The 57309-nt window shown below is 53.2% G+C and carries 54 protein-coding genes, 4 tRNA genes and 1 pseudogene (1 of these 59 only partly in view); 42 read left to right on the top strand and 17 right to left on the bottom strand.

Annotation, left to right across the window (positions count from 1 at the left end):
• From NA330_RS21615 to NA330_RS21580, 8 genes are all read left to right on the top strand, one after another.
• Positions 1–216: the 3' portion of a TDP-N-acetylfucosamine:lipid II N-acetylfucosaminyltransferase gene (locus tag NA330_RS21615; protein ID WP_023241737.1), read on the top strand. Its footprint begins 864 nt before the window's first position; only the last 216 of its 1080 coding nucleotides appear in the window; its start codon lies beyond the left edge, outside the window; it ends in the stop codon at positions 214–216.
• Positions 213–1571 carry an ECA oligosaccharide polymerase gene (wzyE, locus tag NA330_RS21610; RefSeq protein WP_000055605.1) on the top strand — a complete coding sequence of 453 codons (1359 nt, stop codon included), beginning with the start codon at positions 213–215 and terminating at the stop codon, positions 1569–1571. Before NA330_RS21615 ends, wzyE begins: the two co-directional genes overlap by 4 nt.
• A complete protein-coding gene (wecG, locus tag NA330_RS21605; RefSeq protein WP_000183617.1) occupies positions 1568–2308 on the top strand; it encodes a lipopolysaccharide N-acetylmannosaminouronosyltransferase in 741 nt (246 codons plus the stop codon). Before wzyE ends, wecG begins: the two co-directional genes overlap by 4 nt.
• A 206-nt stretch (positions 2309–2514) precedes the next feature.
• Entirely contained in the window at positions 2515–3900 is a 1386-nt protein-coding gene (gene thrP / locus NA330_RS21600; protein ID WP_000818378.1) for a bifunctional threonine/serine APC transporter ThrP, read from the top strand.
• Positions 3901–4002: 102 nt separating this feature from the next.
• A tRNA-Arg gene (locus NA330_RS21595) sits at positions 4003–4079 on the top strand.
• A 54-nt stretch (positions 4080–4133) separates the two neighbouring features.
• Positions 4134–4209: transfer RNA gene (locus NA330_RS21590), tRNA-His, on the top strand.
• Positions 4210–4229: 20 nt separating this feature from the next.
• Positions 4230–4316, top strand: a tRNA-Leu gene (locus NA330_RS21585).
• A gap of 42 nt (positions 4317–4358) precedes the next feature.
• Positions 4359–4435: transfer RNA gene (locus tag NA330_RS21580), tRNA-Pro, on the top strand.
• A gap of 581 nt (positions 4436–5016) precedes the next feature.
• Here the strand turns inward: NA330_RS21580 and hemY are convergent.
• The 4 genes from hemY to hemC are packed head-to-tail and all read right to left on the bottom strand — an operon-like array spanning position 5017 to position 9085.
• Positions 5017–6213: a protoheme IX biogenesis protein HemY gene (gene hemY / locus NA330_RS21575; protein ID WP_031608315.1), complete on the bottom strand. Its 1197-nt coding sequence runs from the start codon at positions 6211–6213 to the stop codon at positions 5017–5019.
• Positions 6214–6215: 2 nt separating this feature from the next.
• A complete protein-coding gene (gene hemX, locus NA330_RS21570) occupies positions 6216–7385 on the bottom strand; it encodes a uroporphyrinogen-III C-methyltransferase (RefSeq protein WP_000138967.1) in 1170 nt (389 codons plus the stop codon).
• A gap of 21 nt (positions 7386–7406) precedes the next feature.
• Positions 7407–8147 carry a uroporphyrinogen-III synthase gene (gene hemD / locus NA330_RS21565; protein ID WP_023241739.1) on the bottom strand — a complete coding sequence of 247 codons (741 nt, stop codon included), beginning with the start codon at positions 8145–8147 and terminating at the stop codon, positions 7407–7409.
• Complete coding sequence (gene hemC, locus NA330_RS21560) at positions 8144–9085, bottom strand: hydroxymethylbilane synthase (RefSeq protein WP_001521319.1); 942 nt, start codon at positions 9083–9085, stop codon at positions 8144–8146. The genes hemD and hemC overlap by 4 nt, the downstream gene beginning before the upstream one ends.
• A 376-nt stretch (positions 9086–9461) precedes the next feature.
• Between hemC and cyaA the strand changes: the two genes are divergently transcribed.
• A complete protein-coding gene (cyaA, locus tag NA330_RS21555) occupies positions 9462–12008 on the top strand; it encodes a class I adenylate cyclase (protein WP_000281719.1) in 2547 nt (848 codons plus the stop codon).
• A gap of 77 nt (positions 12009–12085) precedes the next feature.
• Here the strand turns inward: cyaA and cyaY are convergent, their stop codons facing one another.
• The 4 genes and pseudogenes from cyaY to NA330_RS21535 all read right to left on the bottom strand — a co-directional run bounded on the left by cyaY (position 12086) and on the right by NA330_RS21535 (position 13376).
• Positions 12086–12406 (bottom strand): iron donor protein CyaY, encoded by a 321-nt coding sequence (cyaY, locus tag NA330_RS21550; protein ID WP_023241740.1) that lies wholly within the window; start codon positions 12404–12406, stop codon positions 12086–12088.
• Positions 12407–12475: 69 nt separating this feature from the next.
• Positions 12476–12865, bottom strand: coding sequence for a DUF3021 family protein (locus tag NA330_RS21545; RefSeq protein ID WP_023194999.1), 390 nt, complete (start codon positions 12863–12865; stop codon positions 12476–12478).
• Positions 12853–13155 (bottom strand): annotated as a pseudogene (locus NA330_RS21540) (hypothetical protein); the annotation flags it as partial. The pseudogene NA330_RS21540 and the gene NA330_RS21545, both read right to left, overlap by 13 nt.
• The gene (locus tag NA330_RS21535; RefSeq protein ID WP_001621231.1) at positions 13125–13376 is read right to left on the bottom strand and encodes a hypothetical protein; all 252 of its coding nucleotides are present in this window, start codon (positions 13374–13376) and stop codon (positions 13125–13127) included. The pseudogene NA330_RS21540 and the gene NA330_RS21535, both read right to left, overlap by 31 nt.
• Before the next feature lie 185 nt (positions 13377–13561).
• On the opposite strand from NA330_RS21535, the gene lptM reads away from it, so the two are divergent.
• The 8 genes from lptM (at position 13562) to corA (ending at position 20664) form a co-directional block, all read left to right on the top strand.
• Positions 13562–13765, top strand: coding sequence for an LPS translocon maturation chaperone LptM (lptM, locus tag NA330_RS21530; protein ID WP_000799903.1), 204 nt, complete (start codon positions 13562–13564; stop codon positions 13763–13765).
• 36 nt (positions 13766–13801) lie between these two features.
• A complete protein-coding gene (dapF, locus tag NA330_RS21525) occupies positions 13802–14626 on the top strand; it encodes a diaminopimelate epimerase (RefSeq protein WP_001160671.1) in 825 nt (274 codons plus the stop codon).
• Complete coding sequence (locus NA330_RS21520) at positions 14623–15330, top strand: DUF484 domain-containing protein (protein WP_000812760.1); 708 nt, start codon at positions 14623–14625, stop codon at positions 15328–15330. The genes dapF and NA330_RS21520 overlap by 4 nt, the downstream gene beginning before the upstream one ends.
• Positions 15327–16229 (top strand): tyrosine recombinase XerC, encoded by a 903-nt coding sequence (gene xerC / locus NA330_RS21515; protein WP_000132874.1) that lies wholly within the window; start codon positions 15327–15329, stop codon positions 16227–16229. Before NA330_RS21520 ends, xerC begins: the two co-directional genes overlap by 4 nt.
• Positions 16229–16945, top strand: a complete 717-nt coding sequence (gene yigB / locus NA330_RS21510) for a 5-amino-6-(5-phospho-D-ribitylamino)uracil phosphatase YigB (RefSeq protein WP_001213560.1) — start codon at positions 16229–16231, stop codon at positions 16943–16945. The genes xerC and yigB overlap by 1 nt, the downstream gene beginning before the upstream one ends.
• A gap of 134 nt (positions 16946–17079) precedes the next feature.
• Positions 17080–19242, top strand: a complete 2163-nt coding sequence (gene uvrD / locus NA330_RS21505) for a DNA helicase II (protein WP_000383436.1) — start codon at positions 17080–17082, stop codon at positions 19240–19242.
• A 259-nt stretch (positions 19243–19501) separates the two neighbouring features.
• A complete protein-coding gene (ysgD, locus tag NA330_RS21500) occupies positions 19502–19558 on the top strand; it encodes a YsgD/CorL family protein (protein ID WP_212723238.1) in 57 nt (18 codons plus the stop codon).
• 155 nt (positions 19559–19713) lie between these two features.
• Positions 19714–20664 carry a magnesium/cobalt transporter CorA gene (corA, locus tag NA330_RS21495; protein WP_000947139.1) on the top strand — a complete coding sequence of 317 codons (951 nt, stop codon included), beginning with the start codon at positions 19714–19716 and terminating at the stop codon, positions 20662–20664.
• 47 nt (positions 20665–20711) lie between these two features.
• Here corA and NA330_RS21490 read toward each other — a convergent pair whose 3' ends face one another.
• Positions 20712–21092 (bottom strand): hypothetical protein, encoded by a 381-nt coding sequence (locus tag NA330_RS21490; RefSeq protein WP_023139942.1) that lies wholly within the window; start codon positions 21090–21092, stop codon positions 20712–20714.
• Positions 21093–21266: 174 nt separating this feature from the next.
• On the opposite strand from NA330_RS21490, the gene NA330_RS21485 reads away from it, so the two are divergent.
• Positions 21267–21563, top strand: coding sequence for a hypothetical protein (locus tag NA330_RS21485; protein WP_001156607.1), 297 nt, complete (start codon positions 21267–21269; stop codon positions 21561–21563).
• A 39-nt stretch (positions 21564–21602) separates the two neighbouring features.
• On the opposite strand, the gene rarD is transcribed toward NA330_RS21485, so the two are convergent.
• Together rarD and yigI are read right to left on the bottom strand one after the other, a co-directional pair.
• Positions 21603–22490, bottom strand: coding sequence for an EamA family transporter RarD (rarD, locus tag NA330_RS21480; RefSeq protein WP_001631499.1), 888 nt, complete (start codon positions 22488–22490; stop codon positions 21603–21605).
• 43 nt (positions 22491–22533) lie between these two features.
• Positions 22534–23001: an acyl-CoA thioesterase YigI gene (gene yigI / locus NA330_RS21475; protein ID WP_001277136.1), complete on the bottom strand. Its 468-nt coding sequence runs from the start codon at positions 22999–23001 to the stop codon at positions 22534–22536.
• A gap of 164 nt (positions 23002–23165) precedes the next feature.
• Here yigI and pldA point away from each other — a divergent pair, with 164 nt between their 5' ends.
• The 3 genes from pldA (at position 23166) to rhtC (ending at position 26632) form a co-directional block, all read left to right on the top strand.
• Entirely contained in the window at positions 23166–24035 is an 870-nt protein-coding gene (pldA, locus tag NA330_RS21470) for a phospholipase A (RefSeq protein ID WP_001201692.1), read from the top strand.
• Positions 24036–24118: 83 nt separating this feature from the next.
• On the top strand, positions 24119–25948 hold the full coding sequence (gene recQ, locus NA330_RS21465) for an ATP-dependent DNA helicase RecQ (RefSeq protein WP_001664819.1): 1830 nt from the start codon (positions 24119–24121) through the stop codon (positions 25946–25948).
• A gap of 63 nt (positions 25949–26011) precedes the next feature.
• Positions 26012–26632: a threonine export protein RhtC gene (rhtC, locus tag NA330_RS21460; RefSeq protein ID WP_000928814.1), complete on the top strand. Its 621-nt coding sequence runs from the start codon at positions 26012–26014 to the stop codon at positions 26630–26632.
• A 39-nt stretch (positions 26633–26671) separates the two neighbouring features.
• Here rhtC and rhtB read toward each other — a convergent pair whose 3' ends face one another.
• Positions 26672–27292 (bottom strand): homoserine/homoserine lactone efflux protein, encoded by a 621-nt coding sequence (gene rhtB / locus NA330_RS21455; RefSeq protein ID WP_000142523.1) that lies wholly within the window; start codon positions 27290–27292, stop codon positions 26672–26674.
• Between the two features lie 110 nt (positions 27293–27402).
• Here rhtB and pldB point away from each other — a divergent pair, with 110 nt between their 5' ends.
• The 3 genes from pldB (at position 27403) to NA330_RS21440 (ending at position 30215) form a co-directional block, all read left to right on the top strand.
• Complete coding sequence (gene pldB, locus NA330_RS21450; RefSeq protein WP_000487685.1) at positions 27403–28419, top strand: lysophospholipase L2; 1017 nt, start codon at positions 27403–27405, stop codon at positions 28417–28419.
• A gap of 15 nt (positions 28420–28434) precedes the next feature.
• On the top strand, positions 28435–29235 hold the full coding sequence (gene yigL, locus NA330_RS21445; protein WP_000285338.1) for a sugar/pyridoxal phosphate phosphatase YigL: 801 nt from the start codon (positions 28435–28437) through the stop codon (positions 29233–29235).
• Between the two features lie 80 nt (positions 29236–29315).
• Entirely contained in the window at positions 29316–30215 is a 900-nt protein-coding gene (locus tag NA330_RS21440) for a carboxylate/amino acid/amine transporter (protein WP_001196254.1), read from the top strand.
• On the opposite strand, the gene metR is transcribed toward NA330_RS21440, so the two are convergent.
• Positions 30103–31056 carry an HTH-type transcriptional regulator MetR gene (gene metR, locus NA330_RS21435; protein ID WP_000569786.1) on the bottom strand — a complete coding sequence of 318 codons (954 nt, stop codon included), beginning with the start codon at positions 31054–31056 and terminating at the stop codon, positions 30103–30105. The two genes, NA330_RS21440 and metR, sit on opposite strands and share 113 nt — an antisense overlap.
• Before the next feature lie 235 nt (positions 31057–31291).
• On the opposite strand from metR, the gene metE reads away from it, so the two are divergent.
• Both metE and NA330_RS21425 read left to right on the top strand, forming a co-directional pair.
• Entirely contained in the window at positions 31292–33556 is a 2265-nt protein-coding gene (metE, locus tag NA330_RS21430; protein ID WP_023241742.1) for a 5-methyltetrahydropteroyltriglutamate--homocysteine S-methyltransferase, read from the top strand.
• Positions 33557–33891: 335 nt separating this feature from the next.
• The gene (locus NA330_RS21425) at positions 33892–35235 is read left to right on the top strand and encodes an anaerobic sulfatase maturase (protein WP_023241743.1); all 1344 of its coding nucleotides are present in this window, start codon (positions 33892–33894) and stop codon (positions 35233–35235) included.
• A 79-nt stretch (positions 35236–35314) separates the two neighbouring features.
• Here the strand turns inward: NA330_RS21425 and NA330_RS21420 are convergent, their stop codons facing one another.
• On the bottom strand, positions 35315–36127 hold the full coding sequence (locus tag NA330_RS21420; RefSeq protein WP_023241744.1) for a dienelactone hydrolase family protein: 813 nt from the start codon (positions 36125–36127) through the stop codon (positions 35315–35317).
• A gap of 258 nt (positions 36128–36385) precedes the next feature.
• On the opposite strand from NA330_RS21420, the gene udp reads away from it, so the two are divergent.
• The 9 genes from udp to tatD all read left to right on the top strand — a co-directional run bounded on the left by udp (position 36386) and on the right by tatD (position 44438).
• Positions 36386–37147 carry a uridine phosphorylase gene (gene udp, locus NA330_RS21415; RefSeq protein WP_000045169.1) on the top strand — a complete coding sequence of 254 codons (762 nt, stop codon included), beginning with the start codon at positions 36386–36388 and terminating at the stop codon, positions 37145–37147.
• A 139-nt stretch (positions 37148–37286) separates the two neighbouring features.
• On the top strand, positions 37287–38717 hold the full coding sequence (gene rmuC, locus NA330_RS21410; protein WP_023241745.1) for a DNA recombination protein RmuC: 1431 nt from the start codon (positions 37287–37289) through the stop codon (positions 38715–38717).
• Positions 38718–38812: 95 nt separating this feature from the next.
• The gene (gene ubiE, locus NA330_RS21405; protein WP_000229009.1) at positions 38813–39568 is read left to right on the top strand and encodes a bifunctional demethylmenaquinone methyltransferase/2-methoxy-6-polyprenyl-1,4-benzoquinol methylase UbiE; all 756 of its coding nucleotides are present in this window, start codon (positions 38813–38815) and stop codon (positions 39566–39568) included.
• A 9-nt stretch (positions 39569–39577) separates the two neighbouring features.
• Positions 39578–40183: a ubiquinone biosynthesis protein UbiJ gene (ubiJ, locus tag NA330_RS21400; RefSeq protein WP_001116090.1), complete on the top strand. Its 606-nt coding sequence runs from the start codon at positions 39578–39580 to the stop codon at positions 40181–40183.
• The gene (gene ubiB, locus NA330_RS21395) at positions 40180–41820 is read left to right on the top strand and encodes a ubiquinone biosynthesis regulatory protein kinase UbiB (RefSeq protein WP_000187559.1); all 1641 of its coding nucleotides are present in this window, start codon (positions 40180–40182) and stop codon (positions 41818–41820) included. The genes ubiJ and ubiB overlap by 4 nt, the downstream gene beginning before the upstream one ends.
• Before the next feature lie 205 nt (positions 41821–42025).
• Positions 42026–42280 carry a Sec-independent protein translocase subunit TatA gene (gene tatA / locus NA330_RS21390; RefSeq protein ID WP_000508972.1) on the top strand — a complete coding sequence of 85 codons (255 nt, stop codon included), beginning with the start codon at positions 42026–42028 and terminating at the stop codon, positions 42278–42280.
• A 3-nt stretch (positions 42281–42283) separates the two neighbouring features.
• The gene (gene tatB / locus NA330_RS21385; protein ID WP_000459612.1) at positions 42284–42832 is read left to right on the top strand and encodes a Sec-independent protein translocase protein TatB; all 549 of its coding nucleotides are present in this window, start codon (positions 42284–42286) and stop codon (positions 42830–42832) included.
• A 2-nt stretch (positions 42833–42834) separates the two neighbouring features.
• Positions 42835–43614 (top strand): Sec-independent protein translocase subunit TatC, encoded by a 780-nt coding sequence (gene tatC / locus NA330_RS21380; protein WP_000257554.1) that lies wholly within the window; start codon positions 42835–42837, stop codon positions 43612–43614.
• Between the two features lie 41 nt (positions 43615–43655).
• On the top strand, positions 43656–44438 hold the full coding sequence (gene tatD, locus NA330_RS21375; RefSeq protein WP_023241746.1) for a 3'-5' ssDNA/RNA exonuclease TatD: 783 nt from the start codon (positions 43656–43658) through the stop codon (positions 44436–44438).
• A gap of 7 nt (positions 44439–44445) precedes the next feature.
• On the opposite strand, the gene rfaH is transcribed toward tatD, so the two are convergent.
• Positions 44446–44934: a transcription/translation regulatory transformer protein RfaH gene (gene rfaH / locus NA330_RS21370; RefSeq protein WP_001192410.1), complete on the bottom strand. Its 489-nt coding sequence runs from the start codon at positions 44932–44934 to the stop codon at positions 44446–44448.
• Positions 44935–45119: 185 nt separating this feature from the next.
• On the opposite strand from rfaH, the gene ubiD reads away from it, so the two are divergent.
• The 3 genes from ubiD (at position 45120) to NA330_RS21355 (ending at position 49462) form a co-directional block, all read left to right on the top strand.
• Entirely contained in the window at positions 45120–46598 is a 1479-nt protein-coding gene (gene ubiD, locus NA330_RS21365) for a 4-hydroxy-3-polyprenylbenzoate decarboxylase (RefSeq protein ID WP_000339760.1), read from the top strand.
• An 85-nt stretch (positions 46599–46683) separates the two neighbouring features.
• Positions 46684–47385 carry an NAD(P)H-flavin reductase gene (gene fre / locus NA330_RS21360; RefSeq protein ID WP_000209832.1) on the top strand — a complete coding sequence of 234 codons (702 nt, stop codon included), beginning with the start codon at positions 46684–46686 and terminating at the stop codon, positions 47383–47385.
• A gap of 253 nt (positions 47386–47638) precedes the next feature.
• Complete coding sequence (locus NA330_RS21355) at positions 47639–49462, top strand: aryl-sulfate sulfotransferase (protein WP_000669892.1); 1824 nt, start codon at positions 47639–47641, stop codon at positions 49460–49462.
• A 196-nt stretch (positions 49463–49658) separates the two neighbouring features.
• Here NA330_RS21355 and fadA read toward each other — a convergent pair whose 3' ends face one another.
• Positions 49659–50822 (bottom strand): acetyl-CoA C-acyltransferase FadA, encoded by a 1164-nt coding sequence (fadA, locus tag NA330_RS21350; protein ID WP_000438783.1) that lies wholly within the window; start codon positions 50820–50822, stop codon positions 49659–49661.
• A 9-nt stretch (positions 50823–50831) separates the two neighbouring features.
• Positions 50832–53021: a fatty acid oxidation complex subunit alpha FadB gene (fadB, locus tag NA330_RS21345; protein WP_023241747.1), complete on the bottom strand. Its 2190-nt coding sequence runs from the start codon at positions 53019–53021 to the stop codon at positions 50832–50834.
• Positions 53022–53210: 189 nt separating this feature from the next.
• Here fadB and pepQ point away from each other — a divergent pair, with 189 nt between their 5' ends.
• Genes pepQ through hemG form a run of 4 tightly spaced genes read left to right on the top strand, consistent with a single transcriptional unit; the run spans position 53211 to position 57203 of the window.
• Positions 53211–54542 (top strand): Xaa-Pro dipeptidase, encoded by a 1332-nt coding sequence (gene pepQ, locus NA330_RS21340; protein WP_000444529.1) that lies wholly within the window; start codon positions 53211–53213, stop codon positions 54540–54542.
• The gene (locus NA330_RS21335) at positions 54542–55156 is read left to right on the top strand and encodes an IMPACT family protein (RefSeq protein WP_000378897.1); all 615 of its coding nucleotides are present in this window, start codon (positions 54542–54544) and stop codon (positions 55154–55156) included. Before pepQ ends, NA330_RS21335 begins: the two co-directional genes overlap by 1 nt.
• A gap of 38 nt (positions 55157–55194) precedes the next feature.
• Positions 55195–56646, top strand: coding sequence for a Trk system potassium transporter TrkH (gene trkH / locus NA330_RS21330; RefSeq protein ID WP_000545688.1), 1452 nt, complete (start codon positions 55195–55197; stop codon positions 56644–56646).
• 11 nt (positions 56647–56657) lie between these two features.
• Complete coding sequence (gene hemG / locus NA330_RS21325) at positions 56658–57203, top strand: menaquinone-dependent protoporphyrinogen IX dehydrogenase (RefSeq protein ID WP_000853982.1); 546 nt, start codon at positions 56658–56660, stop codon at positions 57201–57203.
• Positions 57204–57309 lie beyond the last annotated feature (106 nt).

Raw genomic sequence — 57309 nt, 5'->3', positions numbered from 1 at the left:
CCGTGCGTACTGAACCGCGACAATCCTTTCTGGCAGGATATGGCGGAACAGCATCTGCCCGTCCTGTTTACCACGGACGATCTTAATGAGCAGGTCGTGCGCGAGGCGCAGCGTCAGCTCGCATCGGTAGATAAAAGCGGCATCACCTTCTTTAGCCCCAACTACCTGCAGCCGTGGCATAATGCGTTGAGAATCGCCGCAGGAGAAGCCGAATGAGTTTAATGCAATTCAGCGGGCTGCTGGTGGTCTGGCTGCTCTCTACGCTGTTTATCGCCACGCTGACCTGGTTTGAATTCCGCCGCGTGCGTTTTAACTTCAACGTTTTCTTTTCGTTGCTGTTTTTGTTGACCTTCTTTTTTGGTTTTCCGCTAACCAGCGTGCTGGTATTTCGTTTCGACGTTGGCGTCGCGCCGCCGGAAATCTTATTGCAGGCTCTATTATCCGCCGCCTGTTTCTACGGCGTGTATTACGTGACCTATAAAACGCGTTTACGCAAACGCGTTGTGGATGTACCACGCAAGCCGCTATTTACCATGAACCGGGTGGAAACCCACCTTACCTGGGTGATCCTGATGGGCATCGCGCTGGTGAGCGTGGCGATTTTCTTTATGCATAACGGCTTTTTGCTGTTCCGGCTGCACTCCTACAGCCAGATATTTTCCAGCGAAGTCTCCGGCGTGGCGTTAAAACGGTTCTTCTATTTCTTCATTCCGGCGATGCTGGTGGTCTATTTCCTGCGCCAGGACAGCAAAGCGTGGCTGTTTTTTCTGGTGAGCACCGTCGCGTTTGGCCTGTTGACCTACATGATTGTCGGCGGCACGCGCGCCAACATCATTATTGCGTTTGCTATCTTCCTGTTTATCGGCATTATTCGGGGCTGGATCAGCCTGTGGATGCTGGCAGCGGCGGGCGTGCTGGGGATTGTCGGTATGTTCTGGCTGGCGCTCAAACGCTACGGATTAAATGTGAGCGGCGATGAGGCGTTCTATACGTTTCTTTATCTGACGCGCGATACCTTTTCGCCGTGGGAGAATCTGGCGCTGCTGTTGCAAAATTACCACAATATCGATTTTCAGGGGCTGGCCCCTATCGTGCGTGATTTCTACGTCTTTATTCCCACCTGGTTATGGCCGGGACGACCCAGTATCGTGCTGAATTCTGCGAATTACTTCACCTGGGAAGTCCTGAACAACCATTCTGGCCTGGCGATATCGCCAACGCTTATCGGATCGCTGGTGGTCATGGGCGGGGCGCTGTTTATTCCGCTCGGCGCGATCGTCGTCGGGCTGATTATCAAATGGTTCGACTGGCTGTATGAACTGGGTAACCGGGAGCCCAATCGCTATAAGGCGGCGATTCTGCACAGTTTCTGCTTTGGCGCCATCTTTAATATGATTGTGCTGGCGCGAGAAGGGCTGGATTCGTTTGTTTCGCGCGTGGTTTTCTTCCTGGTGGTTTTTGGCGCCAGCCTGCTGGTCGCTAAGCTTCTGTTCTGGTTATTTGATAGCGCCGGACTGATTCATAAACGTACAACTTCGCTCCCTCAGGCACAGGTGGAAGGAAAACTATGACCAATAATGCCGCTGCGCCCCTTTACTCGCTGCGTGGATTACCTCTGATTGGCTGGCGCGACATGTCACATGCGCTGAATTATCTGTTTGCCGATGGTCAACTGAAGCAAGGCACGTTGGTGGCGATCAACGCCGAAAAGCTGCTGACGGCGGAAGATAATCCGGAAGTCCGCGCGTTGATAGCGGCGGCGGAATTTAAATATGCCGATGGCATCAGCGTGGTGCGTTCAATACGTAAAAAATTTCCGCAGGCGCAGGTTTCTCGCGTGGCTGGCGCCGACCTTTGGGAAGCGTTAATGGCGCGCGCGGGTAAAGAAGGCACACCGGTATTTCTTGTCGGCGGCAAGCCTGAGGTGCTGGCGCAGACGGAAGCAAAACTGCGGACGCAGTGGAACGTCAATATTGTGGGTAGCCAGGACGGTTACTTTACGCCGGAGCAGCGTCAGGCGCTATTTGCGCGTATCCATGCCAGCGGCGCGAAAATTGTCACCGTCGCGATGGGATCGCCAAAACAGGAATTGCTCATGCGCGATTGTCGGGAAGTGCATCCCCATGCGCTATATATGGGGGTGGGCGGTACCTATGATGTGTTTACCGGTCACGTCAAACGTGCCCCAAAAATATGGCAGAACCTGGGGCTGGAGTGGTTGTATCGTCTGCTTTCTCAACCGAAGCGTATTACCCGCCAGATGCGTCTGCTGCGCTACCTTCGCTGGCACTATACTGGCGATCTCTAATTCTCCCTTCTAATGACTTGAGCAGCGGATTGTGCTTATGGCGCTGCTCATTTACAACATAATCGATGATTTCTTACACAATAAGTGCATTTTTTTAATGCTCCATTTGCCATTTGTCCAAATTTAAGAAAATATTCGCAACAATCGATGTACCCATAACAATAACCGGTACTACCGGAACCGTTGCAAACACGACATGAGGATTTATGGCAGAGAAAAAACCGGAGCTACAGCGTGGGCTGGAAGCTCGTCATATTGAATTGATTGCCCTCGGGGGCACCATCGGCGTCGGACTCTTTATGGGCGCCGCCAGTACGCTGAAATGGGCGGGCCCGTCAGTGCTGCTGGCGTATATCATCGCCGGATTGTTCGTCTTTTTCATCATGCGTTCGATGGGGGAGATGCTCTTTCTGGAACCTGTTACCGGCTCCTTTGCCGTGTACGCCCACCGGTATATGAGTCCTTTTTTTGGCTATCTTACCGCCTGGTCATACTGGTTTATGTGGATGGCGGTCGGGATCTCGGAAATTACCGCCATTGGGGTCTACGTCCAGTTCTGGTTTCCGGAGATGGCGCAGTGGATACCGGCGCTGATTGCCGTCGGACTGGTCGCGTTGGCGAATCTGGCTGCGGTGCGCCTGTATGGTGAAATCGAGTTCTGGTTTGCGATGATCAAAGTCACCACGATTATTGTGATGATCATCATCGGCCTGGGGGTGATTTTCTTCGGTTTTGGTAACGGCGGCCAGGCGATTGGCTTTGGTAATCTGACCGAGCATGGCGGCTTTTTTGCCGGCGGCTGGAAAGGCTTTCTGACCGCATTATGTATCGTGGTGGCTTCTTATCAGGGGGTTGAGTTGATCGGTATTACCGCCGGTGAAGCGAAGAATCCGCAGGTGACGTTGCGTAGCGCGGTGGGTAAAGTGCTGTGGCGTATCCTGATTTTTTATGTTGGCGCGATTTTCGTGATCGTCACCATTTTCCCGTGGAATGAGATTGGCAGTAACGGCAGTCCCTTTGTGCTCACCTTCGCGAAAATCGGCATCACCGCTGCGGCGGGCATTATCAACTTTGTCGTGCTGACGGCGGCGCTCTCCGGCTGTAACAGCGGAATGTATAGCTGTGGGCGTATGCTTTACGCGCTGGCGAAAAACCGTCAACTGCCGGCGGCAGTCGCGAAAGTCTCTCGCCACGGCGTGCCGGTCGCGGGCGTGGCGCTCTCTATTTTGATTTTGCTGGTAGGTTCTTGCCTGAACTACATCATCCCCAATCCGCAGCGCGTCTTTGTTTACGTTTATAGCGCCAGCGTACTGCCGGGGATGGTGCCGTGGTTTGTCATTCTGATTAGCCAACTGCGCTTTCGTCGGGCGCATAAAGAAGCGATTGCGGATCATCCTTTTCGTTCCATTATGTTTCCGTGGGCGAACTATTTGACGATGGCGTTTCTGGTTTGCGTTTTAATCGGCATGTACTTTAATGAAGATACGCGCATGTCGCTGTTTGTCGGCGTCATCTTCCTGCTGGCCGTCACGCTGGTCTACAAAGTTTTCGGTCTGAATCGTCACGGAACCGCCCACAAGGTGGGGGAATAAGCGCCAAAATGCGCAAAGCATAACCAAACGCGCATTTTATTTAAAAAGGCACTGGACAGCGGGGTGTGAAGTCCGTATTATCCACCCCCGCAACGGCGCTAAGCGCCCGTAGCTCAGCTGGATAGAGCGCTGCCCTCCGGAGGCAGAGGTCTCAGGTTCGAATCCTGTCGGGCGTACCATTTATTTAGGTGCTTGAGCTGCGGTGGTTTAATACCGCGTAAAAAGTTTCAGTGGTGGCTATAGCTCAGTTGGTAGAGCCCTGGATTGTGATTCCAGTTGTCGTGGGTTCGAATCCCATTAGCCACCCCATTAATATAGAGTTGTGAAACGCGAAGGTGGCGGAATTGGTAGACGCGCTAGCTTCAGGTGTTAGTGTCCTTACGGACGTGGGGGTTCAAGTCCCCCCCCTCGCACCACGACTCAATGAATTGAACTAAAAATTCAAAAAAGCAGTATATCGGCGAGTAGCGCAGCTTGGTAGCGCAACTGGTTTGGGACCAGTGGGTCGGAGGTTCGAATCCTCTCTCGCCGACCAATTTTGAACCCCGCTTCGGCGGGGTTTTTTGTTTTCTGTTCATTTTCAACTACTTATCCCGCACGTGTTGCCATTATGGTTTATTGGCGATATCCCAGACTTTATTTGTCGCTATTCGGTGACGAATAATCTATTGATTTATAATCACTTTATAAAAAGCATCCTGTTCTGTCTCCGCCGGGCGACACGCTAAAACCTCGCCAGCAGCGGGGGGATGTCAATCGCGTGAATTCTCTACGTTTTTTTAACGCCTGCGCCTGTTTTTTAGCGGTGCAAAGATGGCACGTTATGTGCAATAATGTACGGGTAGATGCTCATTCCATCTCTTATGTTCGCCTTCTGGCCTCATAAACTCAGGAATGATGCAGAGCCGTTTACGGTGCTTATCGTCCACTGACAGATGTCGCTTACGCCTCATCAAACACCCTGGACACAACGTTGAGTGAAGCACCCCTTTATGTTGTCATACAGACCTGTTTTGACGCCTGCCCCTTAACCGGGCAGGCGTTTTTTTATGCATCCCGAATGATTTTGTGTAGGCGGTAGGCCCGGTAAGCGAAGCGCCACCGGGCAAGAGGGAATTACTGCGGGGGATTGTTCTGTAATGTCAGCATCAGGCCGTCGCGCCGCATGGCGGCGGCCTCTTCCGGTTGATGCAGTCGATCAAGCGCATCGGCAAGCCAGGCATAATCATACGCGTCCGGGCGTTGTTTCAGCGCGGCGCGGAAAGCCAGGGTCGCCTCCTGCCATTCACCGTGTTTCATTAGCGACTGGCCGAGCGTGCTCCATAACAGCGGGCGATCGCCTACCGTCTTGATTTGCTGGCGCAGCACTTTCTCCAGTTGTTCCGGATTATTGGTTCTGAGGCGAGGAATGGGCAGCACCAGCCGATCGTCATACTGGCGTTTCAGACCGTCGATGATAATCTGCTGCGCCATATCATGATCGTCACACTCGATCAGATGCTCGGCCATTGCGACCTGCAGCGCCACCTGATGGCGGGTTTTACGGCTTTGGTTTTTCCACCAGGTGCGTAATCCTTCGCTGCCCTGCTCGGCACGCGCCTGATCCATGAGTCCTATCCACGCCTGTTGTTCGAGGATGGCGCGATGCGCTTCATCGCCGACGTGCGCTTTCGCCATGGATGGGATGATATCCAGTAAAGAACTCCATGCGCTGGTGCGAATATAGGCCTGCTCCGCCAGACGCAGAACTTCCGGGTGACGCGGCGTGACCTCCAGCAGTTTGTCCACGCCGTGACGCGCTGCGTGATTTTCATTGCGCGCCAGCTGTAAGCGCACGCGCGTGATCTCGACCGGGATGGTGTCGTTCCCCGCCAGCTCTGCCGCACGTTCAAGGTGCTGATTAGCGCGCGCTTCATCGCCGCGCTGCTGTGCCGCTTCTGCCGCCAGCAGATAATTTACCACCGGTTGTTCAGCATGGTCGGCATTTTTTGACATCAGCTTTTCAACCTGCTGATAGTCGCCCTCCGCCAGCTTCAGCAGCGCCTGTTCGGTCTGCTTGCGGGCGCGACGGCGTTTACGGCCGGCAAACCAACCGCGGGTGTGCGCGCCGGTACGAAACAGACGGCGTAGCAACCACTCAATGGCGAATAGCACCACCATAGCGACGATGAGAATGATCGCCAGTCCGGTGACGCTGGTTTCAATGTTGTAGGTATCGGTCTGGATTAACACATAGCCCTGGTGACCGGCTATCATCGGGCCGACCACGATACCCGCGAGCAACAACACAAAGAGCAATAATACTTTTAGCATCATTATTCTCCTTGCGGCGCGGCTGCCGGAGCGTCTGTCTGCGTGGCAGGCGCTGCCGTAGAGACTGTCGGTTGCGCCAGCAGATTACGCACGCGGGTTTGCATCAGTTTTTCAAGGATCGCCTGGCTTCCCAGGGTTTCCGGCAGATCCATCGTGATATTTTGCTGGCTTAATTTATCGACCTCCTCCAGGAAGGCTTTTGTCGCGGCGTCGTCAGTATCGTAATAAGCGCGAACCCAGGTCGAAACGTTATCCAGCGCCTGACGGTATGTTTCTTCCTGATGGCGTGGCACGGCCTGCGCGGCGACTAACAGGCGGGAGCGAATATTTTCGCGTAAATAGACGTCCTGGTTGGGCGCCAACAGCGGTACGGCAGTATCATCGCGGCGGCGAATGGTAATAAAGCTGTCCATAAAGTTCTGCCAGCTTTTTTGCAGGTTAACGCGCCATTCGCTTAGCGAGCTGGACAGCTCGCTGCTGTCTGAATCCATCGGCGAACCATCGGTATCGTTATCCGCCAGACGCAAGTTATCGATTTGGTTAGAGAGCTGATTGAGCTTGAGAATAATGCCGTCGTAGTCGATCTGCGCAACGGATGACAGGCTGGCGATATCGTCAGTAATCGCGCGTCGTGCGGTAATCAGGCTGGGGTCATTCATGTCCGCCAGACTGGCGTCAGCGCTTTTGAGCAGCGCAGCGGCGGTAGTGACGTCCTGATCGCTCCACAGCTTACGTCCGGCGAGTTTCACCAGGAAATCAGCCTGCGCCAGCAGCCAGGTTTTAGCATCGCTGCCGGAAATAGTGGCGACTTTTTGTTGTACTTCATCAAGCTGTTTCGCCAGCGCCGCCTGTTGGCGATTCGCGTCTTCTAACTGCGCCGCTTGTTTTTTGATAATCCCTTCCAGCTCCGCTTTTTGGCTCTCCTGCGCCTTTTGCAAGGCGGTCAGTTGCGTCGCCAGTGCATCGCTGGTTTCCGTTTGCGCGGTTGCCTGCTGTTTTCCCCAGCCATAAAGCCCAATACCTGCCGCCAGGGCAATCGCAATCGCCACCGCGCTTAATACCAGCGCGGCGCCGTTCTTACTTTTTTTCTCGGTATTAACTGGCTGTGGCGTGGTTTCCACGCTCTCCCTGGTCTCATCAACCACGGCGGAGGATTTTTCTTGTTCCGTCATTATGGCATCCCATTATGAGAGTTATTGTAATGCGCGCAACAGCGCATCGTTGTCGGCGTTATCAGCGACCTTAATATCTTGCCAGCCCAGTTCCCGGGCGAGGTGCGCCAGACGCTCACTGACGACCAATAGCCGACAGCGTAGTAACCAGTGCTCACGATACCACTCGGGAGTCAGCGACCAGAGCCGTTGCAACATCTCGCCGCTGGTAACAACAAGCGTTGTTACGCCGCGAGTATGCCAGCGCATCGCTTCTTCCGCGCCATCGTAATGTTTCGCACATCGTTGATAACATTCACAAAAACTGACTTCGGCTCCGCGAGCTGTCAGGGTTTCGCCCAGCAGTTCGCGGCCGCCATTGCCACGCAAAATCAGCGCGCGTTTGCCCGCAATATTTTGTAATTCAGGTAATTGTAGCAAGGCTTCGCTGATTTCCCGATCCAATGGATAACGAATATCGAACCCGCTAACGGTATGAAGGGCGAGCGCCGTGGTGCGGCCAATCGCGAAATAGCGCGGCGCCACAGGCCAGTTTCGACCATCCCGCTGGAGCTGGGCGTGAGCAAAGGCGACGGCGTGCTGTGAAAGGGCAAAAACCAGATCGTTTTCCGCGAGCGTCGCCAGGCGGTCGGCCAGGGTGGGTAGCTCCCGGCCGGCGACAAATTCAATCAGTGGAAAACTCCAGGCCACCTGCCCCAGTGCGCGCAGACGGCTCACTAACGCTTCCCCTGCGGGAGAGGGGCGGGTGATCAGAATACTCATGCGGGCGTCTCGCCGTTATAAACTTCCGTCAGAATCGCGCGCGCGCCGTTTTCCAGCAGTTCCTCTGCAAGCGAGATGCCCATTTGCTCCGCCTGCTCGGGAGAACCACGACGTTCACCGCGCACCATCACCGAACCGTCCGGCGCGCCAACCAGCGCGCGTAGCCAAATTTCACCGTTGATGATTTCTGCATAGCTGCCAATCGGCACCTGACAACCGCCTTCCAGGCGGGTGTTCATAGCGCGTTCCGCCGTTACGCGCAGCGCGGTTTGCGAGTGATTCAACGGTGCGAGCAGCGCCTGCGTTCGCGCGTCGTCAAGACGACACTCAATCCCGACGGCGCCCTGGCCTACGGCAGGAAGCGAAACGTCGGGCGGCAAGGCTGTGCGAATGCGCGACTCCAGACCTAAGCGTTTCAGACCGGCCACGGCCAGGATAATGGCGTCATAGTCGCCGTTGTCCAGCTTGCCGAGACGTGTGCCGACGTTGCCGCGCAACGAACGGATAATGAGGTCCGGACGGCGTTCCGCCAGTTGACACTGACGACGCAAACTGGATGTCCCGACGATACTACCCGCGGGCAGATCGTCCAGACTGTGATATTTATTCGAGACAAACGCGTCGCGCGGATCTTCGCGCTCGCAAATGGTCACCAGACCGAGACCGTCCGGGAAGGCCACCGGAACGTCTTTCATAGAGTGCACGGCGATATCAGCGCGTTTTTCCAGCAGCGCGATTTCAAGCTCTTTAACAAACAGTCCCTTACCGCCCACTTTCGCCAGGGGAGTATCAAGGATCACGTCGCCGCGTGTGACCATCGGCACCAGTTCTACCGTCAGTCCCGGATGGGTTGCCATCAATGCGTCTTTGACATAATGTGCCTGCCAAAGCGCAAGGGGACTTTGGCGTGTGGCAATTCTTAAAACATTGTCTAACATGCTTGTTACCGTCATTATCAATCATTGACCATCCTAACATCCTTATAGAGAGTATGTTAGTTTTCCGGTCACCGTGAGTGAGAGGATAAGGCGCAGTGTCGTCAATGACAGTGAATAATGACGAGAAACCGCCAGCCCGTATTTAAGAATTTACACGCAGCGAACGGTGCTACACTTGTATGTAGCGCATCTTTCTTTACGGTCAATGAGCAAGGTGTTAAATTGATCACGTTTTAGACCATTTTTTCGTCGGTATTAGATAAAAATATGCAGACGAGAAAGGGTAACGGTTATTTTTGACATACGGTTTATCCCGAATGGCGACGGTCAAGTACTGACCTGCACCATGACGGGTAGCAACATCAGGCGATACGTCTTGTACCTCTATATTGAGACTCTGAAACAGAGACTGGATGCCATAAATCAACTGCGTGTGGATCGCGCGCTTGCTGCCATGGGACCCGCTTTTCAGCAGGTTTACAGTCTTCTGCCGACATTATTGCACTATCACCATCCACTGATGCCGGGTTACCTTGATGGTAACGTTCCCAGCGGTATTTGCTTCTACACGCCTGATGAAACCCAACGCCACTATCTGAACGAACTTGAGCTGTACCGCGGTATGACGCCGCAGGACCCGCCGAAGGGCGAGCTGCCGATTACCGGCGTTTACACTATGGGTAGCACCTCCTCGGTCGGGCAGAGCTGCTCGTCCGACCTGGATATCTGGGTGTGCCATCAGTCCTGGCTCGACGGTGAAGAGCGTCAGTTGCTGCAACGTAAGTGTAGCCTGCTGGAAAGCTGGGCCGCCTCGCTTGGCGTTGAGGTGAGCTTCTTCCTGATCGACGAGAACCGTTTCCGCCATAACGAAAGCGGCAGTCTGGGCGGGGAAGACTGTGGTTCTACGCAGCATATCCTGTTGCTTGATGAGTTTTATCGTACCGCTGTGCGCCTGGCCGGGAAGCGTATCCTGTGGAGTATGGTGCCGTGCGACGAAGAAGAGCATTACGACGACTATGTCATGACGCTCTACGCGCAGGGCGTATTAACGCCAAACGAATGGCTGGATCTGGGGGGCTTAAGCTCGCTCTCCGCCGAAGAGTACTTTGGCGCCAGCCTGTGGCAGCTATACAAGAGCATTGACTCGCCGTACAAAGCGGTGCTGAAAACGCTGCTGCTGGAAGCCTACTCATGGGAATATCCCAACCCACGTCTGCTGGCGAAAGATATTAAACAACGTCTGCATGACGGTGAAATCGTATCGTTTGGACTCGATCCCTACTGCATGATGCTGGAACGGGTCACTGAATACCTGACGGCGATCGAAGATCCGACGCGGCTGGATTTAGTCCGCCGCTGCTTTTACCTGAAAGTGTGCGAGAAATTAAGTCGCGAGCGCGCCTGCGTAGGCTGGCGTCGGGAAGTATTAAGCCAGTTAGTCAGCGAGTGGGGATGGGACGACGCGCGTCTGACCATGCTCGATAATCGCGCAAACTGGAAAATCGATCAGGTGCGCGAAGCTCACAACGAATTGCTCGACGCCATGATGCAAAGCTATCGTAATCTGATTCGCTTTGCGCGGCGCAACAACCTCAGCGTGAGTGCCAGCCCGCAGGATATCGGCGTACTGACGCGTAAGCTGTACGCGGCTTTTGAAGCGTTGCCGGGTAAAGTCACGCTGGTGAACCCGCAGATATCGCCGGATCTGTCCGAGCCGAATTTAACCTTTATCCATGTGCCGCCGGGACGCGCCAACCGTTCAGGCTGGTATCTCTACAACCGCGCGCCGAACATGGATTCCATCATCAGCCATCAGCCGCTGGAATATAACCGTTATCTTAATAAGCTGGTCGCGTGGGCGTGGTTCAACGGCCTGCTGACGTCGCGAACGCATCTGTTTATTAAGGGCAACGGTATTGTCGACCTGCCTAAGTTGCAGGAGATGGTCGCCGATGTTTCGCACCATTTCCCGCTGCGCTTGCCTGCTCCGACGCCGAAAGCGCTCTACAGCCCCTGTGAAATTCGCCATCTGGCGATTATCGTTAACCTCGAATATGACCCGACGGCGGCGTTTCGCAATAAGGTGGTTCATTTTGACTTCCGTAAGCTGGACGTTTTCAGCTTTGGCGAAGAGCAAAACTGTCTGATAGGCAGTATCGACTTGTTATATCGCAACTCGTGGAACGAAGTGCGTACTCTGCACTTTAACGGCGAGCAGGCGATGATCGAAGCGCTGAAAACGATTCTGGGGAAAATGCACCAGGATGCCGCGCCGCCGGATAGCGTCGAAGTGTTCTGCTACAGTCAGCATCTTCGCGGTCTGATTCGCACCCGCGTGCAGCAACTGGTCTCCGAATGTATCGAGCTACGTCTTTCCAGCACCCGTCAGGAGACCGGTCGCTTCAAGGCGCTGCGGGTTTCCGGGCAGACGTGGGGACTATTCTTCGAACGCTTGAATGTCTCGGTGCAGAAGCTGGAGAACGCTATCGAATTCTACGGCGCGATTTCGCATAACAAGCTGCACGGGCTGTCGGTACAGGTGGAAACCAACCAGGTGAAATTGCCGTCAGTGGTGGATGGCTTCGCCAGCGAAGGGATCATTCAGTTCTTCTTTGAAGAAACGGGCGATGAGAAAGGCTTTAATATTTATATTCTGGATGAAAGTAACCGGGCGGAAGTGTATCACCACTGCGAAGGTAGCAAGGAAGAACTGGTGCGCGACGTCAGTCGCTTCTATTCGTCATCGCACGATCGCTTCACGTATGGCTCCAGTTTTATCAACTTTAACCTGCCGCAGTTCTACCAGATAGTGAAAACCGATGGCCGCGAGCAGGTGATCCCATTCCGTACGCAGCCTATCAACACCGTGCCGCCAGCAAACCAGGATCATGACGCGCCGCTATTGCAGCAGTATTTTTCCTGAGGATTTTCGCCAGGTGGCGGCTACGCCTTACCGGGCCTACAGTAAGCCGGATAAGCAAAGCGCATCCGGCAAATAAATCAACGAAAACTCACCTTTTCACCCGCTTGCTGCGTCGCCGCCTGCTCCAGCAGATCCCAGAAGGTTTCGCCGCTGCGATCGCAAACCCACTCGTCGCCTTTCAGATCGAAATGATAGCCGCCCTGTTTGGTCGCCAGCCACACCTGGTGCAACGGCTCCTGACGGTTAATAATGATCTTACTGCCGTTCTCAAAGCTGAGGGTCAGCACGCCGCCGTTGATTTCACAGTCGATATCGCTGTCGCCATCCCAGTCGTCCAGACGTTCTTCAATGGCTAACCACAGAGTGTCGGCAAGGCGATGAAATTCACTGTCGTTCATTGTTTTATCCCGCTATTGAGTGATAGCGCCAGTATAAGGGGAAGCGTCAGCTTCTGGAACCGATACGAATTACCGTTGTGAGCGGTAAAGGATAAAACCCAGCGGTAGATAAATGACGATAAATAGCGCACTGGTGATAAGTATGACGGACGCATTAACCGGGAAATGGTTCAGAGCCGACAGCATTGCCACCATCAGCGCGACGCAGCCGCCGCAGAGGAGAAAATGCAACAGGATTAAGGGGGCGCGCGGCTTTGCTTTGATATCCAAAAGAGCGCTAAGCAGACCGAGTACCGCGCTTATCGTCAGAACCCCGGCAGCTTCAACACCGTTTATCGTGCCGTGCATAACGCTTTCAACAATGACGTAAATGCATGAACCGATCCCCACGCCCCGAAGGGCGTTTTTCAGATGTTTAATCAAGTGCGCAAAACGGTTTAGCGGCGTCATTTTTGGCATTCCTGCGCCTGCGTTATGATGATGATATCTTTATTATTGGTGTACATGACGTTCCTATTCAGAGTATGCGTCTTATCCGGGCAGGGGGATGCTGTTCGGTAAAGCTGGCTGCCAATCCACGTATAAACATAGCGGTTGTCATACGCAAAACGCTCGGTGACTTTTAGCGGCCCATTGATGCTAAAGACCTGAATACCCTGACCTTGCTGGCTATCACGCATAAAATAGCCGTGCTCTTTTCCGGCGTTAATTTTCCGGTTCAGGAAGGGGGCTGGGCTATCCAGTTCCAGCCCTGAGTTGCCGGGTTAATCAATGAATTGGGTAACCGACGCAGGCGTTTGAAATTCACCTCCGGCAACGAAAGATTGTTCTCCTCTTCTGGCTGAAGATAAACCACGCCGCTGCCTTGCCGTTGATAAACATTGTGCGGAGATTCACTCAGCCGGCATCCCCAGGCGGGAGGCAGCAGAAGTGAAAGCGAAAAAAGGCAAAACAAATTACGATATTGCATAAGGTCATCCGGACGTGGTACGTAAACCTAAAGTGATTAGCAAAGCATGTTCCCTGATGTAAATGCGCAATAATCATGGCAACGCGCCGCTTTTCAGATTTTATAAAGAGCCCCTAAACGCTTGCTTTTACGCCTTCTCCTGCGATGATAGAAAATAGAAAGCATGAACTTACAGGCAATCCATAATGAAAAACGTGTTTAAGACACTCGCTGTACTTCTGACTCTGTTCAGCCTGACGGGCTGCGGTTTGAAAGGGCCGCTTTATTTCCCGCCAGCCGATAAAAATGCGCCGCCGCCGACGAAAAAAGTCGATTCGCAAACGCAGTCCACGATGCCCGATAAGAACGATCGCGCAACGGGAGATGGCCCGTCCCAGGTCAATTACTGAGGATAGTTTTCTGTCCCCGCGTGAACGGAGTGAATGATGCAATTCTCTAAAATGCATGGCCTTGGCAACGATTTTATGGTCGTCGACGCGGTAACGCAGAATGTCTTTTTTTCGCCGGAACTGATTCGTCGGCTATCCGACAGACACCTGGGCGTAGGGTTCGATCAGCTGCTGGTGGTTGAGCCGCCCTATGATCCTGAGTTGGACTTTCATTACCGCATCTTCAACGCCGACGGCAGTGAAGTCTCGCAGTGCGGCAATGGCGCGCGCTGTTTCGCGCGATTTGTTCGCCTGAAAGGGCTAACCAATAAACGCGACATTCGGGTCAGTACCGCGAATGGCCGGATGGTACTGAGCGTCACGGAAGATGAACTGGTACGCGTCAATATGGGCGAGCCAAACTTTGAACCCGCGCAGGTGCCTTTTCGCGCCAACAAAGCGGAAAAGACGTATATTATGCGAGCGGCGGAACAGACCATATTGTGCGGCGTGGTTTCAATGGGTAATCCGCACTGTGTCATTCAGGTTGATAACGTCGACACGGCGGCCGTTGAAACACTGGGGCCGGTTCTGGAAAGCCATGAGCGTTTTCCGGAACGCGCCAACATTGGTTTTATGCAGGTTGTAAGACGTGAGCATATCCGGCTGCGAGTCTATGAACGCGGCGCAGGGGAGACCCGCGCGTGCGGCAGCGGCGCGTGCGCTGCCGTTGCCGTGGGGATTCAGCAGGGGCTGCTGGCTGAAGAAGTACGCGTGGAATTACCGGGCGGTCGGCTGGATATCGCCTGGAAAGGTCCGGGTCATCCGTTATACATGACTGGTCCGGCGGCACATATCTACGACGGATTTATCCATTTATGAAGCAACCAGAGGAAGAACTACAGGAAACGCTCACGGAACTGGACGATCGAGCGGTCGTCGATTACCTGCGCCACCACCCTGAGTTTTTTATCCGTAACGCCCATGCCGTGGAAGCGATGCGTGTTCCACATCCCGTGCGGGGAACGGTTTCGCTCGTTGAGTGGCATATGGCCCGCGCGCGTAATCACATCAATGTGCTTGAAGAAAATATGACGCTGCTGATGGAACAGGCTCATGCCAATGAAAGCCTGTTTTATCGCTTGCTGCATCTGCAAAGCCGTCTGGTCGCCGCGGATAGTCTGGATGAGATGCTGATGCGGTTTCACCGCTGGGCGCGCGATTTGGGGCTTGCCGGCGCGACGCTGCGTTTGTTCCCGGATCGGTGGCGTCTTGGCGCGCCATCGCGCTATACGCATCTGGCTTTAAACCGTCAGGCCTTCGAGCCGCTGCGTATTCAACGACTGGGACAGTCGCAGCATTATCTTGGCCCGCTAAACGGCCCGGAACTGCTGGTGGTCTTGCCGGAGGCGAAGGCTGTAGGCTCGGTAGCTATGTCGATGATGGGCAGCGATGGCGACCTCGGGGTGATTCTCTTCAGCAGCCGTGACCCGCACCACTATCAGCCGGGGCAGGGGACGCAGCTTTTACAGGAGATCGCGCTGATGCTGCCGGAACTGCTGGAACGCTGGATTAAACGCGTATGACGGATGTCGCGCTTTCTCAGGATGTCTCGCGGTTCCTGCGCTATTTAGGCGTGGAGCGCCAGCTTAGCCCCATTACCCTGCTGAACTACCAGCGTCAGCTTGATGCCATTATCGCTTTAGCCGGAGAAACCGGGCTGAAAAGCTGGCAACAATGTGACGCTGCGATTGTGCGCAGTTTTGCGGTGCGCAGTCGGCGCAAAGGGCTTGGCCCTGCCAGTCTGGCGCTACGTCTCTCGGCATTGCGAAGCTTTTTTGACTGGTTAGTCAGTCAGGGCGAATTGAAAGCTAACCCGGCGAAGGGTGTCTCCGCACCGAAAGCGCCGCGTCATCTGCCGAAAAATATTGATGTCGACGACGTTAACCGCCTGCTGGACATCGATCTTAACGATCCGCTCGCCGTACGTGATCGGGCGATGCTGGAGGTCATGTACGGCGCGGGGCTGCGTTTATCCGAACTGGTTGGCCTGGATATAAAGCACCTCGATCTTGATACCGGCGAAGTGTGGGTAATGGGTAAAGGCAGCAAAGAGCGACGCCTGCCGATTGGCCGTAACGCGGTGACGTGGATTGAGCACTGGCTGGATCTGCGCGGCCTGTTCGCCAGCGATGAAGAGGCGTTATTCCTGTCGAAGCTCGGCAAGCGTATCTCCGCGCGCAATGTCCAAAAACGGTTCGCCGAATGGGGCATAAAGCAGGGGCTAAACAGCCACGTGCATCCACATAAGCTGCGCCATTCGTTCGCGACCCATATGCTGGAATCGAGCGGCGATCTGCGCGGCGTGCAAGAGCTGCTGGGTCATGCCAACCTTTCCACCACCCAAATTTATACTCATCTTGATTTTCAACACCTTGCTTCAGTGTACGACGCGGCGCATCCGCGCGCTAAACGGGGGAAATAATGCGTTTTTACCGGCCTTTGGGGCGTATTGCCGCGCTCACCTTTGACCTGGATGATACCCTTTATGATAACCGTCCGGTGATTTTGCGTACTGAGCAGGAAGCGCTCGCTTTTATGCAAAATTATCACCCGTCGCTACGTTCGTTTCAAAACGTCGATTTACAGCGGATACGGCAGGCGGTGCGTGAAGCGGAGCCGGAAATCTATCATGACGTTACCCGCTGGCGCCATCGCGCGATAGAGCAGGCCATGCGGGATGCGGGATTATCGGCGCAGGAGGCCATTGCCGGCGCGAATGCGGCGATGATGCATTTTGCCAAATGGCGCAGCCAGATTGAGGTTCCGCAGGCTACCCATGAGACATTACAGCAGCTTGCGAAAAAATGGCCGCTGGTGGCGATCACTAACGGCAATGCCCAGCCGGAACTGTTTGGCCTCGGCGATTACTTTAAGTTTGTACTGCGCGCCGGCCCGGATGGACGTTCCAAGCCGTTTAGCGACATGTATTTCCTGGCGGCGGAAAAGCTGCATGTGCCGATCGGCGAGATCCTGCATGTCGGCGACGATCTGACTACCGATGTGGCTGGCGCTATTCGCTGTGGGATGCAGGCCTGCTGGATTAAACCTGAAAATGCCGACCTGATGCGGACGCAGGACAGCCGTTTACTGCCGCATATCGAAATTTCGCGGTTGGCATCTCTCACCTCGCTGATATAATCACCAGTAGTTCTGTATAAATTCCCAGTTATTCTGGCGGATGGCGCTATGCTTATCCGCCCTACGATAAGTAGCCCCGGTAAGCGAAGCGCCCCGGGCGTTTTTAGTTTTCATGTTTTTACGCGGCGGTGCCAATGGACGTTTCTTACCTGCTCGACAGCCTTAATGATAAACAGCGCGAAGCGGTGGCCGCGCCACGTAGCAACATGCTGGTGTTGGCGGGCGCGGGAAGCGGGAAAACCCGCGTGCTGGTGCACCGTATCGCCTGGTTACTGAGCGTAGAAAACAACTCGCCATACTCCATCATGGCGGTGACCTTTACCAACAAAGCGGCGGCGGAAATGCGCCATCGTATTGGCCAGTTGATGGGGACCAGCCAGGGCGGAATGTGGGTAGGGACGTTCCACGGTCTGGCGCACCGCCTGCTGCGCGCGCATCATATGGACGCTAATTTGCCGCAGGATTTCCAGATTCTCGACAGCGAAGATCAGATGCGTTTGCTTAAACGCCTGATTAAGGCGATGAATCTTGATGAGAAGCAGTGGCCGCCGCGTCAGGCGATGTGGTACATCAATAGCCAGAAAGACGAAGGGCTACGCCCGCACCATATCCAAAGCTATGGCAACCCGGTGGAGCAGACCTGGCAGAAGGTGTATCAGGCCTATCAGGAAGCGTGCGATCGCGCTGGTCTGGTGGATTTTGCCGAGCTACTGCTGCGCGCTCATGAACTATGGCTGAACAAGCCGCACATCCTGCAACACTATCGCGAGCGGTTTACTAACATCCTGGTGGACGAATTCCAGGATACCAACAACATTCAGTACGCCTGGGTTCGTCTGCTGGCGGGCGATACCGGTAAAGTGATGATTGTCGGCGACGATGACCAGTCGATTTACGGCTGGCGCGGGGCCCAGGTAGAGAACATCCAGCGCTTCCTCAATGATTTCCCCGGCGCGCAGACCATTCGTCTGGAGCAGAATTACCGCTCGACCAGCAACATCCTTAGCGCGGCGAACGCTCTGATTGAGAATAACAATGGGCGTTTGGGTAAAAAGCTATGGACTGACGGCGTTGATGGCGAACCGATATCGCTGTACTGCGCTTTCAACGAACTGGATGAAGCGCGCTTTGTGGTTAATCGTATCAAAACCTGGCAGGACAACGGCGGCGCGCTTGCGCAATGCGCCATCCTTTATCGCAGCAACGCCCAGTCGCGCGTGCTGGAAGAAGCGTTATTACAGGCCAGTATGCCGTACCGCATTTACGGCGGGATGCGCTTCTTCGAACGCCAGGAGATCAAAGATGCGCTCTCTTATCTGCGTTTGATTGCCAATCGCAACGATGATGCCGCCTTTGAACGCGTGGTGAATACCCCAACGCGCGGCATCGGCGACCGCACGCTGGACGTGGTGCGCCAGACCTCGCGCGATCGCCAGCTAACATTGTGGCAGGCGTGCCGTGAATTGTTACAGGAAAAAGCCCTGGCCGGGCGTGCGGCCAGCGCGCTACAACGCTTTATGGAACTGATCGACGCTCTGGCGCAGGAAACCGCCGACATGCCGCTGCATGTGCAGACTGACCGGGTGATCAAAGATTCCGGCCTGCGCACCATGTATGAGCAAGAAAAAGGCGAGAAAGGCCAGACGCGCATCGAAAACTTAGAGGAACTGGTGACGGCGACGCGGCAGTTCAGCTACAACGACGAAGATGAAGATTTGATGCCGTTGCAGGCCTTCCTCTCTCACGCGGCGCTGGAAGCGGGCGAGGGGCAGGCGGATACCTGGCAGGATGCGGTGCAGCTGATGACGCTGCACTCGGCCAAAGGGCTGGAGTTTCCGCAGGTGTTTATCGTCGGCATGGAAGAGGGCATGTTCCCCAGCCAGATGTCGCTGGATGAGGGCGGGCGTTTGGAAGAGGAGCGTCGTCTGGCCTACGTCGGCGTTACCCGTGCCATGCAGAAACTGACGCTAACCTATGCCGAAACTCGCCGTCTGTATGGTAAAGAGGTTTATCATCGCCCGTCGCGTTTTATCGGCGAGTTGCCGGAAGAGTGCGTGGAAGAGGTCCGTCTGCGCGCCACCGTCAGTCGTCCGGTGAGCCATCAACGAATGGGAACGCCGCTGGCGGAAAACGACACAGGCTACAAACTCGGCCAACGCGTGCGCCATGCGAAGTTCGGCGAGGGAACTATTGTCAACCTGGAGGGCAGCGGCGAACATAGCCGGTTGCAGGTGGCTTTTCAGGGGCAAGGGATCAAATGGCTGGTTGCCGCATATGCGAAGCTGGAAACGGTTTGACCGACTCTCATATTGCCGGATGACGCCTCTTATCCGGCCTACGCGCTGGCTAACATTTTGATTTGTAGGCCGGATAAGGCGAAGCCGCCATCCGGCGATATATTGATGTTAATACTCTGAAATCATAGATAAATACTCTCACTCTGCTAACCTTTCTGCATAAGGGGAAATTATTGCTTTTTCGCGTTTCGTTGCGTGTTGACGGCAAATTTTTGCTGGCGTAACATGCGCCCACGATTACGCTAAGAGGACATTCGCCTTGGACACACCCAGTAGATACTGGCTCATTATCCTGTCATCCAGGATCAACTCCTAAGGCTATCCCTTTTTGCTGATAGCCTTAGCGGTTGTCAGCGACCTTTCATTTTTTCCCGTCGCGTTGAGTCAGGCTGTTTAATGGTCTGAAACCCAATTTGTTTCTGTGTGCCCATCTGAACTGTCCGATATTTTTACGCATTGGGAGTCCCGGTCATGCTGAGCGCATTTCAACTGGAAAAAAACCGACTGACCCGGCTGGAAGTCGAGGAGTCACAAAGCCTGATTGATGCCGTATGGGTCGATTTGGTCGAACCGGACGACGACGAGCGATTGCGCGTACAATCTGAGCTGGGCCAGAGTCTGGCGACGCGTCCTGAACTGGAAGATATCGAAGCATCCGCGCGCTTCTTTGAAGACGAAGACGGACTGCATATCCACTCCTTCTTCTTCTTCGAAGATGCGGAAGATCATGCCGGTAACTCTACGGTGGCATTCACTATTCGCGATGGCCGTCTGTTTACGCTGCGTGAACGCGAACTGCCCGCCTTCCGTTTGTATCGTATGCGCGCCCGCAGCCAGGCGATGGTCGACGGTAATGCTTATGAATTACTGCTCGATCTGTTCGAAACCAAAATTGAACAGCTAGCGGATGAGATCGAAAACATTTACAGCGATCTGGAAAAACTGAGCCGCGTCATTATGGAAGGGCATCAGGGCGATGAATACGACGAAGCGCTCTCCACGCTGGCGGAACTGGAAGATATCGGCTGGAAGGTACGCCTGTGTCTGATGGATACCCAACGCGCGCTGAACTTCCTGGTGCGCAAGGCGCGCTTACCGGGCGGACAGCTGGAGCAGGCGCGTGAGATCCTGCGCGATATCGAATCTCTGCTGCCGCACAATGAATCGCTGTTCCAGAAGGTGAACTTCCTGATGCAGGCGGCGATGGGTTTCATCAACATTGAGCAGAACCGCATTATCAAAATCTTCTCGGTGGTTTCCGTGGTGTTCCTGCCGCCGACGCTGGTCGCTTCCAGCTATGGGATGAACTTCGAGTTTATGCCGGAACTGAAGTGGAGCTTTGGTTATCCAGGCGCGATTATCTTTATGATTCTGGCGGGGCTTGCGCCGTATCTGTACTTTAAGCGCAAGAACTGGTTGTAAAATCAACGGACTGGCGATTTAACCGCCAGTCCGTTGGAAGTTCTTCATCATGAGGAAAGTTCTTGTTTTGAAGAAGCGATGAAAGATAGCAGTAGTGTTGTGAGTATTACCCAGGCAATATTGAGTTGTATACCAATATTATCGCAATCAGCCCCATTGAGTGCGACACTGACTGTACAGAAGACATTTACACCTATAGACAATGCGATGAAATAAAGTGCCCTGCAACCTGAATCTCTGATTCTCTTCGCGCCAATATTAATATGGATATAGGTATTGACAATAATAAATATTAAATCAAGATATTGGTTTTTAGGCATTATAGTAAATAATATTATCCATGATGATAATGTATAAATAACAAACTTTGCTCGCTTCAATGTATCCTTGGGGGAAGGGTGAAAAATATCTTTAATAATCCTAATCATATTATTTTTTCCATATTGATAACCAACTTCAGGCCTCACATGTAAATATATCACACTGAATTTTCTAATGACAGTAATGGTAAATAATGGCATGATAATTACGTTGCACAGCAATAGATAATAATTAAATATATTATCTGGTAATTAACAATTTCAATGAATGGATTTCATAAAATGCAAGAGAAAAATTTCTGGCAAGTTTATTTTGGTAAAGACCCTTTTTCTAAAGCCGAATTCATTAAAGCCTGGATTGGATGGTGGGTGATTGCTATTGTCCTGCTCGTTGTACTGTCGATTTGTACTTCATTAAATTTGAGGGGGATTGGAATAGCGTTGGGATTCGGCTTTTGCCAGATCCATGCCCGTTATTTAACGTTTGTTGGTTGGAATAAGTTTATTGGTGTGTTGGGCGTGTTTCCAGTAACAAATATTATATTATTTATTGTATTGCTATTTACTAAAAAGAAATAACATAAAATGGCAGCCAGATAATAGCTGCCATTTTATTATTTAATGCTTACGCCGCTGCGTATAAATCGCATCCATCACGAAAATCGCCAGCGCGACCCAGATAAACGCAAATGTCACCATCTTATCCGCGCCCGGCACTTCGCCATAAAACGTCACCGCCAGTAAAAACATCAGCGTTGGGCCGATATACTGGAAAAAGCCCAGTGTAGAAAGACGCAGACGCGTAGCCGCTCCGGTAAAGCACAGCAGCGGAATCGTAGTGACCACACCCGCCGCCATTAACAGCAAGTTCAACGATAGTGCGTTTTGCCCCATATGGCTGGTGGCGCTATCCGCAATGCCAAACAGATAAATTGCCGCGACCGGCAACAGCCATAGCGTTTCGACCAGCATACCCGTCTGCGCTTCAACGGCGATCTTCTTACGCACCAGGCCGTAAAACGCAAAACTAAACGCCAGCCCCAGCGCGATAATCGGCAGCGAGCCAAAGGTCCAGAGTTGCACCAGCACGCCGCACACCGCCAGAATTACCGCCAGCCACTGCATTCGACGGAAGCGTTCGCCAAGAAAAATCATCCCCAGCAAGATGTTAACCAGCGGATTAATGAAATAACCCAGGCTGGCCTCCAGCATATGGTGATTATTTACCGCCCAAATGAACAATAGCCAGTTACCGCCGACCAGTACGGCGGACAGGGCCAGCAGGAAAATCTTCTTTGGCGTTTTCAGTAAGCGCTTAACCTGTCGCCACTGCCGGCTGACGCTAAGCAGCGCCACCATAAAGAAAAATGACCAAATCACGCGGTGCGTCAGGATCTCATCTGCGGGAACGTAATAGATCAGCTTGAAATACGCGGGGGCGATCCCCCAAATAAAATAGGCGGCAAGAGCGAGTAATACGCCCTGCCGTGTTTGTTTTGCGTCCATCCGGAAAACTCGTATCTGAAGTGTAACAACAGTTTACCTGCTTTTATCCCACCATATAAGTAGCGGTGGCGCTGGCGATGTACAGCTGATCTTCATTGTGTAATTCCACGCGGGCGACGGCCACTTTATTCCCTGCGCGCAGCAGGCTACTGGTGGCCGTAAAGCGGTTGCCTCTGCCCGGACGCAGGTAATCGACGCGCAGGTCAATCGTTCCCATCCGCGACAGGCGCTGGCGTAGTTCATCTTCGCTGATGGTTTCGTGGCGAGTTAGCGTGCTGCCGACGCATACCAGTCCGGCGGCGACATCCAGCGCAGAGGCGATCACGCCGCCATGTAAAATGCTTTGCGCCCAGTTGCCGACCATCATCGGCTGGTTGTTGAAGGCCAGTTGGGCGAACGCTTTTTCATAGCGTTCCAGCTCCAGCCCTAACGCCCGATTAAACGGCATGTGGTAGACAAACATTTCACCCACTAATTTCAGAGCTTGTTCAGCGGTAAGTACAGCGGACATAGATTCCTGACACTCCATTGGTTAATGAAATGTTGATATTATGCTTCTTAATTGTTGTTTTCTACTTTAAGAAGGGATAACTAACGGCTATGTGTGTAAATATGTAAAAATGGTTGGCAGAGAATGATTCAAGCTGAAAATACTTCGTCAGGAGAACGTCAAGAATGCGGGCGATTTTGAGAGGGTTGTTGCCAGCCACGCTACTGCCATTAGCGGCATATGCACAAGAAGCTACGATAAAAGAGGTTCATGATGCGCCTGCAGTACGGGGAAGTATCATCGCTAACATGCTACAGGAGCATGATAACCCTTTTACGCTTTACCCTTATGACACGAACTACTTGATCTACACGAACACCAGCGATCTGAACAAAGAGGCCATAAGTACCTACAACTGGTCTGAAAACGCACGTAAAGATGAAGTGAAATTTCAGTTGAGCCTGGCGTTTCCGCTGTGGCGCGGAATACTGGGGCCGAACTCGGTACTGGGCGCTTCCTATACGCAGAAATCCTGGTGGCAGCTTTCCAACAGTAAAGAGTCTTCGCCGTTTCGCGAAACCAACTACGAACCGCAGCTTTTTCTTGGTTTTGCTACCGATTATCGCTTTGCCGGCTGGACGCTGCGCGACGTAGAGATGGGCTACAACCATGACTCTAACGGACGTTCGGACCCCACCTCGCGTAGCTGGAACCGTCTGTATACCCGTCTGATGGCCGAAAACGGTAACTGGCTGGTAGAGGTCAAACCGTGGTACGTGATTGGCAGTACCGACGATAATCCGGACATCACCAAATATATGGGTTATTACCAGCTTAAAATCGGTTATCACCTGGGCGAGGCGGTATTAAGCGCCAAAGGCCAGTACAACTGGAATACAGGCTACGGCGGCGCGGAAGTTGGATTAAGCTATCCGGTCACTAAACATGTCCGGCTTTATACCCAGGTGTACAGCGGCTATGGCGAATCGCTGATCGACTATAATTTTAATCAGACACGTGTCGGCGTCGGCGTGATGCTTAACGATATCTTCTGATTGGATTGTGTTTTAAACATTGCAGTTTCTCTCGCAGGCGCTGAAAATAGCGCCTGTTTTGATTTATGGTGAACGGGGTTAATGTGGCGCAGGCGGAAGTGTTGAATCTGGAATCAGGGGCCAAACAGGTTTTGCAGGAAACCTTTGGCTACCAACAGTTTCGCCCGGGCCAGGAAGCGATTATTGATACTGCGCTCTCCGGTCGCGACTGTCTGGTCGTCATGCCCACCGGCGGCGGCAAATCTCTGTGCTATCAAATCCCCGCGTTGTTGCTGGATGGATTGACCGTCGTCGTTTCGCCCTTGATCTCGTTGATGAAAGACCAGGTCGATCAGCTACTGGCGAACGGGGTGGCGGCGGCCTGTCTGAACTCCACTCAAAGCCGCGAGCAGCAGCTTGAGGTGATGGCGGGGTGCCGTACCGGACAGATTCGTCTGCTGTATATTGCGCCGGAACGCCTGATGCTGGACAACTTTCTTGATCATCTGGCGCACTGGAATCCGGTATTGCTGGCGGTGGATGAAGCGCACTGTATCTCGCAATGGGGACATGATTTCCGTCCGGAATATGCGGCTCTCGGTCAGCTTCGCCAGCGTTTTCCCGCTTTGCCGTTTATGGCATTGACCGCCACCGCCGACGACACCACGCGCCTGGATATTATTCGTCTGCTTGGGCTTAACGATCCGTTAATCCAGATCAGTAGCTTTGACCGACCGAATATCCGCTACATGCTGATGGAGAAGTTTAAGCCGCTCGACCAGCTAATGCGCTATGTTCAGGAGCAACGCGGCAAATCGGGTATTATCTACTGCAACAGTCGGGCGAAAGTGGAAGATACCGCCGCGCGCTTGCAAAGTCGCGGCATTAGCGCGGCGGCCTATCATGCGGGGCTGGAAAACGCTATTCGCGCCGATGTGCAGGAAAAATTTCAGCGCGACGATCTGCAAATCGTGGTGGCGACCGTCGCTTTTGGAATGGGCATAAACAAACCTAACGTACGTTTCGTCGTGCATTTCGATATCCCGCGCAATATTGAATCCTACTATCAGGAAACGGGCCGCGCCGGGCGCGACGGACTGCCTGCGGAAGCCATGCTATTTTACGATCCGGCTGACATGGCCTGGCTACGTCGTTGTCTGGAAGAGAAACCAGCCGGACAGCTTCAGGATATTGAACGGCATAAACTGAATGCGATGGGCGCTTTTGCCGAAGCGCAAACCTGCCGCCGCCTGGTATTACTTAATTACTTTGGCGAAGGCCGACAAGAACCGTGCGGCAACTGCGATATCTGTCTCGATCCGCCCAAACAATATGATGGCTTAAACGATGCCCAGATTGCGCTTTCTACCATTGGTCGGGTTAACCAGCGTTTTGGCATGGGCTACGTTGTCGAGGTGATCCGCGGCGCGAATAACCAACGCATCCGCGATTTCGGTCATGACAAACTCAAGGTTTATGGCATGGGACGCGAAAAGAGCCATGAGCACTGGGTGAGCGTGATTCGCCAGCTCATTCATCTGGGGCTGGTAATGCAAAATATTGCGCAGCACTCCGCATTACAGTTGACGGATGCCGCGCGTCCGGTACTCCGTGGAGACGTTCCGCTAAAGCTTGCGGTGCCGCGCATCGTCGCCCTCAAACCCCGCGTGATGCAGAAATCGTTCGGCGGTAATTACGATCGCAAATTGTTCGCTAAGTTGCGCAAGCTGCGTAAAGCTATCGCTGATGAAGAGAATATCCCGCCGTATGTGGTCTTTAACGACGCCACGTTGATAGAAATGGCGGAACAGATGCCGGTTTCCGCCAGCGAGATGTTAAGCGTTAACGGGGTTGGGATGCGCAAACTGGAGCGCTTCGGGAAAGAATTTATGGCGCTCATCCGCGCGCATGTCGATGGTGATGACGAAGAGTAGTCAGCCCGGCAAAAAAGTGCCAGGATGGTGACTCACTGAACTATTTCCCCGCGAGCCATTTTTATGTTGATGCTATTTTTCACCGTGGCAATGGTGCACATCGTTGCGCTAATGAGCCCCGGCCCCGACTTTTTCTTCGTGTCTCAAACTGCTGTCAGCCGTTCGCGTAAAGAAGCGATGATGGGCGTACTGGGCATTACCTGCGGCGTGATGGTATGGGCGGGCGTGGCGCTGCTTGGCCTGCATCTCATCATCGAAAAAATGGCCTGGCTGCATACGATCATTATGGTAGGCGGCGGCCTGTACCTGTGCTGGATGGGCTATCAGATGCTGCGCGGCGCGCTGAAAAAACAGGATGCGGCGGCGTCTTCTCCGCACATTGAACTGGCGCAGAGCGGGCGCAGTTTTCTCAAAGGGCTGTTGACCAATCTGTCGAATCCTAAAGCGATTATCTATTTTGGTTCCGTTTTTTCACTGTTTGTCGGCGATAACGTCGGCGCTGCGGCGCGCTGGGGTATTTTCGCGTTAATCACCCTGGAAACGCTGGCCTGGTTTACCGTAGTCGCCAGCCTGTTCGCGCTGCCGAAAATGCGCCGCGGCTATCAGCGTCTGGCGAAATGGATTGATGGTTTTGCCGGCGCTCTGTTTGCGGGCTTTGGTATTCACCTGATTATTTCGCGCTAATTTACCTCCGGGCCGGATAAACATCATCCGGCACGACTATCACGCGTGTCTTGCCGACGCCAGGAGCGCGCCTACCAGCATAAACAACGAACCAAACGCTTTATTCAGCGCCTTCATCTGCTTTGGTCCTTTAATCCAGGCGGCAATGCGCTGCGCCAGCGTGGCGTAACCGGTCATCACAATCATATCCACCACAATCGTAGTGACGCCGAGAATGAGGTACTGCGCCAGTTGCGGTTGCTGCGGCATGATGAATTGCGGAAACAGGGCGGCAAGAAAGACAATACTTTTGGGATTGGTTAGATTGACAAATATCGCCCGTTTGAACAGCCGACCCCGCGATTGCGTCTGGGCGAGAGTATGCAGATCGATAGCGCCTGCGGCGCGCCATTGCTGGATACCCAGCCAGATAAGATAAGCCGCGCCAGCCCATTTCAGAATTTCAAAAGCGAGGAGCGAGCGCGAAAAGAGCGTACCCAGTCCGACGCCCACCAGTACGATATGTATCCCCAGTCCGGTCTGGAGTCCAGCGATAGAAGCCGCTGCGCCACGATATCCATGGTTGATAGACGTCGTCATGGTATTGATGGCGCCTGAACCCGGAGAAAGACTCAGCAGAGTTGAGGTCAGTAGATAGGCGAACCACCATTCAAAGGTCATGCGAAACTCCCTGGTTGTCTGTTTTTGTGCCACAATACGCTACTGCCGCTGTGTTGTGTCAGGCACGACGCAAAAAACGATTTTACCTGGTAAACGAGGCCGAAAACCCGATGTTTCAGCAGCAAAATGACTGGGAAACAAGAGAAAATGCGTTTGCCGCTTTTGCTATGGGGCCGCTGACCGATTTCTGGCGTCAGCGGGAAGAGGCAGAGTTTATCGGCGTGGGTAACATTCCGGTGCGCTTTGTCCGTTTTCGAAATGATTCCAACGATCGGACGATCGTCATTTGTCCTGGCCGCATTGAGAGTTATGTAAAATACGCTGAACTGGCGTATGACCTTTTTCATCTCGGTTTTGATATCTTCATCATCGACCACCGTGGTCAAGGGCGCTCCGGGCGGATGTTATCGGACCCGCATCGGGGCCACGTTGATCATTTTAACGATTATGTTGAGGACTTAGCGGCGTTCTGGCAGCAGGAAATTGAGCCGGGGCCGTGGCGTAAGCGTTATATCCTGGCGCACTCAATGGGGGGCGCGATAGCCACTCTGTTCCTGCAACGCCATCGTGTGCGGTGCGACGCTATTGCGCTCACCGCGCCGATGTTTGGTATTGTGATACGCTTGCCTTCCTTTATGGTGCGCCATATTCTCGACTGGGCCGAAGGGCACCAGCGTATCCGTGAAGATTACGCTATTGGTACTGGTCAGTGGCGGGCGTTGCCGTTTGGGATGAATGCGCTGACCCACAGCCGCCAGCGTTATCAGCGCAACTTACGATTTTATGCCGACGAGCCGCAGCTGCGCGTTGGCGGCCCCACCTGGCATTGGGTACGCGAAGGCATTCTGGCGGGTGAGCAGGTTCTGGCTGGGGCGAGCGATGACACGACGCCTACGCTACTGATTCAGGCGGAAGAAGAGCGGGTAGTGGATAATCGCACCCACGATCGTTTTTGTGAAATTCGCGCCGCGGCGGGATACCCTTGTGAAGGGGGAAAACCGCTGGTTATCAAAGGCGCGTACCATGAGATCCTTTTTGAAAAGGACGCCATGCGCTCAGTCGCGCTTAACGCCATTGTTGAATTTTTCAACAAGCCTAATTTATCCAGCGGAAATCGCTTTGCTTAGAGGTTAAATTTTATTATGTATCAGGTTGTTGCGTCTGATTTAGATGGCACGCTGCTCTCCCCCGACCATACGTTGTCCCCTTATGCCAAAGAGACTCTGAAGCTGTTGACCGCACGCGGCATCCATTTTGTCTTTGCCACTGGTCGTCATCATGTCGATGTAGGGCAAATCCGCGATAATCTTGAAATCAAGTCTTACATGATCACCTCCAACGGCGCGCGAGTGCACGATACCGACGGGAATTTGGTTTTTACGCATAATCTGGACAGCGACATTGCCAGCGACCTGTTCGGGGTGGTGAATGCGAACCCGGACATCGTGACTAACGTTTATCGCGACGACGAATGGTTTATGAATCGTCATCGCCCCGATGAAATGCGTTTTTTCAAAGAGGCGGTATTTAACTACTCGTTGTTTGAACCTGCGCTGCTGGAGCCGGAGGGCGTCAGCAAAGTGTTTTTCACCAGCGACACTCATGAAAAGTTGTTGCCGCTGGAGCAGGCGATTAACGCGCGCTGGGGCGATCGGGTAAACGTGAGCTTCTCTACGCTAACCTGTCTGGAAGTGATGGCGGGCGGAGTGTCGAAAGGTCATGCGCTGGAAGCGGTCGCTCAGGCGATGGGGTACAGTCTGAAAGAGTGTATCGCCTTTGGCGACGGAATGAACGACGCTGAAATGCTCACGATGGCGGGCAAAGGCTGCATCATGGGCAATGCGCACCAGCGTCTGAAAGACCTGTATCCCGAACTTGAGGTGATCGGCATCAACGCGGATAACGCCGTGCCGCATTACCTGCGCGATCTTTTCTTACGCTGATGTGATTGTTTGTTAGTTGACCAGTTGTCAACTTCACTCTCCGCTACAATGGGTGTTTCCTGTTTTAAGAGACATCCATTGTGGCGCTACTCATCATTACCACTATCCTGTGGGCTTTCTCCTTTAGTCTATTTGGCGAGTATCTTGCCGGGCATGTCGATAGCTATTTCGCGGTGCTGATACGCGTTGGGCTGGCGGCGCTCGTTTTTCTGCCGTTTTTGCGTTCTCGCGGGCACAACCTAAAAACCATCAGCCTGTATATGCTGGTGGGGGCGATGCAGCTTGGCATCATGTATATGTTGAGCTTCCATGCTTACCTCTACCTGACCGTATCCGAACTGCTGCTGTTTACCGTTCTGACGCCGCTCTATATCACGCTGATTTACGATGTGATGAGTCAGCGTCGTTTGCGCTGGGGCTATGCATTTAGCGCGTTGCTGGCGGTGATTGGCGCCGGGATTATTCGCTACGATCGCGTGACCGACCATTTTTGGGTCGGTTTGCTCCTGGTGCAGCTTTCTAATATCAGTTTCGCTATCGGAATGGTGGGGTATAAACGTCTGATGGAGACCCGTCCCATGCCGCAGCACAACGCCTTTGCGTGGTTCTATCTGGGGGCGTTTTTGGTGGCGGCGGTGGCGTGGTCGCTGTTGGGGAACGCGCAAAAGCTGCCGGAAACCACGCTGCAATGGAGCATTCTGGTGTTTCTCGGCGTGGTGGCGTCCGGCATTGGCTACTTTATGTGGAACTATGGCGCTACCCAGGTAGACGCCGGGACGCTGGGTATCATGAATAATATGCATGTTCCCGCAGGACTGCTGGTTAATCTTGCCATCTGGCATCAGCAGCCCCACTGGCCAAGCTTTATTACAGGCGCGGCTGTGATCCTGGCTTCGCTGTGGGTGCATCGAAAATGGGTCGCTCCGCGCTCCGCACAAACGGCAGATGATCGCAGGCGTGATCCCGCGTCGAGCGAATAAACGCCTCGGTCACCGCCTGACGCTGGTCGCCGTCGCGCACGGCGGCATACAGGCGGCTCCACAGACCATCGCCCAGGGTTTTGGTCACCACCAGACCCTGGCGCTCAACGCTTTCCACCACCCAGTGCGGCAGGGCAGCAATGCCCATTCTGGCCGCCACCATCTGAATCAGCAGTAGCGTATTATCCACGCTTTTCAGCAGCGGACTGATACCCGCCGGTTGCAGGAAATGTCGCCAGACATCCAGTCGGCTGCGCTGCACCGGGTAAATCAACAGCGTTTCGCTGGCTAAATCTTCCGGCGTAATCTGCGTTTTGCTGGCCAGCGGATGGTCGGGCGCCAGCACCAGTCGGACTTCAAAATCAAACATCGGCGAATAATGCAGCCCGCTGCGCGGCAAAATATCCGACGTCATCACCAAATCCAGCTCGCCTTGTTGCAAGGCCGGTTGCGGATCAAAAGTGACGCCGGATGTGAAATCCATTTCTACCTGCGGCCAGCTTGCACGGAAGTTTTCCAGCGCCGGGGTCAGCCACTGAATACAGCTATGACATTCAATAGCGATGCGCAGACGAGTTTGCTGCGGTTCGTTGCACGCCTGCAGCGCACGGCTGATTTGCGGCAGCACCTGGTTTGCCAGTTGCAGCAGAACTTCCCCCTGCGGCGTAAAGCGCAGCGGCTGGCTTTTACGCACGAACAGGCGGAAGCCAAGGCGTTGTTCCAGATCGCTGAACTGATGAGACAGAGCGGATTGGGTCTGGTGCAGCACCGCAGCAGCAGCAGCCAACGATCCACTATTCCGCAATGCCTGGAGTGTTTTCAGATGTTTAATTTCGATCATGAAAGTCCTTCACTTCGCCATGAACAAATTGCGCTTGAGGAATATACAGTACCTTTACATTATGGATGTGTAAACATCCAGACGTCCAAAATCCGTCGTCTTTTAAATTGATGGTGCGTTGGCTGCGTTTCCTCACCCCGGTCACTTACTGATGTAAGCTCCCGAGGATGAGCAAACTTGCCGCCTTCCCTGAATTTAAAATACTTAGGATTTACATATAATTAGAGGAAGTAAAATGACAATATTGACTCATACCCTCGGTTTTCCTCGCGTTGGCCTGCGTCGCGAGTTGAAAAAAGCGCAAGAGAGCTACTGGGCGGGGAACACAACGCGTGAAGCGTTACTGACGGTGGGGCGCGAACTGCGCGCGCGTCACTGGGAGCAGCAGAAACAAGCGGGTATTGACCTGTTACCGGTAGGCGACTTTGCCTGGTACGACCATGTTCTGACCACCAGCCTGCTGTTAGGCAATGTGCCGGCTCGTCATCATAACAACGACGGTTCCGTGGACATCGACACTCTGTTCCGCATTGGCCGCGGTCGCGCGCCAACCGGCGAACCGGCGGCGGCAGCGGAAATGACCAAATGGTTTAATACTAACTATCACTACATAGTACCGGAGTTCAGCAAAGGCCAGCAGTTCAGACTCACCTGGACACAGTTGCTGGAGGAGGTGGACGAAGCGCTGGCGCTGGGGCATAAGATCAAACCCGTACTGCTGGGGCCTGTCACGTATCTGTGGCTGGGTAAAGTGAAAGGCGAGCCGTTTGACCGCCTGACGTTGCTGAAAGACATTTTGCCGGTGTATCAGCACGTACTGGCTGAACTGGCAAAACGTGGTATTGAGTGGGTCCAAATTGATGAGCCAGCGCTGGTGCTGGAACTGCCGCAGGCGTGGCTGGATGCCTTCAAACCGGCTTACGACGCGCTTGCCGGCCAGGTGAAGCTGTTGCTGACGACCTATTTTGAAGGCGTGACGCCAAACCTGGACACTATTATCGCGCTACCGGTACAGGGGTTACATGTTGACCTCATTCATGGCAAAGATGATGTAGCGGAACTGCATCAACGTCTGCCGGTCGACTGGCTGCTCTCCGCAGGCTTGATTAACGGGCGTAATGTCTGGCGCGCCGATTTGACCGAAAAATACGCGCAGATTAACGCCCTTGTGGGCAAACGCGCGCTGTGGGTAGCATCCTCCTGCTCTTTGCTGCACAGCCCGATCGATCTCAGCGTCGAAACGCGTCTGGATACGGAAGTTAAAAGCTGGTTTGCCTTTGCGCTGCAAAAATGCGGTGAACTGGCGTTGCTGCGCGATGCGCTGAACAGCGGCGAAACGGCGGCGCTTGAGGAATGGAGCGCACCGATTCAGGCTCGTCGTCACTCCCGTCGCGTACATAATGCCGCGGTAGAAAAACGCCTGGCGGCGATCACCGCGCAGGACAGCCAGCGTGAGAATCCGTATGAGGTGCGCGCTGAAGCGCAACGCGCCCGCTTTAAACTTCCCGCCTGGCCGACGACGACTATCGGTTCGTTTCCGCAAACCACGGAAATTCGCGGCCTGCGTCTGGACTTCAAAAAGGGCAACCTCGACGCGAATAACTACCGCACCGGCATCGCCGAACATATCAAACAGGCTATCATCGAGCAGGAGCGTTTAGGGCTGGATGTGCTGGTACACGGCGAAGCCGAGCGAAACGACATGGTGGAATACTTCGGCGAGCATCTGGACGGCTTCGTCTTTACCCAGAATGGTTGGGTGCAAAGCTATGGCTCCCGCTGTGTGAAACCGCCGGTAGTGATTGGCGATATCAGCCGTCCGGCACCGATTACCGTGGAGTGGGCGAAATATGCCCAGTCGCTGACCGACAAGCCGGTAAAAGGGATGTTGACCGGCCCGGTGACTATTCTTTGCTGGTCATTCCCCCGCGAAGACGTGACCCGCGAAACGATTGCGAAACAGATTGCGCTGGCGCTGCGTGATGAAGTCGCGGATCTGGAGGCGGCGGGGATTGGGATTATTCAGATCGACGAACCGGCGCTGCGTGAAGGTTTACCATTGCGTCGCAGCGACTGGGACGCCTATCTGGAATGGGGTGTGGAAGCCTTCCGCATCAACGCGGCGGTGGCGAAGGATGAAACTCAGATCCACACCCACATGTGTTACTGCGAGTTCAACGACATTATGGATTCGATCGCCGCGCTGGACGCGGATGTGATCACCATTGAGACCTCCCGCTCGGATATGGAGTTGCTGGAGTCGTTCGAAGCGTTCGACTACCCGAACGAAATCGGGCCGGGCGTGTACGATATTCACTCGCCGAACGTGCCGAGCGTCGAGTGGATTGAAGCCCTGCTGAAGAAGGCGGCACAACGTATTCCGGCACAACGCCTGTGGGTGAATCCGGACTGCGGTCTGAAAACTCGCGGTTGGCCGGAAACCCGCGCGGCGTTAGCGAACATGGTCAAAGCGGCGCACAATCTGCGTCAGGCGAAATAACCCATCCTGACCGCTGCGTTTATCCGGCAGCAATGCGGCGCTACCCTTTGACGGGTAGCGCCCGTGTCTGACCCTGATTAACAGCGCCTCTTTCTTCTCATTTCCCTTTTTCTTATTTTCCGCGCTGTCTTTTTCAGGATCTGGCTATTTGGCGATCTTGATAATAAAAAGGTTCTCCGTATGAATGACAACCAGGCTGATAGCGTCCCTGGAAGCAGCGCGGCGGATTTTATTGCCTCGCAGATCGTTTTTCCTGTCATGATCGCCCAGCGCTCTCATAGCACAAAACGAGGTTTTCCATTCTGTTATGTTCCCTGGCGACGATAAACGTCGCATTGTCTCATGGCGCTGGTGAACCTTATTTTTTAACGGAGATGTCTGACATGGCGGTAGCAGGTTGTCACGTAATGGCCAAACCCGGCGGCGCGATCTGCAATATTGATTGCACATATTGCTTCTATCTTGAAAAAGAGGCGCTGTACCCGGAACGCAATAAAAACTGGCGAATGTCGGACGAGACGCTGGAACAGTTTATACGCCAGCATATTGCCGCGCAGAGTGGCGACCGCATTGACTTTGCCTGGCAGGGCGGCGAACCGACCATGATGGGGCTACCGTTTTTCCGCCGGGTTGTCGCATTATGTGAAAAGTACGGCGATGGGCGAAAAATCACTCATGCGTTGCAGACGAACGGCATCCTGGTGAATGACGAGTGGGCGCGCTTTTTCGCTGAACAGCATTTTCTCATCGGTCTCTCTATCGACGGCCCGGCGTCGTTACACAACCACTATCGGCTTAATCGCGCTGGAAAAGGAACTCATGAACAGGTCGTCGCAGCAATGGCGCGGCTTAAAGCGCACCATGTCGACTTTAATACCTTAACCGTCGTGGGAAAACATAACGTCGGTCATGCAGCAGACGTCTACGAATTTCTTCTGGCGGCGGGATCGCGTTTTATTCAGTTTATCCCGCTGGTAGAGCGAATGAGCACCGATAACTCATCGGTACTTAATCTGGTGATGCCCGGCGAAAGCGCGGCGACGCTGGCGCCATGGACGGTACCGTCGTGGCAATATGGCGAATTTCTCAACCAGATCTTTGATATCTGGGTTCGTCGCGACGTAGACCGCGTCTATGTGCAGATGTTTGACGTGGCGTTAGCCGCCTGGACGGCGCAGCAGCCGGTACTGTGTGTACATTCCGAGACTTGTGGACATGCCTTCGCGTTGGAGTCGAACGGCGATCTCTACAACTGCGACCACTTTGTCTACCCGGAGCATCTGCTGGGGAATATCCACCAGCACAGCATCAAAACCTTAAATAATAGCGAGCGGGCTATTGCCTTTGGCGAGGCCAAGCGGGAGACCCTGACCGCCGATTGTCGTCGCTGTGACTACCGCTTTGCGTGTCATGGCGGCTGTCCGAAGCATCGCTTTGCCGTCTCGCCGTCCGGTCATCCTGCGCATAATTACTTGTGTGCGGGCTATAAGCATTTTTTCCAGCACGTTACGCCGTATATGAATGTCTGGCGGGAGCTGCTGGCGCAAGGCTATCCGATGGCATCGATCATGCGCTGGCTGGCGCAGGACTCGCGTAAAGACACAGGAGCCGTCAGTCGTAACCATCTCTGTCCCTGCGGCAGCGGCAAAAAATATAAAAAATGCTGTGGTAAAGCATAGCTAACGTGGCGATGACGCTTTGTTGAGCCTATACCGACTCCGGTCTCGTAGGCCCAACAAACATCGTAATGCGCTGTGGTTAGCCTTTTTTCCCGCCGTACTGAGCGAACCATTCCAGCATTCTTTGCCAGCCGTCTTTCGCTGAGGCTTCGTGGTAGCCCGGACGATAATCGGCATTAAACGCGTGCCCTGCATCGGGATAGACCACGATTTCCGCCTTCGCATTAGCGGCGCGTAGCGCCTGACGCATGGTTTCCACGCTCTCCTGTGGAATACTGGTATCCTGTCCGCCGTATAAACCCAGTACCGGCGCGTTAAGATCGGTGGCGATATCAATGGGATGCTTCGGCGAATTGAGTGACGTGTCGCCCACCAGCTTGCCGTACCACGCTACCGCCGCTTTTAACTGTGGGTTGTGCGCGGCGTATAGCCAGGTAATTCGGCCTCCCCAACAAAAACCGGTGATCATCAGCCGATGCGCATCCCCGCCGTTGCGCGAAGCCCAACTGGCGACGTGATCCAGGTCGGCAAGGACTTGCGAATCGGGTACTTTAGCCACCAGCCCGCTCAATAATGTGGGTATATCGGCGAAATCATTGGGGTCGCCTTCGCGGAAATAGAGCTCCGGCGCGATAGCGAGATAGCCTTCCAGCGCCAGTCGTCGGCAAATATCGCGAATGTGTTCATGTACGCCAAAAATTTCCTGTACCACAATGACCACAGGCAGCGCGCCGTCGCTTGCCTTTGGTCTGGCGTAATAGGCTGGCATATCGTCGCCCTGAGAGGGAATCGACGTTATCCCCGCGCTAATGGCCCCATCAGGCGTATGAATCATCGTAGGGGCAAGTGGGGAAGCTGCAGGTGCAAAGCCGGATGGATGTGTCGTTGTCATGGTATTCTCCGTACCCTTAAAAAATAGCGCAATCTTAACTATAGACAGTGTGTAACAAACCACATTGCCTTAAAGCGGCTATCTTTTGTGCAATGCCTGGCGATATTGATTATTTATTGTGATACGCATCACTTTTTAATGGTAAACGAGTGCAATTGTTTTACATCATAGTGATTGCTGTCACGAAAATATCTTTATGCCTTAGGTAAAGTGTCTCTTTGCTTCTTCTGACAAACCCGATTCACAGAGGAGTTTTATATGTCCAAGTCTGATGTTTTTCATCTCGGCCTCACCAAAAACGATTTACAAGGGGCCCAGCTCGCCATCGTCCCTGGCGATCCTGAGCGTGTGGAAAAGATCGCCGCGCTGATGGATAAGCCGGTTAAGCTGGCATCTCACCGCGAATTCACCTCCTGGCGCGCTGAGCTGGATGGCAAAGCAGTTATCGTTTGCTCTACCGGTATCGGCGGCCCGTCTACCTCTATTGCCGTGGAAGAACTGGCGCAACTGGGTATTCGTACCTTCTTGCGTATCGGCACCACGGGGGCTATTCAGCCGCACATCAACGTCGGCGACGTTCTGGTAACGACCGCATCCGTACGTCTGGATGGGGCGAGCCTGCATTTTGCGCCGATGGAATTCCCGGCGGTTGCCGACTTTGCTTGCACCACCGCGCTGGTTGAAGCCGCGAAATCGATTGGCGCCACGACTCACGTTGGCGTAACCGCCTCTTCCGACACTTTCTATCCGGGTCAGGAACGTTACGACACCTATTCTGGCCGCGTTGTTCGTCGCTTCAAAGGCTCTATGGAAGAGTGGCAGGCGATGGGCGTGATGAACTACGAAATGGAATCCGCTACGCTGTTAACCATGTGCGCAAGCCAGGGGTTACGCGCAGGTATGGTGGCGGGCGTTATCGTCAACCGTACCCAACAAGAGATTCCGAATGCGGAAACGATGAAACAAACTGAAAGCCACGCGGTGAAAATCGTCGTGGAAGCGGCCCGTCGTCTGCTGTAATTCTCCTCTCTTTTGCAAAGGCCGACGCGTTCGGCCTTTTCTTTTTGCGTGGCGCCTCGCAGGAAATCCCTTTTAAACTGGACGTTTATACAGCACAATTCTATTTTGTGCAGGACAGTGTGGTTCCAGGAGAGGTGTTGTGGATATTACTCTTATGATAAGCGCCATCGTGGCGCTGGCGGCTGGGGCGGTGATTGGCTGGCTGGCGACGAAAGCGCACGCCGATCAAATCCGCGCCGATCTTATCGAAGAACGGCGTGAGCTGGATATCGAACTTAGCGCGGCCCGGCAGCAATTAGCGCAAGAAGCGCACTGGCGCAGTGAATGCGAGTTACTTAATAACGAACTGCGTAGCCTGCACAGTATCAATACCTCTCTGGAAGCCGATCTGCGTGAAGTCACGACCCGTCTGGAAGCGACTCAGCAACACGCGGAAGACAAAATCCGTCAGATGATCAACAGCGAACAGCGTTTAAGCGAGCAGTTTGAAAATCTGGCGAACCGTATCTTTGAACACAGTAATCGTCGCGTAGACGAACAAAACCGACAAAGCCTGAATAGCCTGCTGACGCCGCTGCGTGAGCAACTGGACGGTTTTCGCCGCCAGGTTCAGGAGAGTTTTGGCAAAGAAGCGCAGGAACGGCATACGCTGGCGCACGAAATTCGTAATTTGCAGCAGCTTAACGCGCAAATGGCGCAGGAAGCGATCAACCTGACGCGCGCCCTGAAAGGGGACAATAAGGCGCAAGGAAACTGGGGCGAAGTTGTGCTGGCGCGGGTGCTGGAGGCATCCGGACTGCGTGAAGGCTACGAATACGAAACCCAGGTTAGTATTGAGAACGATGCGCGCTCGCGGATGCAGCCGGATGTCATCGTCCGCTTGCCACAGGGCAAAGATGTGGTCATCGACGCTAAAATGACGTTGGTCGCCTACGAGCGTTACTTTAACGCTGAAGATGACTATACGCGCGAGGCCGCTTTACAAGAGCACATCGCCTCGGTGCGCAATCATATTCGCTTACTGGGGCGTAAAGACTACCAGCAGCTTCCCGGCCTCCGCTCGCTGGACTATGTTCTGATGTTTATCCCCGTAGAACCCGCTTTCCTGCTGGCGTTAGATAAACAGCCCGAACTGATAACCGAGGCGCTGAAAAATAACATTATGCTGGTAAGCCCCACGACGCTGCTGGTGGCATTACGGACAATCGCCAACCTGTGGCGCTATGAACACCAGAGCCGCAATGCGCAGCACATCGCAGACAGAGCCAGTAAGCTCTACGATAAAATGCGGTTATTCGTTGATGATATGTCAGCGATCGGTCAGAGTCTGGATAAAGCGCAGGATAACTACCGCCAGGCGATGAAAAAACTTGCGTCGGGGCGTGGCAACGTTTTGGCTCAGGCGGAGGCTTTCCGGGGGCTAGGCGTGGAAATCAAACGCGAGATTAATCCGGATTTAGCGGAACAGGCCGTTACGCAAGATGAAGAATATCGTTTACGATCGATCCCTGAAGGGCGGCAGGATGAACATTATCCCAATGATGAACGGGTGAAGCAGCAGTTAAGTTAACCCATACGGAGTAGTTTAGTCCTGGCGCAGAGTAGGGCAAATTGGCCCAATCTGTTACACTTCTTGAACATTTTTATCGATAAGCAGGCACTGAGATGGTGGAAGATTCACAAGAAACGACGCACTTTGGCTTTCAGACCGTCGCTAAAGAGCAGAAAGCTGACATGGTGGCCCACGTTTTTCATTCTGTGGCGTCAAAGTACGATGTGATGAATGACTTAATGTCATTTGGCATTCATCGTTTGTGGAAGCGCTTCACCATTGATTGCAGTGGCGTGCGTCGTGGACAAACCGTTCTCGATTTAGCGGGTGGTACGGGCGATCTTACCGCGAAATTTTCACGTATGGTCGGGGAAACTGGCAAAGTTATCCTGGCGGATATTAATGATTCCATGCTCAAAATGGGGCGTGAGAAGCTGCGTAATATCGGCGTGATCGGCAACGTAGAGTATGTGCAGGCGAATGCCGAAGCTCTGCCTTTCCCTGATAATACGTTTGATTGCATTACCATTTCGTTTGGTTTGCGCAATGTAACGGAAAAAGAAAAAGCGCTGCGGTCAATGTTCCGTGTGTTGAAACCCGGCGGACGTTTACTGGTGCTTGAATTTTCCAAGCCTATCATTGAGCCGCTGAGTAAAGCGTATGACGCCTATTCTTTCCATATTTTACCGCGTATTGGCTCGATGGTCGCAAACGATGCGGATAGCTATCGGTATCTCGCGGAATCCATCCGTATGCATCCCGATCAGGATACCTTAAAAGCCATGATGCAGGACGCCGGATTTGAGAGCGTGGATTATTACAATCTGACGGCGGGTGTTGTGGCATTGCACCGTGGTTATAAATTCTAGGAGAGTGGAATGCCTTTTAAACCCTTAGTGACCGCAGGAATTGAAGGTCTCCTCAATACGTTTCTGTATCGTTCGCCAGCGCTGAAATCAGCCAGAACGCGCTTACAGGGAAAAGTACTGTGTGTGAAACTAAAGGGATTTTCGACGCCATTAGTCCTGGTATTCAGCGAACGCCAGGTTGATGTGCTGGGGGCATGGGAAGGCGAAGCGGACTGTACGGTAATCACTCAAGCTAGCGTTTTGCCAAAACTACGCGATCGTCAGCAGCTGGCCGCGCTTATTCGCAGCGGCGAACTGGAAGTGCAGGGCGATATTCAGGTCGTGCAAAATTTTGTGGCGCTCGCCGATCTCGCCGAATTCGATCCTGCGGAGCTGTTGGCGCCATACACGGGTGATATTGCGGCGGAAAGTATCGGTAAGGCCGTGCGTGGCGGGGCTAAATTCCTGCGCCACGGGTTTCAACGCCAGCAGCGTTATGCCGCTGAAGCGATCACTGAAGAGTGGCGTATGGCGCCTGGCCCGCTGGAAGTCGCATGGTTTGCCGAAGAAACCGCGGCTGTTGAGCGCGCCGTAGATTCTCTGACCACACGGCTGGAAAAACTGGAGGCCAAATGACGCCAGGTGAAGTACGGCGCCTATATTTCATCATCCGCACGTTTTTAAGCTACGGCCTTGATGAGCTCATCCCCCGAATGCGTCTTACACTGCCACTCCGATTATGGCGCTATTCGCTGTTCTGGATGCCAAACCGGCATAAAGATAAATTGCTGGGTGAACGATTAAGACTGGCGTTGCAAGAGCTGGGACCGGTCTGGATCAAATTTGGTCAGATGCTCTCCACACGCCGTGACCTGTTCCCGCCGCAAATCGCCGATCAGCTCGCTTTGCTCCAGGATAAAGTCGCGCCATTCGATGGTCGGCTGGCGAAAGCCCAGATTGAAGAGGCGATGGGGGGGCTACCTGTCGAAGCCTGGTTTGACGACTTTGATATCCAGCCTTTAGCGTCGGCGTCAATCGCCCAGGTACATACCGCGCGATTGAAATCAAACGGTAAAGAAGTGGTTATTAAGGTCATTCGCCCGGATATTTTGCCGGTAATTCAGGCAGACCTGAAACTGATTTATCGCCTTGCTCGCTGGGTACCACGCCTGTTGCCGGATGGGCGTCGTCTGCGTCCGACGGAAGTGGTGCGTGAGTATGAGAAAACGCTGATCGATGAGCTGAATCTGCTACGGGAATCGGCCAACGCGATTCAGTTACGCCGCAATTTTGAAAATAGTCCCATGCTGTATATCCCGGAGGTGTACTCCGATTACTGTAGCCAGAACATGATGGTGATGGAGCGGATATACGGCATTCCTGTTTCGGATGTGGCGGCGCTGGAAAAGAACGGCACCAACATGAAACTGCTGGCGGAACGCGGAGTTAAAGTTTTCTTCACCCAGGTTTTCCGCGACAGCTTTTTCCATGCGGACATGCATCCGGGAAATATTTTTGTCAGCCATGAACACCCTGAAAATCCGCAATATATCGGCATTGACTGCGGTATCGTCGGGTCGCTAAACAAAGAAGATAAGCGTTATCTGGCAGAAAACTTTATCGCGTTTTTTAATCGCGATTACCGAAAGGTGGCGGAGCTGCATGTCGATTCAGGCTGGGTTCCGCCAGATACCAACGTTGAAGATTTTGAGTTTGCCATCCGCACCGTCTGTGAACCTATCTTTGAAAAGCCGCTCGCGGAAATCTCGTTTGGTCATGTGTTGTTAAACCTTTTCAATACAGCGCGTCGATTTAACATGGAAGTCCAGCCGCAACTGGTGTTGTTGCAGAAAACATTATTGTATGTTGAAGGGGTTGGGCGACAACTTTATCCTCAGCTTGATTTGTGGAAAACGGCGAAGCCGTTTCTTGAGTCCTGGATCAAAGATCAGGTGGGTATTCCGGCTCTCACGCGGGCTCTTAAAGAGAAAGCGCCGTTCTGGGTCGAAAAAATGCCAGAAATACCTGAACTGGTGTACGACAGTTTGCGCCAGGGCAAATATTTACAGCACAGTGTTGATAAGATTGCGCGCGAGTTACAGGTAAACCATGTGCGCCAAAGTCAGTCTCGTTATTTATTGGGAATTGGCGCAACGCTGTTACTGAGCGGGTCATTCTTACTCGTCAACCGCCCTGAATGGGGATTGATGCCCGGCTGGCTCATGGTCGGCGGCGTAGTTGTCTGGCTGGTTGGCTGGCGTAAAACTCGTTGAGATTTTTTATCGCTCAACGCCGGTTGTGTCACGCAGGTACATATTATCACTCGAGGCAGTACTCAGGCCGCAAGTCAATGTCGTCCCGGTCGTATGTAAAAGTATGTGAATAGGGCGGGCGAAAGCGGCTAACAAAGAGGCAGCGCGAAGGATAATGTGTATAATGCGGCCCTAATAATTCATCATCTATCACAGAGGAACATGTATGGGTGGTATCAGTATTTGGCAGTTGTTGATTGTTGCCGTTATCGTCGTACTGCTGTTCGGCACCAAAAAACTCGGTTCCATCGGTTCCGATCTTGGCGCGTCTATCAAAGGCTTTAAAAAGGCCATGAGCGATGATGATGCCAAACAGGATAAAACCAGTCAGGACGCTGATTTTACCGCTAAATCTATCGCGGATAAGCAAGGCGAAGCGAAAAAGGAAGACGCTAAAAGCCAAGATAAAGAGCAGGTATAATCCGTGTTTGATATCGGTTTTAGCGAACTGCTGTTAGTGTTCGTTATCGGCCTCATTGTGTTGGGGCCGCAACGATTGCCAGTAGCGGTAAAAACGGTAGCGGGCTGGATTCGCGCGTTGCGATCCCTTGCGACAACGGTTCAGAATGAACTGACTCAGGAACTGAAACTTCAGGAGTTCCAGGACAGTCTGAAAAAAGTCGAAAAGGCGAGCCTGGAAAATCTGACTCCCGAACTGAAAGCATCTATGGATGAACTGCGTCAGGCGGCGGAGTCGATGAAACGCACCTACAGCGCTAACGATCCCGAACAAGCGAGCGATGAAGCGCATACCATCCATAATCCGGTGGTAAAAGGGAACGAAACGCAGCATGAGGGCGTCACCCCTGCCGCCGCTGAAACACAGGCGAGCGCGCCGGAACAAAAGCCGGAGCCCGTTAAAGCTAACGTGCCTGAGTCGACGGAAACCGCTTCCGTAGCCACGATAGACGCCGAGAAGAAATCCGCTGCGCCTGTTGTCGAATCTTCCCCCTCGTCGAGTGATAAACCGTAAACATGGCTGTAGAAGATACTCAACCGCTTATCACGCATCTGATCGAGTTGCGTAAGCGCCTGCTAAACTGCATCGTCGCAGTGCTTCTGATTTTTCTGGCGTTAATTTATTTCGCCAATGATATTTATCATTTAGTCGCCGCACCGCTGATTAAACAGATGCCGCAAGGGGCGACAATGATTGCGACGGATGTGGCGTCGCCGTTTTTTACGCCTATCAAACTCACCTTCATGGTGTCTTTGATCTTATCCGCGCCTGTCATTTTGTACCAGGTTTGGGCCTTTATCGCCCCGGCGCTGTATAAGCATGAGCGTCGTCTGGTCGTACCGCTGCTGGTATCCAGCTCGCTGCTTTTCTACATTGGTATGGCCTTCGCCTATTTTGTCGTATTCCCTTTGGCCTTTGGTTTCCTGACGCATACGGCGCCGGAAGGGGTACAGGTTTCGACAGATATCGCCAGCTATCTTAGCTTTGTTATGGCGCTTTTTATGGCCTTTGGCGTAGCCTTTGAAGTGCCGGTGGCGATTGTGTTGCTGTGCTGGATGGGCATCACCACGCCAGAAGATTTGCGTAAAAAACGGCCTTATATCCTGGTCGGGGCATTCATTGTGGGAATGCTGCTTACGCCGCCAGATGTTTTCTCGCAAACGTTGCTGGCGATACCGATGTACTGCCTGTTTGAAATTGGCGTTTTCTGCTCACGCTTTTATGTCGGTAAGCGACGGACGCGCGACGAAGATAACGAGGCCGAAACCGAAAAGGCCGAGCACACTGAAGACTAAACACAACCGCCCGCCAGGGCGGTTGTCATATGGGGGCAAGCATGTTTGATATTGGCGTTAATTTAACCAGTAGCCAGTTTGCAAAAGATCGTGATGATGTGGTCGCCCGTGCGTTTGCGGCGGGAGTAAAAGGTATGCTACTGACCGGAACGAACATCCATGAAAGTCAGCAGGCGTTAAAACTGGCGCGGCGCTACCCCCATTGTTGGTCGACGGCTGGCGTCCATCCCCATGACAGCAGTCAGTGGTCACCCGCGTCTGAAGACGCCATTATTGCGCTGGCGAACCAGCCGGAAGTCGTCGCTATCGGTGAGTGTGGGCTGGATTTCAATCGCAATTTTTCCACGCCGCAGGAGCAGGAGCGTGCCTTTCAGGCGCAGCTACAAATTGCCGCCGAATTACAGATGCCAATCTTTATGCACTGCCGGGACGCGCATGAGCGATTTCTGGCATTGCTTGATCCCTGGCTGGATAGTCTTCCTGGCGCGATACTGCACTGCTTTACCGGTTCACGCCAGCAAATGCAGGACTGTGTGGACAGAGGACTCTATATCGGTATTACCGGGTGGGTTTGCGACGAACGACGCGGGCTTGAGCTACGTGAACTCTTACCGTTTATTCCAGCGGAAAAGCTACTGATAGAAACCGACGCGCCGTATCTGTTGCCTCGCGATCTTACGCCGAAACCAACGTCACGACGCAACGAGCCCGCGTATCTGCCTCATATCCTGGAACGCATTGCGCTATGGCGTGGTGAAGATCCGCAATGGTTAGCGGCGATGACAGATGCCAACGCCAGAACCTTATTTGAGGTCGTATTCTGAACGATCGCTAAATCTTGCGAAAACCGGTGTTTTTTACGCTCTGCTTCACTTCTTTATTGAGTAAATTAAGCAGTAACATCGAACGCGTTTCGCCATCCGGTTCGGTAAAAATCGCTTTCAGCCCTTCAAATGCGCCTTCCGTGATGATGACGCTATCGCCGGGATAGGGGGTTTCAGGATCGACAACGCCTTCGGGCTTGTAGATAGAAAGCTGATGAATAACGCTGGAAGGCACGATCGCAGGATGCGCGCCAAAGCGCACAAAATGGCTGACGCCGCGCGTGGCGTTGATTGTAGTGGTATGTATCACTTCCGGATCAAATTCAACGAACAGATAATTAGGAAAGAGCGGTTCGCTGACGGAGGTACGTTTTCCGCGTACCATTTTTTCCAGGGTGATCATCGGTGTCAGGCAACTTACCGCTTGTCTTTCGAGGTGTTCCTGAGCACGCTGAAGTTGCCCGCGTTTGCAGTACAGTAAATACCAGGATTGCATAATGACTCTTATCCGCTTGTTCGGGGCGCAAGCATAGCAAAAGCCATGCGCGAAGTTAATTATACACTTCATCCTTTAAGCCGTATCTGGATTAGCGTTGGTTGCCAGAGTTCACGCTAATTTAACAAAAATACAGCATCCCGATGATGAACGCCGTATAATGATGCGCTTACCAAGAGGCTACAATGGACGCCATGAAATATCACGATTTACGCGACTTCCTGACGCTACTTGAGCAGCAGGGGGAACTAAAACGCATCACGCTACCTGTGGATCCTCATCTGGAAATCACGGAAATCGCTGACCGCACGCTGCGTGCCGGTGGACCGGCGTTGCTGTTTGAAAATCCTAAAGGTTACGCCATGCCGGTGCTGTGCAACCTTTTTGGCACGCCAAAACGCGTGGCGATGGGCATGGGGCAGGATGATGTTTCCGCATTACGGGAAGTGGGTAAATTATTAGCGTTTCTGAAAGAACCTGAGCCGCCGAAAGGCTTTCGCGATCTGTTTGACAAGCTGCCGCAGTTTAAGCAAGTGCTTAATATGCCGACGAAACGGTTACGCGGCGCGCCTTGCCAGCAGAAAATCGCGTCTGGCGATGATGTCGATTTAACGCGTCTTCCTGTCATGACCTGTTGGCCGGACGACGCCGCGCCGCTGATTACCTGGGGACTGACGGTAACGCGTGGTCCGCACAAAGAGCGGCAAAACCTGGGCATTTATCGTCAGCAGTTGATAGGTAAAAATAAGCTGATTATGCGCTGGCTGTCTCACCGCGGCGGCGCGCTGGATTTTCAGGAGTGGTTAGCCGCGCGTCCGGGTGAACGTTTCCCGGTCTCCGTCGCATTGGGCGCCGATCCGGCGACGATACTTGGCGCCGTGACTCCTGTTCCCGATACTCTGTCGGAGTATGCCTTTGCGGGCCTGCTGCGCGGCACGAAAACTGAAGTGGTTAAATGCCTTTCTAACGATCTGGAAGTGCCTGCCAGCGCCGAGATTATCCTTGAAGGTTACATTGAGCCGGGAGAGATGGCGCCGGAAGGACCGTATGGCGATCATACGGGCTATTATAATGAAGTGGATAACTTTCCGGTCTTTACCGTCACGCATATTACGCAGCGTGAGGATGCCATCTATCACTCCACCTATACCGGGCGTCCGCCCGATGAGCCTGCGGTATTAGGGGTGGCGCTCAATGAAGTCTTCGTGCCTATTCTGCAAAAACAGTTTCCGGAAATCGTCGACTTTTATCTGCCGCCGGAAGGGTGTTCTTACCGCCTGGCGGTAGTGACGATGAAAAAGCAGTACGCTGGTCATGCGAAACGCGTCATGATGGGCGTCTGGTCGTTTTTGCGCCAGTTTATGTATACGAAATTTGTTATCGTTTGCGATGATGACGTTAACGCACGCGACTGGAATGATGTGATCTGGGCGATTACCACCCGTATGGACCCTGCGCGGGATACGGTGCTGGTTGAAAATACGCCGATTGATTACCTGGATTTTGCCTCGCCGGTCTCCGGGCTGGGTTCAAAAATGGGGCTGGATGCCACAAACAAATGGCCGGGCGAAACCCAACGCGAGTGGGGTCGTCCTATTGTTAAAGATCCTGAAGTTACCGCGCGTATTGATGCGATTTGGGATGAGCTGGCTATCTTTAAATAACTGAAAGCGGACATCGACATTTCAGGCTGTGGCGACTCGGCTTGAAAAATGTCGGTATTGACCCGACACCCGACAGAGGGAGCGCATGACAACCTTAAGCTGTAAAGTGACCTCGGTAGAAGCTATCACCGATACCGTATATCGGGTTCGTTTAGTGCCGGACGCGGCGTTTTCATTCCGCGCTGGTCAGTATTTGATGGTCGTAATGGACGAGCGTGACAAACGCCCGTTTTCGATGGCCTCAACGCCGGACGAGAAAGGGTTTATTGAATTACACATTGGCGCTTCCGAGCTCAATCTGTATGCGATGGCGGTCATGGATCGGATTCTGAAAGACCGGGAAATCGTCGTCGATATTCCGCATGGCGACGCCTGGCTACGTGACGATGAAGAGCGTCCGTTGATTCTGATCGCGGGCGGTACGGGCTTTTCTTATGTGCGCTCCATCCTGTTGACGGCGTTAGCGCGCAACCCGAACCGCGATGTTACCATTTACTGGGGTGGTCGCGAAGAAAAGCACCTCTATGATCTCTCTGAGCTGGAAGCACTCTCTGTTAACCATCCGAATTTGCGTATTGAACCTGTTGTCGAGCAGCCGGAAGAAGGCTGGCGTGGACGTACAGGAACGGTACTTACGGCGGTATTGCAGGATTATGGTACGCTGGCGGGGCACGATATTTATATTGCCGGACGTTTTGAGATGGCGAAAATCGCCCGCGATCTGTTCTGTCATGAGCGTAACGCGCGGGAAGATCGTCTGTTTGGCGATGCGTTCGCATTTATTTAACTATTTTATGGGACGCAGTAGCGTCCCTTTTTACGTTAGCCTACCTAAAAGTCCTCTTAAATATTAATTAATCGTCAACTATAAAACCTTATGATATTGAATATCTACAGGCTTTGTATTGCGTGTAATAAATTAAGTAATATTATGTCCTGAGGCTATCAATAAAAATAGTTAATTATATATGCTTCATTTATTTTTATAAAAGAAACATAAAATGGAAAGTTAGTTATTTATTTATAAGATGGAGAGTGTTATGAAATTTAAATATGCTTTAACTTCTCTCGCATTATCTGTTGCAATTTTGTCATCAGTACCTTCTACTGCTTTCGCCATCGGCGGCGCCAGCGGCGCTAAAGTGGACTATCAGGTCCAGGGAAAAATTGGCGAAGTTGTTATGAACCCCTATGATATCGCGCCGCTAACCGCCGTTATTCGTAATGGCGGTTACCAGTTACGTGACGTGCATGTACGGATTGTCCCCAAAGAAAATGGCCAGGAGATCGCGTATAAAGTTAATAATAAATACCTTTTAACGTATGGCGGTATCCCCGTCTTTGGTCTTTACCCAGATTATGTCAATACCGTTGAAGTTGAATATACAAGAATCCAGGGTAGTAAAACCGAAAATATAAAAGAAAGCTATAAAATGTATGCACCGCCTGCCTATATTGAATCATCGGGTACAAAAGAAGAACAATCAGCACTCTTTACTATCGATGTTAAAAAGGTTTCCCCAGAATTTAAAGATCGCTTGTATCTTTTGAATAATACGAAAGATAAGTCTGGGAATGGAACGCGTACTGTCTGGAACAACCCTACTGGGGGTGCATTAGAATGGAACTTCACTACAGCTAACGCTATTATCGACACCTCCGGTGATATTCGTTGGTTTATGAATCCAAGTTCAATTTATGATTTAAAGTCAATTTATCGTGCTGGCGTTATGATGGGCTTTAAACAAAACCAGGATGGCGCACTATCGTGGGGCTACGGTCAGCGTTATGTGAAATACGATATCATGGGGCGTGAAATCTTTAACCGCCGTCTGCCGGATAATTATAACGATTTTTCACACTCAATGGATAACGCGGCCAACGGTCACTACTTCCTGCGTGTAGCCAGCTCTAACTATAAACGTCCTGATGGGAAAAATGTTCGTACCGTGCGTGATGTGATTGCCGAAGTTGATCAGAACGGCGTGGTAGTGGATGAATGGCGTCTGTTTGATATCCTCGATCCTTATCGTGATGTGATAATGAAAACCCTCGATCAGGGCGCTGTGTGCCTGAATATCGACGCCAGCCAGTCCGGCCATACGTTGAGCGAAGAAGATCTGGCGGCGCTGGATTCCTCCGACAAATTCGGGGATATCGTGGGTAGTGGGGCTGGCCGCAACTGGGCGCATGTCAACAGCGTCGACTATGACAGTGAAGATGATTCCATCATCATCAGCTCCCGCCACCAGAGTGCGATTATCAAAATCGGCCGCGATAAGAAAGTGAAGTGGATACTGGGTACGCCTGCTGGCTGGAAAGCGCCATTTAATGCCGCAATTCTGACGCCTGTGGATAGCAAAGGCCAAAAAATCGCCTGCCAGGACAGTGGCTGCGAGGGTGACTTCGACTGGACATGGACGCAACATACGGCCTTTAAAATTGATAGTAAGAGTAAAGGCGATATCTTATACCTTTCCGCTTTCGACAATGGCGATGGCCGCGGCTTAGAACAGCCTGCTATGCAGAGTATGAAATACAGCCGCTCCGTGATTTACAAAATCGACCAGAAAAACAAGACAGTCCAACAGATCTGGCAATACGGTAAAGAGCGCGGGAACGAGTGGTTTAGCCCGGTAACCTCTATCACCGAGTACCAGACTGACAAGAATTCTGTGTTCGTGTATTCCGCAACAGCAGGTGGTGCGTTTGATTTGTCGGTAGGCGCATTTACCAGCTTGCCTAATCCGTATCTGGAAGAGTTCAAATGGGGAGAAAAAGAGCCTGCGGTTGAAATGCAAATACATGGTGCGCGTGGATATCAGGCTATGCCATTTAGCCTGACCAAAGCGCTTACTGAGTAGAACGGGCCATACGGTGAAAAAACCCGCCCCTGACGGGCGGGAAAAACGGCAACTAAACTGTTTCCCGTCATAATTCGCGCAGCCTCTTTGTTGGCTGCCTTTGCTCACCCCGGGCACATAGTTATCTATGTGCCCGGGGATTCGCTCAGTTGCCGCTGCGCTGCAATGCGAGTTATTTAGGGGATATTATCTTTGATTAAACCCGCTCAAACACCGTGGCGATGCCCTGACCCAGACCAATACACATCGTCGCCAGACCAAACTGCGCGTCTTTGCGCTCCATCAGGTTGATAAGCGTGGTGCTGATACGTGCTCCGGAGCAGCCGAGCGGATGACCAAGCGCGATCGCGCCGCCGTTGAGGTTGATCTTCTCGTCTATCTGCTCCATCAATCCCAGATCCTTAATGCATGGCAGGATCTGTGCGGCAAACGCTTCGTTCATCTCAAACACATCGATATCGCTGGCTGACAGTCCCGCTTTTTTCAACGCCAGTTTTGACGCCGGAACCGGCCCGTAACCCATAATTGACGGATCACAACCCACCACTGCCATTGAGCGAATACGGGCGCGAGGTTTCAGGCCCAACTCACGGGCACGACTTTCGCTCATTACCAGCATGGCGGCTGCGCCATCGGAAAGCGCGGATGAGGTGCCCGCCGTGACCGTGCCACTAACCGGATCAAATGCCGGACGCAGCGTTGATAGCGCTTCGACCGTGGTTTCCGGGCGGATCACTTCATCGTAGCTAAACTGCTTCAACACGCCGTCTGCATCATGACCGCCAGTCGGGATAATCTCCGTTTTGAATGCGCCAGACTGCGTGGCGGCCCAGGCGCGAGCGTGAGAACGCGCGGCGAACTGGTCCTGCATTTCCCGGCTAATGCCGTGCAGGCGGGAGAGCATTTCCGCCGTTAGCCCCATCATCCCTGCCGCTTTGGCGACGTTGCGACTCAGACCCGGGTGAAAATCCACGCCGTGGCTCATCGGCACGTGCCCCATATGCTCCACGCCGCCAACCAGACAAACCTGCGCATCGCCGGTCATGATCATTCGCGCTGCATCGTGTAACGCCTGCATCGAGGAACCACACAGACGGTTGACGGTGACCGCCGGTACCGAATGGGGAATTTCTGCCAGCAGCGCGGCGTTACGGGCAATGTTGAAGCCTTGCTCCAGCGTTTGTTGTACGCAGCCCCAGTAAATATCATCGAGGGTCGCCGCTGTAAGCGACGGATTACGCGCCAGCAGGCTACGCATTAAGTGGGCGGAGAGATCTTCTGCCCGCACGTTGCGAAACGCGCCGCCCTTCGAACGGCCCATCGGGGTGCGAATAGCATCGACAATGACAACCTGTTCCATTGTGACTCCTTAAGCCGTTTTCAGAGAACCAACCGGACGGGCTGGTTCAACCGGGGGATAATACGGTTCGTTATGGCGCGCTTTATTACGCAGCCCTTCCGGCACTTCATACAGCGGGCCGAGGTGTTGATACTGCTGCGCCATATCAAGATATTTCGCGCTGCCCTGTGTATCCAGCCAGCGGAATGCGCCGCCGTGGAACGGAGGGAAGCCCAGGCCGTAGACCAGCGCCATATCGGCTTCCGCCGGGCTTGCGATAATGCCTTCTTCCAGACAGCGAACCACTTCGTTAATCATCGGGATCATCATACGGGCGATTATCTCGTCGTCGCTGAAGTCGCGTTTCGGCTGGCTGACGCTTGCCAGCAGGTCATCCACCGCAGCATCTTCTTCTTTCTTCGGCTTACCCTTGCTGTCTTCTTTATAGCGCCAGAAGCCCAGACCGTTTTTTTGCCCAAAACGGCTGGCGTCAAACAATGCGTCGATCGCGTCGCGATACTCTTTCTGCATCCGTTGCGGGAAGCCTGCCGCCATTACCGCCTGCGCGTGGTGGGCGGTATCAATACCCACCACGTCGAGCAGATAGGCCGGGCCCATCGGCCAGCCGAACTGTTTTTCCATCACTTTATCGACTTTGCGGAAATCCGCGCCGTCGCGCAGCAGTTGACTGAAACCGGCGAAATAGGGGAACAGCACGCGGTTAACAAAGAAGCCGGGGCAGTCGTTGACTACAATCGGTGTCTTGCCCATTTTGCTGGCCCAGGCGACGACTTTGGCAATGGTTTCGTCTGAACTCTTCTCGCCGCGAATGATTTCAACCAGCGGCATCCGGTGTACCGGGTTGAAGAAGTGCATTCCGCAAAAGTTTTCCGGACGTTCCAGGGCGCTTGCCAGTTCGCCAATTGGGATGGTGGAGGTATTTGAGGCCAGCACGGTTTCCGGGCGCACTTTCTGCTCGGTTTCCGCCAGTACCGCTTTTTTGACTTTCGGATTTTCGACTACCGCTTCGACAACAACATCTACGCGATCGAAACCGGCATAATCGAGAGTCGGGTGGATGGTCGAAATGACGCCCGCCAGCTTCAGACCGTCGATCTTGCCGCGCTCCAGCTGTTTGTTCAGCAGCTTGGCCGCTTCGGTCATGCCGAGGTTCAACGATTTATCGTTGATATCTTTCATGATGACCGGTACGCCTTTCCAGGCCGACTGGTAAGCGATACCGCCGCCCATAATGCCCGCGCCCAGTACGGCTGCCTGTTTCGGCGTCTCAATATCTTTGGTCAGCTTTTTGGCTTTACCTTTTACATATTGATCGTTGAGGAAGATACCGACCAGCGCACGAGCCTCATTGGTATGCGCCAGCGGAACAAAGCTTTTATTTTCCAGATTCAGCGCTTCTTCACGACCAAAACGCGCGGCGGCTTCAATGGTTTTCACTGCGGTCATCGGCGCCGGATAATGTTTACCCGCCGTTTGTGCGACCATGCCTTTAGCGATGGTAAAGCTCATCGCTGCTTCAATTTTGCTGAGTTTCAACGGTTCCAGTTTCGGCTGGCGTTTAGCTCTCCAGTCGAGATCGCCGGTAATGGCCTGGCGTAACACCGCTATCGCGCCTTCAATTAGCTTCTCTTGTTTGACCACGCCGTCCACAAGGCCGATTTTCAGCGCGTGCTCAGCACCGACATCTTTACCTGCCGCGATGATCTCCAGCGCGCTGTCTGCGCCCAGCATACGCGGCAGACGAACGGAGCCGCCGAAACCCGGCATGATGCCCAGTTTAGTTTCCGGCAGACCGATACGGAGGTCTGGCGTCGCCAGACGGTAATCGGTGGCCAGCACGCATTCGCACCCGCCGCCCAGCGCATAGCCGTTTACGGCGGCAAGGGTCGGTACGGGTAAATCTTCCAGACGATTAAAGACGCTATTAGCGAAATGCAGCCATTGGCTTAACTGCTCTTCGGGGACGAGGAACAGTGAAAGAAATTCGGTGATGTCCGCGCCGACAATAAAGGCCGCTTTATTCGAGCGCAGCAGCAGCCCTTTTAAATCGTGTTGCTTTTCCAGCACCTCAAGCGCCTGGCCGAGGCTGGCGACGGTTGCGGTGTCGAGTTTATTGACCGAGCCTGAAGCATCGAACACCAGTTCGGCGATGCCATCTTCCAGCCAGTCGAGGTACAGGGTGTCGCCTTTATAAAGCATGTCAGTCTCCTGAATCCACAAGGTGATCTGGTCGTACCAGATGAAGCGAAGTGTGTATTTTGTGTTAATAAAATGCAAATAAATGATTAAAGAAATGCCGATGTGATCACGCTCGGCAGAGATCACGCTCTCGTGGGGCGATGTGCTAAGATGCGGAAACTTGAGGTCAAAAAAGCAGAAGGGTAAAAAATGGAATCACTGGCCGCGCTCTATAAAAATCATATCGTTACCTTACAAGAACGGACGCGCGATGTTCTGGCGCGCTTTAAGCTGGATGCGTTACTTATTCACTCCGGCGAGCTTTTCAATGTCTTTCTCGACGATCACCCTTATCCGTTTAAGGTCAATCCGCAGTTTAAAGCGTGGGTGCCGGTAACTCAGGTTCCAAATTGCTGGCTGTTGGTCGATGGCGTCAACAAACCCAAATTGTGGTTTTATCTGCCGGTCGATTACTGGCATAACGTTGAACCGCTGCCAACGTCCTTCTGGACAGAAGAAGTCGAGGTCGTCGCCTTACCGAAAGCGGATGGCATCGGCAGCCAGCTGCCTGCCGCGCGTGGCAATATCGGCTATATCGGCCCGGTTCCTGAGCGCGCGCTACAATTGGATATCGCCGCCAGCAACATCAACCCGAAAGGTGTTATCGACTATCTGCATTACTACCGCGCCTATAAAACGGATTATGAACTGGCCTGTATGCGCGAAGCGCAGAAAATGGCGGTGAGCGGTCATCGGGCGGCGGAAGAGGCCTTCCGTTCCGGCATGAGCGAGTTTGACATCAACCTGGCGTACCTGACCGCTACGGGACATCGCGATACCGATGTTCCATACAGCAACATTGTGGCGCTGAACGAACATGCCGCCGTGCTGCATTACACGAAACTGGATCATCAGGCACCATCTGAAATGCGCAGTTTCCTGCTGGATGCGGGCGCGGAATACAACGGCTACGCGGCGGATCTGACGCGGACCTGGTCGGCGAAAAGCGATAACGACTACGCCCATCTGGTGAAAGATGTTAACGATGAACAGTTGGCGCTGATCGCTACCATGAAGGCGGGCGTCAGCTATGTGGATTATCATATTCAGTTCCATCAGCGCATCGCGAAGCTGCTGCGTAAACATCAAATCATTACCGACATGAGTGAAGAGGCGATGGTGGAAAATGATCTCACCGGGCCGTTTATGCCGCACGGTATTGGTCATCCGTTGGGTCTGCAGGTACACGATGTGGCCGGGTTTATGCAGGATGATTCCGGTACGCATCTCGCCGCGCCGTCCAAATACCCGTATCTGCGCTGCACGCGTGTGTTACAGCCGCGAATGGTGTTGACCATCGAACCGGGGATTTACTTCATCGAATCGCTGCTAGCGCCGTGGCGCGAAGGGCCGTTCAGCAAGCACTTCAACTGGCAGAAAATTGAAGCGCTCAAGCCTTTCGGCGGTATTCGCATTGAAGATAACGTGGTCATCCACGAAAACGGCGTGGAAAACATGACGCGGGATTTAAAACTGGCGTAATGGACAGTTGGTTAATCCCTGCAGCGCCGGTCACCGTTGTTGAAGAGATCAAAAAAAGCCGCTTTATTACGCTATTGGCGCATACCGATGGCGTAGACGCGGCGAAAGCGTTTGTTGAGTCAGTCAGAGCTGAGCACCCTGATGCGCGCCACCATTGTGTGGCGTGGGTGGCGGGTGCGCCGGACGACTCACAACAACTGGGCTTTTCAGACGACGGCGAGCCGGCGGGAACGGCAGGCAAGCCGATGCTTGCGCAATTGATGGGCAGCGGCGTCGGAGAAATTACTGCCGTCGTCGTGCGCTACTATGGTGGTATTCTGCTGGGTACGGGCGGGCTGGTAAAAGCCTATGGCGGCGGTGTGAATCAGGCATTACGTCAGCTTGCCACACAACGCAAGACGCCATTAACCGAATATACTTTGCAGTGTGAGTACGGTCAGTTGGCCGGAATCGAAGCATTATTAGGACAGTTTGCCGGGAAGATCGTTTCCAGCGATTATCAGGCGTCTGTTCGGCTCAGGGTGGCGCTTCCTTTTGCTCATGTGAATGCATTTTCCACAAAACTGGCGGATTTTAGCCGTGGTTCATTGCAATTGTTAGCGATTGAAGAATAATCCCCACCTCATTTTTAAGAATAAAGGAAGCGGCAGAGATGCATTTTCGCGCCATTACCCGAATCGTTGGACTACTGGTTATCTTATTTTCGGGGACAATGATTCTCCCGGGACTGGTAGCGCTAATATATCGTGATGGCGCAGGAAGAGCGTTCACGCAGACCTTTTTTGTCGCGCTGGCGATCGGTTCCATACTGTGGTGGCCGAACCGTAGGGAAAAGGGCGAGCTGAAATCCCGCGAAGGATTTCTTATCGTGGTGCTGTTCTGGACCGTGCTGGGCAGCGTGGGTGCGCTGCCGTTTATTTTCTCGGAAAGCCCAAACCTCACCATTACCGATGCTTTTTTTGAATCGTTCTCCGGGTTAACCACCACGGGCGCCACTACGCTGGTGGGGCTGGATTCATTACCGCACGCCATTCTCTTTTATCGTCAGATGCTGCAATGGTTTGGCGGTATGGGGATCATTGTGCTGGCGGTGGCGATTCTCCCTATCCTCGGCGTCGGGGGGATGCAGCTCTATCGGGCAGAAATGCCGGGGCCGTTGAAAGATAACAAAATGCGCCCGCGTATTGCCGAGACGGCGAAAACGCTGTGGCTTATCTATGTCTTGCTAACGGTAGCCTGCGCGCTGGCGCTATGGTTTGCAGGGATGCCCGCGTTTGACGCTATCGGACACAGCTTCTCCACTATTGCTATCGGCGGCTTCTCAACGCATGACGCCAGCGTAGGCTATTTTGATAGTCCCACTATTAATACCATCATCGCTATTTTCCTGCTGATCTCCGGTTGTAACTATGGCCTGCATTTCTCTTTATTAAGCGGGCGTAGCCTGAAAGTATACTGGCGCGATCCGGAATTCCGCATGTTCATCGGCGTACAGTTGACGCTGGTGGTGATCTGCACGCTGGTACTGTGGTTCCATAATATCTACGACTCGGCGCTGACAACGCTAAATCAGGCATTCTTCCAGGTCGTGTCTATGGCGACAACGGCAGGGTTTACCACGGACAGCATTGCGCGCTGGCCGCTGTTTTTGCCCGTCTTGCTGCTATGTTCCGCGTTTATTGGCGGTTGCGCCGGGTCAACGGGCGGGGGGTTAAAGGTCATCCGTATTCTGTTGTTGTTTAAACAGGGGAACCGCGAACTCAAACGTCTGGTGCATCCGAATGCCGTTTACAGTATTAAGCTGGGGAACCGGGCGCTGCCAGAACGTATTCTGGAAGCCGTCTGGGGATTCTTTTCTGCCTACGCGCTGGTATTTATCGTCAGTATGCTGGCTATTATCGCTACAGGCGTAGATGATTTCTCGGCTTTCGCCTCGGTAGTGGCTACGCTTAATAACCTGGGACCGGGGCTGGGGGTGGTTGCTGATAACTTCGCCAGTATGAATCCGGTTGCGAAATGGATACTCATCGCCAACATGCTATTTGGTCGTCTGGAAGTATTCACTTTGCTGGTACTTTTTACCCCGACTTTCTGGCGTGAATAATGGAGTAACACGTGAAAACATTGATTCTTTTCTCTACCCGGGACGGACAAACGCGCGAAATTGCCTCTTATCTGGCTTCTGAACTCAAAGAGATGGGGATCTGGGCCGATGTCGTTAATCTGCATCGCGCAGAAGAGCCGGACTGGGATAGCTATGATCGCGTAGTGATTGGCGCGTCTATTCGTTATGGTCATTACCACAGCGCCTTTCAGGAGTTCGTTAAGAAATACGCCACGCGGTTGAACGGAATGCCGAGTGCCTTTTATTCCGTTAACCTGGTGGCGCGTAAAGCTGAAAAACGGACGCCGCAGACTAACAGCTACGCGCGTAAGTTTTTAATGAGCTCTCCGTGGCGACCTGACTACTGTGCCGTCATTGCAGGCGCGCTTCGCTATCCCCGCTATCGCTGGTATGACCGTCTGATGATCAAGCTTATTATGAAGATGTCGGGCGGCGAAACGGATACCAGTAAAGAAGTGGTGTACACCGACTGGGAGCAGGTTGCGCACTTTGCCCGTGAAATAGCCCATTTAACCAACAAATCGTCGGCAAAATAAACGCAAAGAATAAAAAGTGCGCACTCAGAAAATTATTTTAAATTTCCTCTTGTCAGGCAGAAATAACTCCCTATAATGCGCCACCACTGACACGGAACAACGGCAC

Origin of the sequence: Salmonella sp. NW722, assembly GCF_051702785.1 — a bacterium.
GTDB lineage: Bacteria > Pseudomonadota > Gammaproteobacteria > Enterobacterales > Enterobacteriaceae > Salmonella > Salmonella enterica.
This window is presented reverse-complemented; position numbering and strand designations above follow the sequence as displayed.

Excerpts from the sequence above, each read along its gene's own strand:
- wzyE (WP_000055605.1), top strand. The coding sequence starts at position 213 with ATGAGTTTAATGCAATTCAGCGGGCTGCTGGTGGTCTGGCTGCTCTCT.
- wecG (WP_000183617.1), top strand. The coding sequence starts at position 1,568 with ATGACCAATAATGCCGCTGCGCCCCTTTACTCGCTGCGTGGATTACCT.
- thrP (WP_000818378.1), top strand. The coding sequence starts at position 2,515 with ATGGCAGAGAAAAAACCGGAGCTACAGCGTGGGCTGGAAGCTCGTCAT.
- hemY (WP_031608315.1), bottom strand. The coding sequence starts at position 6,213 with ATGCTAAAAGTATTATTGCTCTTTGTGTTGTTGCTCGCGGGTATCGTG.
- hemX (WP_000138967.1), bottom strand. The coding sequence starts at position 7,385 with ATGACGGAACAAGAAAAATCCTCCGCCGTGGTTGATGAGACCAGGGAG.
- hemD (WP_023241739.1), bottom strand. The coding sequence starts at position 8,147 with ATGAGTATTCTGATCACCCGCCCCTCTCCCGCAGGGGAAGCGTTAGTG.
- hemC (WP_001521319.1), bottom strand. The coding sequence starts at position 9,085 with ATGTTAGACAATGTTTTAAGAATTGCCACACGCCAAAGTCCCCTTGCG.
- cyaY (WP_023241740.1), bottom strand. The coding sequence starts at position 12,406 with ATGAACGACAGTGAATTTCATCGCCTTGCCGACACTCTGTGGTTAGCC.
- NA330_RS21545 (WP_023194999.1), bottom strand. The coding sequence starts at position 12,865 with ATGCCAAAAATGACGCCGCTAAACCGTTTTGCGCACTTGATTAAACAT.
- NA330_RS21535 (WP_001621231.1), bottom strand. The coding sequence starts at position 13,376 with ATGCAATATCGTAATTTGTTTTGCCTTTTTTCGCTTTCACTTCTGCTG.
- lptM (WP_000799903.1), top strand. The coding sequence starts at position 13,562 with ATGAAAAACGTGTTTAAGACACTCGCTGTACTTCTGACTCTGTTCAGC.
- dapF (WP_001160671.1), top strand. The coding sequence starts at position 13,802 with ATGCAATTCTCTAAAATGCATGGCCTTGGCAACGATTTTATGGTCGTC.
- NA330_RS21520 (WP_000812760.1), top strand. The coding sequence starts at position 14,623 with ATGAAGCAACCAGAGGAAGAACTACAGGAAACGCTCACGGAACTGGAC.
- xerC (WP_000132874.1), top strand. The coding sequence starts at position 15,327 with ATGACGGATGTCGCGCTTTCTCAGGATGTCTCGCGGTTCCTGCGCTAT.
- yigB (WP_001213560.1), top strand. The coding sequence starts at position 16,229 with ATGCGTTTTTACCGGCCTTTGGGGCGTATTGCCGCGCTCACCTTTGAC.
- uvrD (WP_000383436.1), top strand. The coding sequence starts at position 17,080 with ATGGACGTTTCTTACCTGCTCGACAGCCTTAATGATAAACAGCGCGAA.
- corA (WP_000947139.1), top strand. The coding sequence starts at position 19,714 with ATGCTGAGCGCATTTCAACTGGAAAAAAACCGACTGACCCGGCTGGAA.
- NA330_RS21490 (WP_023139942.1), bottom strand. The coding sequence starts at position 21,092 with ATGATTAGGATTATTAAAGATATTTTTCACCCTTCCCCCAAGGATACA.
- NA330_RS21485 (WP_001156607.1), top strand. The coding sequence starts at position 21,267 with ATGCAAGAGAAAAATTTCTGGCAAGTTTATTTTGGTAAAGACCCTTTT.
- rarD (WP_001631499.1), bottom strand. The coding sequence starts at position 22,490 with ATGGACGCAAAACAAACACGGCAGGGCGTATTACTCGCTCTTGCCGCC.
- yigI (WP_001277136.1), bottom strand. The coding sequence starts at position 23,001 with ATGTCCGCTGTACTTACCGCTGAACAAGCTCTGAAATTAGTGGGTGAA.
- pldA (WP_001201692.1), top strand. The coding sequence starts at position 23,166 with ATGCGGGCGATTTTGAGAGGGTTGTTGCCAGCCACGCTACTGCCATTA.
- rhtC (WP_000928814.1), top strand. The coding sequence starts at position 26,012 with ATGTTGATGCTATTTTTCACCGTGGCAATGGTGCACATCGTTGCGCTA.
- rhtB (WP_000142523.1), bottom strand. The coding sequence starts at position 27,292 with ATGACCTTTGAATGGTGGTTCGCCTATCTACTGACCTCAACTCTGCTG.
- pldB (WP_000487685.1), top strand. The coding sequence starts at position 27,403 with ATGTTTCAGCAGCAAAATGACTGGGAAACAAGAGAAAATGCGTTTGCC.
- yigL (WP_000285338.1), top strand. The coding sequence starts at position 28,435 with ATGTATCAGGTTGTTGCGTCTGATTTAGATGGCACGCTGCTCTCCCCC.
- metR (WP_000569786.1), bottom strand. The coding sequence starts at position 31,056 with ATGATCGAAATTAAACATCTGAAAACACTCCAGGCATTGCGGAATAGT.
- metE (WP_023241742.1), top strand. The coding sequence starts at position 31,292 with ATGACAATATTGACTCATACCCTCGGTTTTCCTCGCGTTGGCCTGCGT.
- NA330_RS21420 (WP_023241744.1), bottom strand. The coding sequence starts at position 36,127 with ATGACAACGACACATCCATCCGGCTTTGCACCTGCAGCTTCCCCACTT.
- udp (WP_000045169.1), top strand. The coding sequence starts at position 36,386 with ATGTCCAAGTCTGATGTTTTTCATCTCGGCCTCACCAAAAACGATTTA.
- ubiE (WP_000229009.1), top strand. The coding sequence starts at position 38,813 with ATGGTGGAAGATTCACAAGAAACGACGCACTTTGGCTTTCAGACCGTC.
- ubiJ (WP_001116090.1), top strand. The coding sequence starts at position 39,578 with ATGCCTTTTAAACCCTTAGTGACCGCAGGAATTGAAGGTCTCCTCAAT.
- ubiB (WP_000187559.1), top strand. The coding sequence starts at position 40,180 with ATGACGCCAGGTGAAGTACGGCGCCTATATTTCATCATCCGCACGTTT.
- tatA (WP_000508972.1), top strand. The coding sequence starts at position 42,026 with ATGGGTGGTATCAGTATTTGGCAGTTGTTGATTGTTGCCGTTATCGTC.
- tatC (WP_000257554.1), top strand. The coding sequence starts at position 42,835 with ATGGCTGTAGAAGATACTCAACCGCTTATCACGCATCTGATCGAGTTG.
- tatD (WP_023241746.1), top strand. The coding sequence starts at position 43,656 with ATGTTTGATATTGGCGTTAATTTAACCAGTAGCCAGTTTGCAAAAGAT.
- rfaH (WP_001192410.1), bottom strand. The coding sequence starts at position 44,934 with ATGCAATCCTGGTATTTACTGTACTGCAAACGCGGGCAACTTCAGCGT.
- ubiD (WP_000339760.1), top strand. The coding sequence starts at position 45,120 with ATGGACGCCATGAAATATCACGATTTACGCGACTTCCTGACGCTACTT.
- fre (WP_000209832.1), top strand. The coding sequence starts at position 46,684 with ATGACAACCTTAAGCTGTAAAGTGACCTCGGTAGAAGCTATCACCGAT.
- NA330_RS21355 (WP_000669892.1), top strand. The coding sequence starts at position 47,639 with ATGAAATTTAAATATGCTTTAACTTCTCTCGCATTATCTGTTGCAATT.
- fadA (WP_000438783.1), bottom strand. The coding sequence starts at position 50,822 with ATGGAACAGGTTGTCATTGTCGATGCTATTCGCACCCCGATGGGCCGT.
- fadB (WP_023241747.1), bottom strand. The coding sequence starts at position 53,021 with ATGCTTTATAAAGGCGACACCCTGTACCTCGACTGGCTGGAAGATGGC.
- pepQ (WP_000444529.1), top strand. The coding sequence starts at position 53,211 with ATGGAATCACTGGCCGCGCTCTATAAAAATCATATCGTTACCTTACAA.
- NA330_RS21335 (WP_000378897.1), top strand. The coding sequence starts at position 54,542 with ATGGACAGTTGGTTAATCCCTGCAGCGCCGGTCACCGTTGTTGAAGAG.
- trkH (WP_000545688.1), top strand. The coding sequence starts at position 55,195 with ATGCATTTTCGCGCCATTACCCGAATCGTTGGACTACTGGTTATCTTA.